This is a genomic window from Pseudoalteromonas fenneropenaei (assembly GCF_042643375.1).
Lineage (GTDB): Bacteria > Pseudomonadota > Gammaproteobacteria > Enterobacterales > Alteromonadaceae > Pseudoalteromonas > Pseudoalteromonas fenneropenaei.
This window is the reverse complement of sequence record NZ_JBHRSD010000039.1, coordinates 57,672-115,342: the sequence shown is the minus strand read 5'-3', so window position 1 is coordinate 115,342 and position 57,671 is coordinate 57,672. Positions and strand designations below refer to the sequence as shown.

General features: G+C 44.4%; 54 protein-coding genes and 2 pseudogenes (1 of these 56 only partly in view). 24 read left to right on the top strand and 32 right to left on the bottom strand.

Features of this window, described 5'->3' with window-relative positions:
* The 3 genes in view from ACFOEE_RS18120 to ACFOEE_RS18110 are tightly spaced (at most 13 nt apart) and all read left to right on the top strand, a layout consistent with a single transcriptional unit that may run on beyond the window.
* Positions 1-667, top strand: the 3' portion of a protein-coding gene (locus tag ACFOEE_RS18120) for an ABC transporter ATP-binding protein (protein ID WP_377127688.1). Its footprint begins 53 nt before the window's first position; 667 of the gene's 720 nt are visible here — the last part of the coding sequence; its start codon lies off the left edge, out of view; the stop codon is at positions 665-667.
* On the top strand, positions 664-1,932 hold the full coding sequence (locus ACFOEE_RS18115; protein ID WP_377127685.1) for an ABC transporter permease: 1,269 nt from the start codon (positions 664-666) through the stop codon (positions 1,930-1,932). The genes ACFOEE_RS18120 and ACFOEE_RS18115 overlap by 4 nt, the downstream gene beginning before the upstream one ends.
* 13 nt (positions 1,933-1,945) lie before the next feature.
* Positions 1,946-2,425 carry a DUF3299 domain-containing protein gene (locus ACFOEE_RS18110; protein ID WP_377127682.1) on the top strand — a complete coding sequence of 160 codons (480 nt, stop codon included), beginning with the start codon at positions 1,946-1,948 and terminating at the stop codon, positions 2,423-2,425.
* A 78-nt stretch (positions 2,426-2,503) separates the two neighbouring features.
* On the opposite strand, the gene ACFOEE_RS18105 is transcribed toward ACFOEE_RS18110, so the two are convergent.
* From ACFOEE_RS18105 to ACFOEE_RS18095, 3 genes are all read right to left on the bottom strand, one after another.
* Positions 2,504-5,104 carry a M14 family zinc carboxypeptidase gene (locus ACFOEE_RS18105; RefSeq protein WP_377127679.1) on the bottom strand — a complete coding sequence of 867 codons (2,601 nt, stop codon included), beginning with the start codon at positions 5,102-5,104 and terminating at the stop codon, positions 2,504-2,506.
* Between the two features lie 69 nt (positions 5,105-5,173).
* The gene (locus ACFOEE_RS18100) at positions 5,174-6,559 is read right to left on the bottom strand and encodes an ATP-grasp domain-containing protein (protein WP_377127677.1); all 1,386 of its coding nucleotides are present in this window, start codon (positions 6,557-6,559) and stop codon (positions 5,174-5,176) included.
* Between the two features lie 3 nt (positions 6,560-6,562).
* Complete coding sequence (locus ACFOEE_RS18095; RefSeq protein WP_377127674.1) at positions 6,563-7,510, bottom strand: ATP-grasp domain-containing protein; 948 nt, start codon at positions 7,508-7,510, stop codon at positions 6,563-6,565.
* A 246-nt stretch (positions 7,511-7,756) separates the two neighbouring features.
* Here ACFOEE_RS18095 and ACFOEE_RS18090 point away from each other — a divergent pair, with 246 nt between their 5' ends.
* The 4 genes from ACFOEE_RS18090 to ACFOEE_RS18075 all read left to right on the top strand — a co-directional run bounded on the left by ACFOEE_RS18090 (position 7,757) and on the right by ACFOEE_RS18075 (position 11,143).
* The gene (locus ACFOEE_RS18090) at positions 7,757-8,875 is read left to right on the top strand and encodes a M20 family metallopeptidase (protein WP_377127671.1); all 1,119 of its coding nucleotides are present in this window, start codon (positions 7,757-7,759) and stop codon (positions 8,873-8,875) included.
* Between the two features lie 92 nt (positions 8,876-8,967).
* Positions 8,968-9,141: a TIGR04149 family rSAM-modified RiPP gene (locus ACFOEE_RS18085; protein WP_377127668.1), complete on the top strand. Its 174-nt coding sequence runs from the start codon at positions 8,968-8,970 to the stop codon at positions 9,139-9,141.
* A gap of 230 nt (positions 9,142-9,371) precedes the next feature.
* Positions 9,372-10,427, top strand: coding sequence for a hypothetical protein (locus ACFOEE_RS18080; RefSeq protein WP_377127665.1), 1,056 nt, complete (start codon positions 9,372-9,374; stop codon positions 10,425-10,427).
* Between the two features lie 50 nt (positions 10,428-10,477).
* The gene (locus ACFOEE_RS18075; protein WP_377127662.1) at positions 10,478-11,143 is read left to right on the top strand and encodes a hypothetical protein; all 666 of its coding nucleotides are present in this window, start codon (positions 10,478-10,480) and stop codon (positions 11,141-11,143) included.
* Between the two features lie 23 nt (positions 11,144-11,166).
* Here ACFOEE_RS18075 and mutM read toward each other — a convergent pair whose 3' ends face one another.
* Positions 11,167-11,979 (bottom strand): bifunctional DNA-formamidopyrimidine glycosylase/DNA-(apurinic or apyrimidinic site) lyase, encoded by an 813-nt coding sequence (gene mutM, locus ACFOEE_RS18070; protein ID WP_377127659.1) that lies wholly within the window; start codon positions 11,977-11,979, stop codon positions 11,167-11,169.
* Between the two features lie 6 nt (positions 11,980-11,985).
* Positions 11,986-12,456 carry a hypothetical protein gene (locus ACFOEE_RS18065; protein ID WP_377127656.1) on the bottom strand — a complete coding sequence of 157 codons (471 nt, stop codon included), beginning with the start codon at positions 12,454-12,456 and terminating at the stop codon, positions 11,986-11,988.
* 180 nt (positions 12,457-12,636) lie between these two features.
* On the opposite strand from ACFOEE_RS18065, the gene ACFOEE_RS18060 reads away from it, so the two are divergent.
* The gene (locus ACFOEE_RS18060; protein WP_377127653.1) at positions 12,637-13,557 is read left to right on the top strand and encodes a manganese-dependent inorganic pyrophosphatase; all 921 of its coding nucleotides are present in this window, start codon (positions 12,637-12,639) and stop codon (positions 13,555-13,557) included.
* A gap of 105 nt (positions 13,558-13,662) precedes the next feature.
* Here the strand turns inward: ACFOEE_RS18060 and ACFOEE_RS18055 are convergent, their stop codons facing one another.
* The 6 genes and pseudogenes from ACFOEE_RS18055 to ACFOEE_RS18030 all read right to left on the bottom strand — a co-directional run bounded on the left by ACFOEE_RS18055 (position 13,663) and on the right by ACFOEE_RS18030 (position 18,001).
* Entirely contained in the window at positions 13,663-14,550 is an 888-nt protein-coding gene (locus ACFOEE_RS18055; protein WP_377127650.1) for a helix-turn-helix domain-containing protein, read from the bottom strand.
* Positions 14,551-14,624: 74 nt separating this feature from the next.
* Positions 14,625-15,248, bottom strand: coding sequence for a hypothetical protein (locus tag ACFOEE_RS18050; protein ID WP_377127647.1), 624 nt, complete (start codon positions 15,246-15,248; stop codon positions 14,625-14,627).
* Positions 15,249-15,395: 147 nt separating this feature from the next.
* A pseudogene (locus ACFOEE_RS18045) lies at positions 15,396-15,683 on the bottom strand (helix-turn-helix domain-containing protein); the annotation flags it as partial.
* A gap of 277 nt (positions 15,684-15,960) precedes the next feature.
* Positions 15,961-16,857, bottom strand: coding sequence for a DMT family transporter (locus ACFOEE_RS18040; RefSeq protein ID WP_377127641.1), 897 nt, complete (start codon positions 16,855-16,857; stop codon positions 15,961-15,963).
* Positions 16,858-17,054: 197 nt separating this feature from the next.
* Positions 17,055-17,837 carry an NADP-dependent oxidoreductase gene (locus ACFOEE_RS18035; RefSeq protein WP_377127638.1) on the bottom strand — a complete coding sequence of 261 codons (783 nt, stop codon included), beginning with the start codon at positions 17,835-17,837 and terminating at the stop codon, positions 17,055-17,057.
* Positions 17,819-18,001 carry a hypothetical protein gene (locus ACFOEE_RS18030; protein WP_377127636.1) on the bottom strand — a complete coding sequence of 61 codons (183 nt, stop codon included), beginning with the start codon at positions 17,999-18,001 and terminating at the stop codon, positions 17,819-17,821. Before ACFOEE_RS18030 ends, ACFOEE_RS18035 begins: the two co-directional genes overlap by 19 nt.
* 249 nt (positions 18,002-18,250) lie before the next feature.
* Here ACFOEE_RS18030 and ACFOEE_RS18025 point away from each other — a divergent pair, with 249 nt between their 5' ends.
* Positions 18,251-18,985, top strand: a complete 735-nt coding sequence (locus ACFOEE_RS18025; protein WP_377127633.1) for a helix-turn-helix transcriptional regulator — start codon at positions 18,251-18,253, stop codon at positions 18,983-18,985.
* A gap of 176 nt (positions 18,986-19,161) precedes the next feature.
* Here the strand turns inward: ACFOEE_RS18025 and rpmG are convergent, their stop codons facing one another.
* The 3 genes from rpmG to radC all read right to left on the bottom strand — a co-directional run bounded on the left by rpmG (position 19,162) and on the right by radC (position 20,580).
* The gene (gene rpmG, locus ACFOEE_RS18020; RefSeq protein WP_005493124.1) at positions 19,162-19,317 is read right to left on the bottom strand and encodes a 50S ribosomal protein L33; all 156 of its coding nucleotides are present in this window, start codon (positions 19,315-19,317) and stop codon (positions 19,162-19,164) included.
* Positions 19,318-19,328: 11 nt separating this feature from the next.
* Positions 19,329-19,565 (bottom strand): 50S ribosomal protein L28, encoded by a 237-nt coding sequence (gene rpmB / locus ACFOEE_RS18015; protein WP_005493123.1) that lies wholly within the window; start codon positions 19,563-19,565, stop codon positions 19,329-19,331.
* A 340-nt stretch (positions 19,566-19,905) separates the two neighbouring features.
* Positions 19,906-20,580, bottom strand: coding sequence for a RadC family protein (radC, locus tag ACFOEE_RS18010; RefSeq protein WP_377127630.1), 675 nt, complete (start codon positions 20,578-20,580; stop codon positions 19,906-19,908).
* Positions 20,581-20,769: 189 nt separating this feature from the next.
* Here radC and coaBC point away from each other — a divergent pair, with 189 nt between their 5' ends.
* Positions 20,770-21,969, top strand: coding sequence for a bifunctional phosphopantothenoylcysteine decarboxylase/phosphopantothenate--cysteine ligase CoaBC (gene coaBC, locus ACFOEE_RS18005; protein WP_377127627.1), 1,200 nt, complete (start codon positions 20,770-20,772; stop codon positions 21,967-21,969).
* A gap of 137 nt (positions 21,970-22,106) precedes the next feature.
* Positions 22,107-22,694 carry a nucleoid occlusion factor SlmA gene (gene slmA, locus ACFOEE_RS18000; RefSeq protein ID WP_377127625.1) on the top strand — a complete coding sequence of 196 codons (588 nt, stop codon included), beginning with the start codon at positions 22,107-22,109 and terminating at the stop codon, positions 22,692-22,694.
* Positions 22,695-22,761: 67 nt separating this feature from the next.
* Here the strand turns inward: slmA and ACFOEE_RS17995 are convergent, their stop codons facing one another.
* Positions 22,762-23,187, bottom strand: a complete 426-nt coding sequence (locus ACFOEE_RS17995; RefSeq protein WP_377127622.1) for a hypothetical protein — start codon at positions 23,185-23,187, stop codon at positions 22,762-22,764.
* Positions 23,188-23,889: 702 nt separating this feature from the next.
* Here ACFOEE_RS17995 and ACFOEE_RS17990 point away from each other — a divergent pair.
* Positions 23,890-26,667 (top strand): S9 family peptidase, encoded by a 2,778-nt coding sequence (locus tag ACFOEE_RS17990; RefSeq protein ID WP_377127619.1) that lies wholly within the window; start codon positions 23,890-23,892, stop codon positions 26,665-26,667.
* A gap of 76 nt (positions 26,668-26,743) precedes the next feature.
* Here the strand turns inward: ACFOEE_RS17990 and ACFOEE_RS17985 are convergent, their stop codons facing one another.
* From ACFOEE_RS17985 to argC, 8 genes and pseudogenes are all read right to left on the bottom strand, one after another.
* Entirely contained in the window at positions 26,744-27,547 is an 804-nt protein-coding gene (locus tag ACFOEE_RS17985) for a hypothetical protein (protein WP_377127616.1), read from the bottom strand.
* A gap of 196 nt (positions 27,548-27,743) precedes the next feature.
* Entirely contained in the window at positions 27,744-28,190 is a 447-nt protein-coding gene (locus ACFOEE_RS17980; RefSeq protein WP_377127614.1) for a hypothetical protein, read from the bottom strand.
* 65 nt (positions 28,191-28,255) lie between these two features.
* Positions 28,256-28,417 carry a hypothetical protein gene (locus ACFOEE_RS17975; protein ID WP_377127611.1) on the bottom strand — a complete coding sequence of 54 codons (162 nt, stop codon included), beginning with the start codon at positions 28,415-28,417 and terminating at the stop codon, positions 28,256-28,258.
* A 286-nt stretch (positions 28,418-28,703) separates the two neighbouring features.
* Positions 28,704-30,068, bottom strand: a pseudogene (argH, locus tag ACFOEE_RS17970) (argininosuccinate lyase); the annotation flags it as partial.
* A 195-nt stretch (positions 30,069-30,263) separates the two neighbouring features.
* Positions 30,264-31,472, bottom strand: coding sequence for an argininosuccinate synthase (locus ACFOEE_RS17965; RefSeq protein ID WP_377127608.1), 1,209 nt, complete (start codon positions 31,470-31,472; stop codon positions 30,264-30,266).
* Positions 31,473-31,481: 9 nt separating this feature from the next.
* The gene (locus tag ACFOEE_RS17960) at positions 31,482-32,399 is read right to left on the bottom strand and encodes an ornithine carbamoyltransferase (protein WP_377127604.1); all 918 of its coding nucleotides are present in this window, start codon (positions 32,397-32,399) and stop codon (positions 31,482-31,484) included.
* Positions 32,400-32,443: 44 nt separating this feature from the next.
* Positions 32,444-33,214: an acetylglutamate kinase gene (gene argB, locus ACFOEE_RS17955; protein ID WP_377127601.1), complete on the bottom strand. Its 771-nt coding sequence runs from the start codon at positions 33,212-33,214 to the stop codon at positions 32,444-32,446.
* 2 nt (positions 33,215-33,216) lie between these two features.
* A complete protein-coding gene (gene argC / locus ACFOEE_RS17950) occupies positions 33,217-34,224 on the bottom strand; it encodes an N-acetyl-gamma-glutamyl-phosphate reductase (protein WP_377127831.1) in 1,008 nt (335 codons plus the stop codon).
* A gap of 206 nt (positions 34,225-34,430) precedes the next feature.
* On the opposite strand from argC, the gene argE reads away from it, so the two are divergent.
* The 6 genes from argE (at position 34,431) to ACFOEE_RS17920 (ending at position 42,327) form a co-directional block, all read left to right on the top strand.
* Positions 34,431-35,576 (top strand): acetylornithine deacetylase, encoded by a 1,146-nt coding sequence (gene argE, locus ACFOEE_RS17945; RefSeq protein WP_377127598.1) that lies wholly within the window; start codon positions 34,431-34,433, stop codon positions 35,574-35,576.
* A gap of 139 nt (positions 35,577-35,715) precedes the next feature.
* Positions 35,716-36,399, top strand: a complete 684-nt coding sequence (locus tag ACFOEE_RS17940) for a hypothetical protein (protein WP_377127595.1) — start codon at positions 35,716-35,718, stop codon at positions 36,397-36,399.
* Between the two features lie 320 nt (positions 36,400-36,719).
* Positions 36,720-37,763: a sensor histidine kinase gene (locus ACFOEE_RS17935; RefSeq protein WP_377127592.1), complete on the top strand. Its 1,044-nt coding sequence runs from the start codon at positions 36,720-36,722 to the stop codon at positions 37,761-37,763.
* 31 nt (positions 37,764-37,794) lie between these two features.
* On the top strand, positions 37,795-38,502 hold the full coding sequence (locus tag ACFOEE_RS17930; RefSeq protein WP_377127589.1) for a response regulator transcription factor: 708 nt from the start codon (positions 37,795-37,797) through the stop codon (positions 38,500-38,502).
* Positions 38,502-39,956, top strand: coding sequence for a TrkH family potassium uptake protein (locus tag ACFOEE_RS17925; protein ID WP_377127586.1), 1,455 nt, complete (start codon positions 38,502-38,504; stop codon positions 39,954-39,956). The genes ACFOEE_RS17930 and ACFOEE_RS17925 overlap by 1 nt, the downstream gene beginning before the upstream one ends.
* A gap of 133 nt (positions 39,957-40,089) precedes the next feature.
* Positions 40,090-42,327, top strand: coding sequence for a S46 family peptidase (locus ACFOEE_RS17920; RefSeq protein WP_377127583.1), 2,238 nt, complete (start codon positions 40,090-40,092; stop codon positions 42,325-42,327).
* An 81-nt stretch (positions 42,328-42,408) separates the two neighbouring features.
* Here ACFOEE_RS17920 and ACFOEE_RS17915 read toward each other — a convergent pair whose 3' ends face one another.
* Together ACFOEE_RS17915 and ACFOEE_RS17910 are read right to left on the bottom strand one after the other, a co-directional pair.
* Positions 42,409-42,912, bottom strand: coding sequence for a hypothetical protein (locus tag ACFOEE_RS17915; RefSeq protein ID WP_377127580.1), 504 nt, complete (start codon positions 42,910-42,912; stop codon positions 42,409-42,411).
* A 71-nt stretch (positions 42,913-42,983) separates the two neighbouring features.
* Complete coding sequence (locus ACFOEE_RS17910; protein ID WP_377127577.1) at positions 42,984-43,892, bottom strand: LysR family transcriptional regulator; 909 nt, start codon at positions 43,890-43,892, stop codon at positions 42,984-42,986.
* 184 nt (positions 43,893-44,076) lie between these two features.
* On the opposite strand from ACFOEE_RS17910, the gene ACFOEE_RS17905 reads away from it, so the two are divergent.
* A complete protein-coding gene (locus tag ACFOEE_RS17905; protein ID WP_377127574.1) occupies positions 44,077-44,598 on the top strand; it encodes an NADPH-dependent FMN reductase in 522 nt (173 codons plus the stop codon).
* 42 nt (positions 44,599-44,640) lie between these two features.
* Here ACFOEE_RS17905 and ACFOEE_RS17900 read toward each other — a convergent pair whose 3' ends face one another.
* The gene (locus ACFOEE_RS17900; RefSeq protein WP_377127571.1) at positions 44,641-45,075 is read right to left on the bottom strand and encodes a GNAT family N-acetyltransferase; all 435 of its coding nucleotides are present in this window, start codon (positions 45,073-45,075) and stop codon (positions 44,641-44,643) included.
* Between the two features lie 488 nt (positions 45,076-45,563).
* On the opposite strand from ACFOEE_RS17900, the gene ACFOEE_RS17895 reads away from it, so the two are divergent.
* Positions 45,564-45,848, top strand: a complete 285-nt coding sequence (locus tag ACFOEE_RS17895; protein ID WP_377127568.1) for a VF530 family protein — start codon at positions 45,564-45,566, stop codon at positions 45,846-45,848.
* 95 nt (positions 45,849-45,943) lie between these two features.
* Here ACFOEE_RS17895 and ACFOEE_RS17890 read toward each other — a convergent pair whose 3' ends face one another.
* The 6 genes from ACFOEE_RS17890 to ACFOEE_RS17865 all read right to left on the bottom strand — a co-directional run bounded on the left by ACFOEE_RS17890 (position 45,944) and on the right by ACFOEE_RS17865 (position 54,401).
* Complete coding sequence (locus ACFOEE_RS17890) at positions 45,944-46,252, bottom strand: hypothetical protein (RefSeq protein WP_377127565.1); 309 nt, start codon at positions 46,250-46,252, stop codon at positions 45,944-45,946.
* A 139-nt stretch (positions 46,253-46,391) separates the two neighbouring features.
* Positions 46,392-47,180 carry a LytR/AlgR family response regulator transcription factor gene (locus ACFOEE_RS17885; RefSeq protein WP_377127563.1) on the bottom strand — a complete coding sequence of 263 codons (789 nt, stop codon included), beginning with the start codon at positions 47,178-47,180 and terminating at the stop codon, positions 46,392-46,394.
* Between the two features lie 5 nt (positions 47,181-47,185).
* Entirely contained in the window at positions 47,186-48,232 is a 1,047-nt protein-coding gene (locus ACFOEE_RS17880; protein ID WP_377127560.1) for a sensor histidine kinase, read from the bottom strand.
* 61 nt (positions 48,233-48,293) lie between these two features.
* Positions 48,294-50,825, bottom strand: a complete 2,532-nt coding sequence (locus ACFOEE_RS17875) for a glycoside hydrolase family 3 protein (RefSeq protein WP_377127557.1) — start codon at positions 50,823-50,825, stop codon at positions 48,294-48,296.
* Between the two features lie 37 nt (positions 50,826-50,862).
* On the bottom strand, positions 50,863-51,639 hold the full coding sequence (locus ACFOEE_RS17870; protein ID WP_377127554.1) for a family 16 glycosylhydrolase: 777 nt from the start codon (positions 51,637-51,639) through the stop codon (positions 50,863-50,865).
* A gap of 71 nt (positions 51,640-51,710) precedes the next feature.
* Entirely contained in the window at positions 51,711-54,401 is a 2,691-nt protein-coding gene (locus tag ACFOEE_RS17865; RefSeq protein ID WP_377127551.1) for a TonB-dependent receptor, read from the bottom strand.
* A gap of 701 nt (positions 54,402-55,102) precedes the next feature.
* Between ACFOEE_RS17865 and ACFOEE_RS17860 the strand changes: the two genes are divergently transcribed.
* From ACFOEE_RS17860 to ACFOEE_RS17845, 4 genes are all read left to right on the top strand, one after another.
* Positions 55,103-55,381, top strand: a complete 279-nt coding sequence (locus tag ACFOEE_RS17860) for a hypothetical protein (RefSeq protein WP_377127548.1) — start codon at positions 55,103-55,105, stop codon at positions 55,379-55,381.
* A 116-nt stretch (positions 55,382-55,497) separates the two neighbouring features.
* Positions 55,498-56,028 carry a hypothetical protein gene (locus tag ACFOEE_RS17855; RefSeq protein ID WP_377127545.1) on the top strand — a complete coding sequence of 177 codons (531 nt, stop codon included), beginning with the start codon at positions 55,498-55,500 and terminating at the stop codon, positions 56,026-56,028.
* Positions 56,029-56,137: 109 nt separating this feature from the next.
* On the top strand, positions 56,138-57,226 hold the full coding sequence (locus ACFOEE_RS17850; protein ID WP_377127542.1) for a hypothetical protein: 1,089 nt from the start codon (positions 56,138-56,140) through the stop codon (positions 57,224-57,226).
* 95 nt (positions 57,227-57,321) lie between these two features.
* Positions 57,322-57,525: a hypothetical protein gene (locus tag ACFOEE_RS17845; RefSeq protein ID WP_377127539.1), complete on the top strand. Its 204-nt coding sequence runs from the start codon at positions 57,322-57,324 to the stop codon at positions 57,523-57,525.
* Positions 57,526-57,671: the final 146 nt, after the last annotated feature.

Below are 57,671 nucleotides of genomic sequence, written 5' to 3'. Positions count from 1 at the left end.
TTTAGTGATTGAGTCTTTTCAGCTCGCCAAGGGCGAAAAGCTGTTTTTGTACGGCCCAAGTGGCAGTGGCAAATCAACCCTGCTTGGCTTACTGGCGGGTATTCACGGCTTGCAACAAGGTTCTATCACTATGTTAGGGCGTCAATTAAACACGCTCACTGCAGCCAAACGCGACCACTTCCGGGCTGACCATATTGGCACGATTTTCCAGAATTTTAATTTGTTGCCGTACTTAAATCCGCTGGAAAACGTCTTACTCGGTTGCAGCTTTTCTACTTTGCGCAGCCGCAAGGCTAAAGCCACTAGCGGCAGTTGCCAAGCAGAAGCACAGCGTTTGCTGACTGAACTTGGCCTAGATGCCAGCACTTGGACGCGTTCTGTCGCCGAGCTGAGTATTGGTCAGCAGCAGCGGGTAGCGGCTGCACGTGCGCTGATAGGCGAGCCGGAACTGATCATTGCCGACGAACCCACTTCTGCCCTTGATAGCGACAGCCGCGAAGCCTTTATTAATTTGTTGTTCTCACAAGCCAAACGTTATGATGCAACCATCTTGTTTGTTAGCCATGACCGCAGCCTTGCCCCGCTGTTTGATAACAGCGTGAGTTTACTTGCGCTTAATCAAGCAGCCAGCAGTGAGCCTATAAACAACAATAAGGAAGCGCAATGAAGCTTGTTACCTTAGCGCTGAAAAGCACTTTTAACCGCAAGTCGAGCGTCTTAGTGACACTTTTGACCATTGCCATCAGCTGTATGCTATTGCTCAGTATTGAACGGGTGCGGGTGGAGGCCAAACAAAGCTTTAGCAATACCTTATCTGGCACAGATTTAATTGTTGGCGCGCGTACTGGCGATATTCAGCTGTTACTCGCCTCTGTCTTTCGTATCGGCTACACCAATAACGGCGTATCTTGGCAAAGCTATCTCGATATCACCTCACAACGAGGCGTGGCATGGGCAATTCCGCTCAGTTTAGGGGATAGCCACAAAGGCTTTGCGGTGCTTGGTAGCGACAGCAGTTATTTTCAGCATTATCGCTATGGTAAAAAACAACTGCTTAGTTTTGCGCAAGGTGGCCCGTTCCAACAGGCCGACCAAGTCGTGCTTGGCAGCGAAGTCGCGGCAACATTAGGGTATCAGCTCGGTGATAAAATTGTGGTTTCCCATGGTATGGGGAAAACCAGTTTTCATCATCATGATGCCCATCCACTTACTGTGGTCGGAATATTAAAGCCAACTGGTACCCCAGTAGATAAAACGCTACACATTCCACTGCGGGCCATTGCCGACTTACATAACGAGGCCTCGTCAACACCGCATGAACATGAACATCACGAAGACGACCACCAACATAACGAAACGCCGGACTTAATTGGCGAGCCGACTCAAATCACGGCGTTTTTATTAGGCTTTGAATCACCACTTTATACCTTGCAAGTACGGCGCAATATTAATCAATATAAACATGAAGCCTTACTCGCCATTATGCCCACCGTCACCTTACGTGATTTGTGGACCATGTTAAGTATGGTTGAAAAATTGCTCATGTTGTTTTCTGCTATTGTGGTGATTGTCAGCCTACTTGGCATGCTTACCACTATGCTGGCGTCACTGGCGCAGCGCCGTCGCGAACTTGCCATTTTACGCTCAGTGGGCGCACGCCCTTGGCATATTGTGCTGTTGCTTACTGCTGAGGCAGCGCTTATCACCAGTTTAGGTTGTGCACTTGGAGTGGGGCTATTTTATCTCTTAGTTGCTAGCACAGAAGGCTTTATGCAAAGCCAATTTGGCGTTAATCTCAGCCTTACTTTACTTAGCCACAATGAAATGGGGCTGATTGCCCTCATCATCACAGCGGGCACATTGATGGGCTTAGTGCCGGCGTTAAAAGCCTATTTTTATTCTCTTGCCGATGGCATGAGCATTAAACTTTAAAAGGTCGTACATCATGAAGCATATTCTCACCGCACTACTGCTATTTGTTGCCACCAGCAGTTTGGCCGAACCACCCAAAGAGCTATTCTGGGAAGACTTAATTCCTAAAGGCCACATACAGATCAGCAACCAAGCAGCTGCATCCCATGAAGGCGCTGAGCAAAATTGGGTGCAACCCGATTTAGACGCACCGATAGTGCCCGAACTCAACGGCAAAATGGTTACACTACCTGGGTTTGTAGTACCGCTTGAAGGCGACAGCGAAATCATCACCGAGTTTTTACTCGTACCTTACTTTGGAGCCTGTATTCATGTGCCGCCGCCACCACCAAACCAAATCGTCCATGTTAAAATCAAAGGCGGTGTGCCTATTGAAAGCCTCTATGATGCCATCAGCGTGACTGGCACTTTAAAAGTCGAAACGTGGAAAGGGGAATTGGCGCAAACCGGCTACACCATGGAAGCCGTCGGCGTCGCACCGTTTCAGCTTTAATATCTACAGCAGAGTTCCTTTGCCATCAATCAAGGTGCCAAAGGAACGCTTTGTGTCAATTTAAACTTCAACTACACCCTACTCATCTAACAACTCCTCTTTGCCTTGGTAATGCAATACCAAAGGCTCTGAGTAGTTGGGCACATCGTCATAGCTAAATACGGCGTAGTATTTACCGAGCACAGGGTTACCAAAATTATCTAAGGTGTATCCGTCTTTGCCGCCATAGAGTTTCACACCATCAAAGGGTGAACGCGGTGCATGAAAACGGTTTCTCACCACAAAGCTACCGACAAAGTCTTCATGCTCAGGGTTGCTCCAAGTCAGTTTCACCACCCCATTGTCGGTTTGCGCTTGTAAGTTGGTAGGTTTAGGCAAGGCAGTTTTACGCCGCTGAATATAGCGAATGGTAAGCTCGGCAGGCTTTTCATCTTGGCAGCTGGTCCACTGCACTAAAGCATCGGTAGCTTTGGACTCGGCAGTGGCACGGATAATAAAATAAAACGGTCGTTTGGCCTGAAACAAACGCTCTAACTCTAGCAAGCTAAAGCTATCAAAGTTAAAGTGATGCACCGCGCGCTCTTTGAGCTGCTCGTTACTGACTTCATAACCTATATATTCGATTTTTTGCCGCTGCTTCACATGGGCAAAATCCACATCTTTCAGCTCCACCAGCTCAATGGTAAAGCGCACATCTTTGGCTGAGGCTATGGCATTACTGCTGCGTACCGTTAAGCGCGCGCCGGTAAACACGGTTTTTTCGGCATTAAGGTCAATGTTCAGCGCAAACGCCATTTGCCCATAGACAATCTCGCCTTGGTCATCAAAGCCGGACGCCAGCTTATCTGGCACCACTTTATCTTTGTAGATGGTGTTGCAGGCACTGGGTCGTAATTTGACGCTTTGTTCCTCCAGCTGATAAACCAATTCTAAGTTGGGTCGGTAGTGCAAACCACAGCCGAATGGCCCATAGCCAATATCAAACTGCATAATTTGCGAATCGTTGCCAAGCGGTAGCGTTTTTGGTCCTTGAATGCGCAGTAGCAATTTTTTACTCGCAATAAGCTCAGTGAGCAAACTGCGCTCCACCCCGTTAAATGGCCATTTCAGCCAGATCCCTTGGGTCATTTTGTCTGATTCAATGGTGTGACCTAAGGTGTGTAGCGCTTTGGCGCTATTCACTTGCTCAAAATCATAGATATCGGTGATGCTTTGCGCATCTAAAATCGACACCGACCATTCACCATATTTTTCTATTTTTGCCGCCACCCGATTCATCGGATAAAGAAAAAACTGCGCACTATGAATGCTCGCCCCTTCTTGAATCGTGGAAAGGTCAAACTGCACCACCCCAATGCTCACTCCACGCTGTTTATCGATACCAATAAACATCGAGTTATAGCCAAAATGCTCACGGTTTTTGCTTTGATTAAGCTTTGATAAATAGCCAATATTGTCACGGGTCGGGAATAATGTCCGTGCACATTCATGGCGTGCAAGGCGAGTTTTTAACCGCAGTTCAGGGCTAAAAGGCGATTTGATCTTAGTGACTTTATCTACCGCACGTAGGTTATAAAAATAAAAGTGACCGCTTTTCAGTTGCTTGTCGGTAAAGGACAGCGACTTGGTGATTGCTACTAAGCTTTCTTCACCACAAGGGCTTTTATTGTGCTCACTGCGATACACTTCAAAATAAATATCATCACGACTGGCAAACTGCCACTCCAGCTCGACACTGTCGTGATTCACTTGTTTAATGGTAAAGGCTTCAGGGCGTTTCGGTGCTAGCTGCGAGTAGTTAATCGCTTCGCTCAGTGCATATTGAATAGCGGGAATGTTCTCAGCAATGCTTTCAGCCATATTTTTCATATAGTCAGGAATATTGCGAGTGCCGACTTCCACTACTGTGGCAATAATGCCTTTACGATAATAATACTCTCGGCCACTGCCTTGAATCAGCTGTGCGGGAGGTTTACCACGATGGATACCATACTGACGACCAGTGACTTTTTTGATCTCATAGTTCATGTTGGCACACAGCACGTTGAGATCTGTGCCTTCTATTTCCACTTCGTGATTAAACTTATGCGCGGGGAAAAATACATTACCTTGCGAGTGATAATCCAGCGCAATCCGAATATTGCTGTGACGCTCAACAAAATCGCGAATGGCGCAGGTTTCTGGCTCAGAAAAGGCGTGCGGGCCACCATAAGTATTCGAGGCGGTATTTTGATTGCGCATAAACTTAGCATCGAAATTACGGTTTAAATCCACACCAAACGTGCCATCGCCATTGTTGCGACGGTTTTTACGCCAAAACGAAAAGTGATTGCGCGAATACTCAAAACCATCGGGGTTTAAACACGGCACCATATACAAAGTATTGCGAGTCAGTGCGCTTTGCAGCTTAGGGTTAAAGCGATAGTTGTCGACCACATATTGGATAAACTTAATCGCCAGCTCGTTACCTATCCACTCTCTGGCATGAATCGAGCCAGTATAGAGTAGCGCCGGTTTATCGTCGGCATAGGTCACATCTAACGAGATGGTCACCAGCATAATCGGCCGCCCTTCCCATGTATCGCCGATACTTTGCAAGCGAATTAAATGCGGATGAGCACTCATCACACGTTGTAAAAAGGCGATGGTTTCCTGATAGGAAGTATATTGAATTTTCATAGCCTGAGTTCCTGTTGGGTTCGCAGGGGCCATGCCAAGCGGTGGGCAAATGCCCACCACCTCTGGACATTAAGCCGGAGTAAAATGAGCACGCCAATGTTGGACGATTTTCTCGAGTTTTTTCTCTTTTAGATTGCGCACTTCGCATAAGCGATAAGGGTCGTGATTCAGTGCTTCAACAATTCCAGCGACGCCAAATAACTCAAACATTTCGTCGAGCATTTTCTCGCCCACCCCTTTTACTTCGCTAAGTAGCGAGCGCAGTGCCGCTGCATCAAACTCAGCACCAGCAAAGTTCGCCAAGGGTTGCCCTTGCTCGTCGCTGCCAGCCACAGGCAACACAACTTTGGCCGCAACGGTTTTGGCTTTTAGTACGAAGTTGTCTTGATAGTTCCACACTTCACTGGGCCATTCTTCGCCAGCATGAGGGTCGTTACCCAGTAAAGGAAATTGCTGCTCGTCCATGTCGCTAAACTGCTCGCCAAATTGCTCGCCACAATCTTGGCTTGGGGTATAACGAGAAAACCCAATATGGCGCATGGTACGCAGCATCCGCGAATCTATTTTGCCCAGCTCTTCCCAATTGTAGAGTGGAATATTTGGCTTACGGAATCGCCCATCGGACAATAACCACATGAGATATTGTCCAATCCAATCACGAATATAAGGGAAAGCCGCAAACGCAGTAGCACACTCTAAAATGCGCAATTTACCGTCTTTACCCAGCGCAATATCACAGGCCCAATATTCCGCATTGGCCGCCCGAGAGGCACGAGTGGCGAGCGCCAGCACTGATTTAGGCACAGCTTGATAATCCATCGAGCCACCTTGGCTGGTGTTGGTGAGCCACTCCCCTTCTGGCGGGCGGCGCCAAAACGCACACACTGGCTTATGGCCAACCAACATCACCCGGATATCCGCTTCCATGGGTATAAAATCTTGCACATACACCGGATAATATTTTTTATCGCGTAGCAGCTGCATGGCTTCGGCTTGGCTATCAACTTTATGCACAAAGTAGCCACCGTAGTTAGAAGGGCCATAAGAACGTTTAATGATTTTTGGATAGGTCGTTTTACGCAAATATTGCTCCGCGTTATCTGGAATATAAAAAATCTCCGTGTGCGGTGTTGGTAAATGATATTTGCGGCAAAAATGGGTGACGTTTTCTTTTGATTTATTGGAAAACTGACTATCTAGCGATGGCAAAAAGCGCACGTTCGGCAAAGCTCTGGCGATATCGCGGAAGGTTTCATACGCGGTAGCGGGAATGTTGCCAATCAACACGTCGATTTGCTTACTTTTTACCTCAGTAATAAAGCGCGCTTTATCATTGCCCCAATGGTAAGTGACGGTTTCAATTTTATCTGGCCAGCCTTTGAAATTAGATTTATCAAAAAAGCGCAGCACATAGTCCAAATATAACAGGCCGATTTTAGGAAGTGAGGTTTTCATCCGTTAGGCCACCTTAGTGTTAAGTTTGGCTAACTGATTACGCACGCGCTTTTCAATCAAACCCACCATAGCGTCGATTTTTTTAGCATTGAAATTAATGCCCAAGGCTTCTTGCTCTGGAGTGGCGAAGGCGGGAATGGTATTCACTTCTAACACCACATAACGCTCATGTTCGCGGTCATAAATAATATCTACACCCGCAATATCCAAACCGAGCAGTTGTGTAGCTTTAATCGCGAGCTCGGCCACTTCGTCGTTAAGTTCACGCACAAACACAGTGCCACCACTGGTAATATTGGTTTTCCAATCATCCTTTGGGGCTTTGCGGCCATAACAACCGACTACTTGACCATCGACCACATCAATACGGTAATCGGTATTGTCGTAATTAATAAAACGCTCAACATAGAAGTAACGTAAATCAGTGCGAGTTAAAAACGGGGTCAGCATATTCAGTGCTTGCTCACTGTCGATTTTCACTATACCAACGCCGCCCCAACCATCCGTTGGTTTGTACACTAACTTTCCACCAAACTCATGTAAGGCCTCACGCAGCCCAGCCATATCATGTTTGTGACAAAGACGATAATCCGCCGTTTGCATACCGTGCTGAGTTAACCAATGTGAGGTACGGAATTTATCTTCAGCTAACGCAAAGGCGTTAAAGTCGTTAATGGTTGGAATGGACTGGCTCAGCACTTGGTATAAATACACTTGAAACTGGCTTTGTTCACCCGCGTTATAGCTTAAAAACGCGGCGAGGTTTTCCATCTCGACACCGTTACAGACAATACGGCCACCAAGTGCTCTGGCGTCACGTAAGTTAAGACCGGTAACCGCAGTTATACCACGCTCTGCCAACGCCGCGACCAGCTTGGCTTCAATCGCAGTACCACCACTATTTTGATACATCCAGATCCCAACTTGTGGGTTGCCATTGGGGTAAGTCATCTAAATCTCCTTGGTTCCTTGCACTTTCGGCGCTGTGCCAAGTGCTAAACGTGTAACCCTAACCATTTCAGACTCAACCTTCTGATCTAAACCAAGCTGGGGTCATAATTTGCTACTGGCTATTTTACAAACTGCTGTGTGACAACTTTTTGAACAATTCCCGCTCACAAAAACTGTTCATAAAAGCTTCACTGAATTGCAACTCTGCATCGCGAGGATGGGCGCAATGTTTGAAAGGGAAGCAATATGGATACTCTCAACTTTTCTGAATTGGCCACCTTAGTGGCCTGTAACTCGTACAGCAAAAACAAAGCTGGTGTCGATAAACATGGCGAGCTAATGATTGAGTTGCTACAGCCGCTCGGCATGAGCCTGACGCGTTATCAGCGCGATCATATCGGTGACCATTTACTATTTCGTTCACCACGCAATGAAGGGCGCAAAATCTTATTATTGGGCCACCTAGATACGGTATTCCCACCCGATACTTTTACGGACTTTCGTATGGACGAAGAATGGGTGTATGGCCCAGGGGTGTGCGATATGAAAGGCGGTAACTTTGTCGCGCTACAGGCGCTACGCCAACTGAAAAGCCAATTTGGGCAAATCTATAATATCGATTTTTTCTTGGTCAGTGATGAAGAGATCGGCAGTGATGACAGCAAACACCTCACGGCCCACATAGCTAAAAATTATGATGCCTGCTTTGTATTTGAAGCAGCAGGGAAAAACCATGAAGTGGTGATTGGCCGTAAAGGTATCGCAACCTTTGAAATTAATATCGAAGGTAAAGCGGCGCACGCTGGCAATCATTATAGCGATGGTATTGATGCCAACTATGCAGCAGCTAATTTACTGATAGAGCTGAGTAACTTAACCGAGCTGAGTAAAGGCAGCACAGTTAACGTCGGTAAAATGCAAGGTGGCATTGGCGCAAATACCATTTCACCAAAAGCCAGCCTCATTGTCGAGGCACGTTTTACCTCAGATATTGAGCAAAGCCGCTTACTGCAAAGTATTGAAGATATTTGTATGGCGCTTGAAATCACCGGCGTGAAAATCACCTTAAGCGGCGGCTTGCAGCGCCCAACTATGGAACCGAGCAAAGCACAAAGTGCCTTACTACAAGAGCTAAATAGCATACTTGAAGAGCCCCTATTGACCGAAAAACGCGGTGGCGTATCGGATGCCAATATCGTTGCAGGCGCAGGGGTGGCCACTTTAGATGGTTTTGGTCCTTATGGTGATGGCGACCATACGATTCATGAACGAGCGTTAAAATCCAGTTTTACCAAGCGCATTGCACAAATGACACAAATTCTTACTGCACTGTGTTTTCAGGACGAGGTACAGCCGACGGCATAGGCGCATTTGCAACACTTTAACTTTACTCATTTTACAAAATTTTAAAGATATGCAAAGTTAGTCTTGCCAATAACAAATAAGGAGCATAAATCATGAAACTAAACAAAATAAAAAAACAGCAACTGAAAAACCTCAGCAACAACAACCTCAATAAGCAACAAACCGCTGATGTTGCGGGCGGAACTTATACTAATCCGGCAATGACATGTATATCGTGTTTAACCAATTGCCCACTTTATCGCTGCCCAACTTTTGATGGTTGCTAATACTGCTGCTATCACTGAGGTTGCCCGCGGTAACGGCAACCTTATTTAATGAAGTGCCCGCGCATTCGAACCAAGTGCCACACTCTTAGCCATACAAAAACCGCGTTAAATGAAATATTCCACCCGGGAGATTGTAACTTGTGCGTTAATAATTCTTTGCTAAGCTCTTAGTTCTATTCGCTGTTTACTCAATAAATCGCGGTAAGTTGTTAGCAAAATAAGGAAAGTACATGGCCACGCAAGATCAAACCGTACCGCTTAAACCCGCGGTTAAAAACCCCAATAATGTTGAAGCAACCAAATATTATATCTTCAATGAAACCGGCAATATCATGATGTCCAGCACTGTGGATGCCAGTACCCCTCTGTCTGAGTCGGTGCAACAAGTATTTGCCGAAGTCGCGGTATTTTTTGCGGGTATGTCGCGCGCCATTACGACCACAATTAATCCCGATACCAACAAGCCGTATTCCTTATATAACTATCAAGCACTGCAAAATATCATTAGCGGCTCAGGCTTATTTGTCCATGTCACTGAGGAAGATGTCAGTTATCAAACGAGCAGTTTTGGCGCCGATTTCTCCAAAGAACTTATTGAGTCACTGTTAGGTTTGGCAACTGGCACAGGGGAAATGAGCTTTGCCTCTGCGATGGTGTCGTCGATTGGTAAAGAAGGGTTAAATATCTCCGGCTCAAAAAGTAGCAGTAACAGCAAAGTCGGGAATATTGTGTTTGTCTGCGAATACCTGTTTGGTATGCCCAGTGTCAGCGCCATTGTGGTTTATGCCGATTGCGAACAAAACAAACAGCAGCTCAAGCTTGGCCCCTGTTTTAGCGAATCCTCAGTAAGCACTAAGTGGACACTCCACAAAGATACTTATATGTTTGTGACGCCCACCTTTATCAAAAACTACGCCAGCGATCTCGATTCCGTTAATTCAGATCCGGATTATCTGCAATTGGTCAATTGGCTCAGCGGTTTACTCACCCAAACCCCTGTCATTTACGATGTCATCGACACCAGCAATAACCAAGTGGTGGACTCAGGCTCCGCCCTTGCAACCAGCGTCACGTATAAACTACAAGGTCAATTCTTGCAAAGTGATGGCGGTAAATTGCAGTTTGTATCAGGTGAAGGCACTGTTACCGCCAGCAGTAACTGGACTGCAGATGCGATTGAATTTACGGTCCGCGGTACAGTGAGTGCGCCTTCAGCGATTGAGGTACTGGATAAGAGCGGCAAAGTCATCACCCAAACCGCCCAAACCTTTACTATCGCCAGCTAAAAGAAGTTGGCAAACTCGCACCAGCAAGTTTGCCACGCAAAGGAAGCGCAATGAGCTGGTTGGATTTTTTCCATTTTGGTCAAAGCAAAACGGTGGCAAAAAGCCCTGTAGTTCCCGCTTGCCACTGCTTGTTTAATGCCACCGGTACAGTGTTAATTGTACAACATCAAAATACCACTGAGCTGTTATCAGAGGCAGCGCAAGCTTTGCTATTTAGTGCCCAAGCCGGGCTTGCCACCATACTGCGGGCGCTTTCAACCACCTTAAACCCGCTGACTAATCAGCCATACAGCATTTTTAATTACCACGCGTTGCAATTACTGTTAAGTCAAGGCGGGCGCTATATTCCAGTCTATGCGAACGAGGTTAGCATTGCCCATTGCCAGTTTCAGGCGCAGCAACATGGCGATATTGCGACTACATTACTCGGCTATCCACTCACCGATGCCGAATTGCCATTTGCCGCGGGGTTAATGAGCCGCTTTGCCAACAGTGCGAAACAAATGCAGCAATATCAGCATCCGCAATTGCGTAAAGCTTGCCACGCGATTTTATGTTTAGAGGTGTTAAATGGTGCGCCAAGTGTCTCTTTATTGTTGCTCTCGCTGGATGTGCAACAACATCAACAACACTTAGCCCAGCTGCCTTGCCATAAAAGCAGTAACCACTGCCCCGACTGGCAAGTCCGAAAAGAAGTATATAGCTTTGTTGGCTAACGAATTTTAGACAACAGCTAAGTTCACTTACGCTGACAACGGCGACAAAATACCGTGCTACGTTGACCCAAACGAATTTCACTAAGCTCAGTAAAACACGTCACACAGGGTAAACCTTTGCGGCCATATACCAATAACTCTTGAGCAAAATAACCAGGTTTGCCATCGCTTTGGGCAAAATCTTTGAGCGTGGTACCGCCTTGTAAAATGGCGGCGGCTAAGGTGTCTTTAATAATTGGGGTTAAGCGCTGATAACGTGCCAAAGACACTTTACCTGCTTCGCATTCTGGGTGAATACCGGCTTTAAACAAAGATTCGTTGGCGTAAATGTTGCCAACGCCCACCACCACATGGTTATCCATAATAAATTGCTTTATCGCTACCCGCTTGCCACGCGATACATCAAACAAATGTTTGGCCGTAAAAGCATCGGTTAAAGGCTCGGGGCCAAGCTTTGCAAACACCGCATGTTGTGCACCCGGACGTTGCCATAAACAGGCACCAAAACGACGCGGGTCGTTTAGCCGCAGCGCTTTGCCATTGTTAAAACATATCTCAATATGATCATGTTTTTTAAGTGGTTCATCTATCGGCACTATGCGTAAATTGCCCGACATGCCCAAATGTAAAATGGCACTACCAACGCTGCTTTCGAGCAGTAAATATTTGGCTCGCCGTGTCACTTGGCTAATGCGTTGACCAATCAGTGCTTTTACTTCTTCTGGCACCGGCCAACGTAAATTGGGATTATAAATGCGTACATCAGTAACCGTCTCGGATGCGATATGCGGTGTTATCCCAAGTCGGCTAACTTCTACTTCTGGTAATTCAGGCATAGTGACTCACTCTAGGGAGATAGGAATAAACAAACCTTGCACTGTACTGGCTTCGGCGCTAAACCACAACTGACGCTGGGCATCGAACAAATAATATTGCTGCTCATGCTTAAACACTTGTATCACCCAAGGCAACTCCTGCCCTGCTAGCCAAAATTGCGCCGCCGAAAGTGCAGCAGGTAACTCGCTTGGTTTATCTTGCGTCATTAATTCAGTTTGCAGCCAATCAGCCAACAAGGTTTCTATTTGCTGAGGGCTCGCTTGCCACTCCCCTTCACTACGCCACGACGTGCCAATGCGCTCTACTTTACTGCCCGGGTATGCCAGTGCTAACACAAAGCTTTGCGCTGGCAGCAATAATTGTTTGTGATGTTCTGACTTTTCAGCAAAAAACTTATGGTGAAAGCCATTTAAGAAAAAAATCATCAACAACATAGAGAAGATCACTACATTGTTCCAACCCGCACGACTTAACATGACACGCTCCTTAGCTAGCTATACCCACACGACTTGAAATTGCAGTTAGGCGGCAAGTAGTAAGGGTGTAAGTGAGTGTATCTAAATTCCTCACGTAAGATAAGCACAAAACTCCGCCGCGAGGATTTCTTTAGTGCATTATTTTGCTAAAATAACCAGCAAAATTTAAGGAGTCCGTCCATGGCAATGTATGTAGTGGGTCACAAAATCCCAGATTCAGATTCAATTTGTGGTGCAATCGCACTGTCTTATTTAAAAAACCAAATCGGTGAAGAAGCTATCCCAACGCGTTTAGGTGAAATTTCGCCTGAAACTCAGTTCATCCTTGACCGCTTTGGTTTTGACGCCCCTGAGCTAAAACTCAGCTATGCTGGCGAGCAAGTGTATATTGTTGACCACACTGAAAAAACTCAAGCACCTGATGACATTGACCAAGCTACCGTTGTGGGCGTAGTTGACCACCACAAACTCGGCGATTTAACCACTTCAACACCGCTTGAGTGTTGGATCCGTCCAGTTGGTTGTAGCAACACTATCATCAAAATGATGTATGACTTCTACGGTGTTGAGATCCCTGCCAATATCGCAGGTATCATGATGTGTGCAATTCTAAGCGACACAGTGATTTTCAAATCACCAACTTGTACTACTGCTGACATCAAATGTGTTGAAGCTCTAGCTGAAATCGCAGGCGTGGCTGATTTTAAAGAATTGGGCATGGACATGTTCAAAGTGAAATCTGCCGTACAAGGTACACCAGCACGTGACCTAGTAATGCGTGACTTTAAAGACTTCAATATGAACGGCAACCTAGTAGGTATCGGCCAATTAGAAGTGATTGACCTCTCTGTATTTGATGACATCAAAGCCGATTTAGAAGCTGATATCGCTAAGCTAAAAGTAGAAGGCAACCGCCATTCAGTATTATTGCTACTAACTGACATTATGAAAGAAGGCTCTGAGCTATTGATGGTATCGGATGACACCAGCATCATCGAAAAAGCTTACGGCGTCAAAGCAGAAGCCGGTAAAGCGTGGCTTGACGGCGTACTCAGCCGTAAAAAGCAAGTAGTACCACCACTACAAGACGCATTTGCTTAATTCGCAATTTTGTTGCTAGTAGAAGAATAAAAAAAACCGAGGCTCGCCTCGGTTTTTTTATGCTCAATCATGTGCGTTATTTCACTATAAAAGTGCTAAGTAAGGCTAAACAGTAAGGGCTGGTTTAGCTGTTGGTTTGCGAATCACAATGCCGATATAGAGAGCTAAAATTATTAAAAACATAATCGTCACTTTCATGTATTCAAAATAGTCATAAAAAAATGTCCATTCCCAAAACTGCATAGCAAAACTTTCATTGATGCCTACCCTCTCCAAGTTTCGAATCATATTTTCTATAAAGGCACTGACATCAATAAATAAAAAACATAACAAAAGCCCATATAAAGGACCATCAATATGATTACCATCTAAAACAGAAGCCACTTTACCTTTGGTAAGGTATAGAGATATAGCCATTCTGTTTTTCAGTAAAAGTATCAAAAGAACATCATTAGAAATATGAAAAGAGAACATAATTAAATTCTGCATAAACCCGCTATAGCCAGATTTAAAAAGCCTATATAAAAAACCAAACTCCACATATGCAAACAAATATATAAAGAAGAAATTTACAACCAGAAAAAAACTACTAAAATCGCGACGAGCGTAAAAAAGCAAAAATAAAGTTACAAGCAAAAAAATCAAATTTAACGTTGGAGGAGAGAGCATGACTTGAACAAACATAACAAACATAAACAAGTCACCGATATTTTTACCTAATGACTTATCATCCTTTTTGCTATCTACATACAGCTTTCTAACCTTCTCAGTATTATCAAGAATGTCACCTAGTTCAACCTTACAAAGCTGCGCAAATTTTAGCAATGTTCCTAGCTTAAATGAGCTGACGCCATTTAAGTAATCATCTAGGGTGGTTAAGCCAATCCCAAGCTTTTCGCTGATATCCCTTTTGGTGTAGCCCCGCTGCTTTTTTAGACTTTTTATTAGCGCAGCGACACGCTCGGTGATTTCATATTCTTCTGGTGTTTGCATTTTAATAGGCCATGTAAATCTATATCCATATACAAAAAAGCCGGATAAAACCGGCTTTTAATGTTTCGATTACTTTAGCTCAATTTGGGAGTTTGATTATGTCGTTTTCTAACTACAACCCCCATGTAAAGTACAACAATGGTCAGCGCCATTAAAACGCCTTTCATATATTCAAAGTTGTCATAGAAAAAAGTCAAGTCCCAAAATTGCTTCGCAAAACTTTCATCAACACCCAGTCTATCTAGATTACGAATTATATTTTCGATAAAGGCCAGCATATCTATTGACGCATAGCAAATTAGCAAACCATAAAGCGGTCCTTCAGCGTAGTTTTTCTCTAAAATACAAGGGCTTTTTCCTTTTGTTAAGACAAGTGAAAGCTTCATACGATTCTTAACTAAATAAATCAAAAGCACATCAACAGAAAACTGCACAATAAATGCCACTGAATTACCAATGAAGTTGATATTTAGAGGGAATATAAACAATTCGACAGGGTAAAAAACAATCTTTTCAACTAAAAATGCAGTTAAAAATGCAATAATTAAGAATTGCCCATTGCTGTCGCTTCGAGAAAAAAACGCAAGTCCAACTAACAATATGCAGAATACAGTTTGGGCGCTCTGCCATTCAGAAATGAGCTGAACAAGTAAAAGAGCCGAAGCAACAGAACCCATTACGAGATATGTTGCCCTCATTAAGGCACCTCAACTGGCTTTTCATTTGGAGCATAGACTGGTATAGGCTGCTCTTCACTCGAAATTCGAGGTCCATCATCTTTCCAACCACCGGAGCCGACTATATTCTGGCAGAAAGTCTTTTTTAATACTTTATTTTTCAATTTCAATTGAGCTTTTATCATCGGCTTCATCATTTGCCTTTTTCTCATATAGTTTAGTTAGGTTTTCTGAGTCATTTAATATATCACTCAGACTTACTCTACAAAGTTGTGCAAATTTTAGCAATGTTCCTAAACGAAAAGAGCTGACGCCGTTAAGATAGTCATCTAAAGTCGTGAGCCCTATATCGAGTAGTCTGCTAATGTCTTTTTTGGTGTAGCCGCGCTGTTTCTTTAAGCCTTTCATTAAGGCGGCAACACGTTTGGTAACCTCATACTCCTCGGGTGTTTGCATCGCGCCTCACCAACTCCCCATGTTGATTTCCCTACTCACTTACCACAATATTTAATCTAAAATAACAACAATAGCAAATTGTTAACTATTAATTTTATTTTGTAAACTTGCTTTTTGTCAATCTTTTGTACCCATTAAAACAGTGACAGTAAATAGGCAGATATTGTTGATGGGGGTTTTGGCTATTGGCTGGAAAAGTTCTGAAAGAGCGGTTAAGAATGATACAGCAAGGCGACTTAGCTCTATAACATCGCCTTGCTGTAAGGTTATGTGTGAATTAGGTGTTTTGCACTAACTCGTTTGTAGGACTTTTACTTTTGTTGCTCCAGTATTGGAACAAAAAGATCGCACCAATAATTCCAGCTAGGCTGATAAAGGTGCGACTCGTCACTTCATCCCCTTGCACTAGGAATGACAGGATAACCCCCACCGTTGGGACTAAATAATTGCTAAAAGAAGCAAACTCAGGGCCTTTGCTCATAATCAGCTGCATAAACAGGATATAAACCACGCCGCCACAGAATACCCCAAGATATAAACTAGCGTAGGCTGAGCGCGCCGACATGTCCGCAAGCGATAAATCACTGGTGAACAATGCAATCGGTAACAACTGTAGGGCCGACAGCACAATCACATCACGCGCCACCACAATAGGATGTAAGTGCTGTAATCTTTTCACTAAAATCAAACTTAATGCAAAACTCAGCGCGGCGATAAATATCGCGCTTGCACCGTAGAACTCAGTGACTTCTTGTACTTGTAACTGTGGATAGAACAAATACAACAAGCTAATAAAGCCGACAATACCACAGAGTACCGCTTTGGCGTCGAGCCGAGCATTCACTAAAAAGAACGGCGCCAGTAAAATGGTCAGAAGTGGATTCATCCCTGTGATCACGGCTGCATGGCTGGCGGCGGTAGTTTGCTGGCCCCACGCGACCAATAAAAACGGTAAAGTGGCCTCTAATAAACCAATTACAAACAGCAGCGGCCAATGGCCTTTCTCACGCTTCAAACCCAGTGCCAAACAGGCAAAAATCAGCACAATTGCACCAATCGAAGAGCGCAGTGCAGCAATCCAAATTGCGGATAGAGACTCCAGTGCAATGGCATTCACCACGTACTGCGAGCCCCATAAAATCCCACATGCTATCAACATAACAATATATTTCATGATATTACTCCTTGTTGCATGGCTCTGATGCCAGCACTCCCTTCCAACCCATCACTTGCTTGCGGCTGTTTTATCATGTCATAAAATTGCCAAAAAATGATCACCACCACTATGCTATCTAAAGCAACGCCAGCTTGTAAGAAGCTGGCAGTACTGACAAGCTGCAAGTGCTTTATTGCGACTATCTCAAGTAAAACTCAAATACTGATAACAATTTTGCCACGTACGTGCTCTGTCTCTGACAAGGCATGCGCTTTGGCCACGTCACTAAACGGCAGCTCGGCAATACTAGGTATGCTAATTTTGCCATTATCAATCAGTTCTCCTATTTCCGTTAACTGCTGACCATTTGGCATCACTAATACGCGTTCGTGAGCAAAGTCGTAACATGCTGGAATAGAGTGTTTTTTTAATGTGGTAATGTATTTTCCCGTTGGCTTTACGGTATCGTAGATGCCAGCAATGTCATTATCGACAATATCAAACACATAATCGAACTGACCTAGTACTTTGAGGTAACTCGGGACATTGTAATCAGCCACTGTTGTCGCGCCCAGTGAGCGCACATAGTCATGGTTTTTGCTCGATGCAACAGCGGCCACAATAGCCCCTTTAAGTTTGGCAAATTGCACGGCAAAACTACCTACGCCGCCACTGGCACCATGAATTAAAATTGACTGACCAGGCTGAATATCTACAAGTTGGTTAATAGCTTGCCACGCCGTCAATGCAGTCAATGGCACGGCAGCCGCTTCTGCAAATGATAGTGTCAGGGGCTTTTTTGCCACCAGCTGCGAATTGACGCTGATATACTGCGCATAGGCACCATCTTTGGAAAGATCAGCGAATGCGTAAACTTCATCACCTTCACGAAATGCAGTGACATTTGCACCCACTTGCTTTACCACACCTGCCACATCCCAACCTAAAATCAGGGGGAGTTGATGCAACCCTTCTGCGGCTAACCAACCTTCTCGCACTTTCCAATCCACTGGATTGACACTGGATTGACACTGGTATTTTGCACTGCAATTAACACATCATCTGCATCCACAAATGGGAGTGTCACTTGCTCTTCAACCAAAGTATGTTGGCCGCCGTATTCGTGGATCCGAATTGCTCTCATTAATTTTGCGCTATCCATTTAAGTTCCTTTCAGCTCTGTGATGTCTTAACGCCATAATAAACAATTGGCAAAAATAGCAACCTGTACACTTGTTCAGGTTAGTATGGGCGTACCGAACATTTGCTTTAGCTCATTCATTCGTGCCCCAGTGCAGACTCTGCATTTGTTGCCTGAGAACATGCTGTATTTATATACAATTCTCCAGTTGTCTTTGTCCCTTATTATCTTACAATGGTATTGAGAAAATAGGTTAATTAGGGATAGATAGTGCTTAATAAGGACAAGTTACTCCAAACCTTGGAGCTGGTAGACAGCTGTGTTAAATCGGCAAACGACGAAGGTTCTGTTCAAACACTATTAGACAAATTAGATAGACTCATTCCATTTAAGTCAGCTGTGATAGCTATCGACTTTCAGCATCAGTTTCAATTGCGCTCTGCGCAGCAATTGTTTTCCTATAATTTAGATAAGGCTTGGCAGGAAATTTACTTTCAACGTCAGTTTTATACTCAAGACCCAGTGCTACAAGCTTTAGGGCAAGCAAATCAGCTGGTTGATTGGCAAAGTGCATTTGCAAACCGCCAACTAAGTAAAAACTTTAGTCGTGACTTTCAGCAACTATCACTCAAATATGTAGGTCATCAGGGTATATCTATCGTGGTCAATAACCACTTTGGTTCAACTTTATTATCACTTGCTACCCATCAACCCACAGATAAAGAAACCAATCAATTGTTTGGGTATATTGCCCCTCATTTTCATGAGTTGTTTACCCGAGAGGGAAGTAACCAACGCAACAAGCTTGAGCTTCCAAAGCTGTCAGCGCGAGAGTTAGAAACATTACAATGGACTAAGGAGGGTAAAAGCAACGGCGACATTGCGATTATTTTAGGTATTTCAGAACGCACAGTGAAATTTCATCTCGCCAATATTTTTGTGAAACTTAACGTAGTCAACCGAGCACAAGCCATCGCCAAAGCGATGCAATTTGGAATTGTCTAAAACAATCCCTATCGACTTAATTAAGTTATCTAATTTGGCGGATTAATCTAGATTGGCATAAAACACCTCCCCCCCATTTGATACTTTTGCACTCACATCAAGACCAAAACGAATAGCGGTTTTTCAGGCATAAAAAAACCCGGCTAAACCGGGCTTTTTGCGAACATGGAAGCAAATTACTTGATTTTTGCTTCTTTGAAGATCACGTGCTTACGAACTTTAGGATCGTATTTTTTGATCTCCATCTTTTCAGGCATGTTACGCTTGTTTTTGTCGGTAGTGTAGAAGTAACCAGTACCAGCAGTAGAAACTAAACGGATCTTATCACGCATGACTCAGCTCCTTATACCTTTTCGCCACGAGCACGGATTTCAACTAATACCGCGTCGATGCCTTTTTTATCGATAATACGCATACCTTTAGTAGTAGTGCGTAGAGTAACAAAGCGCTTCTCGCTTTCAACCCAAAAACGGTGAGTTTGTAGGTTAGGTAGGAAACGACGCTTAGTCGCGTTGCGCGCGTGTGAACGGTTGTTACCAACCACAGGGCGCTTACCTGTAACTTGACAGACTTTAGACATGTCTATGTATCTCCAATAACTTCGCTCGAGCTTAATTGTCCCTTGTGGCCGTTTCGTGCCCCGGGATTAATCGAAGGGCGCTCTTTATACAGCATCTACAGGTAGAGATCAAGGATCTGACCCTATGTAATCAGCTCATGGTAAATTTGATAGCGGCCAATTATAATGATCCAAAGCCCGAAACGAAAGCAAAAACTGCATTTAAATTAAACTATTTTTACCAAGCTCTAGTAGACCTGCTATAAATCCCCAAAATTCACTGCTGCAATGCGTCAATGCTGTTTTTTCATCCAAGCTTATCGTCACTAAACAGCCCATTCACTGTGCCCAATTCAGCGCATTATAATAAACCGCGCTCCGCAAAGGAAACACAGCAAGGCCCCGCCACCACTAAATGATCTAAAATTTGAATATCCACTAACGCCAGCGCTTGTTGCAATTTATTGGTGATGAGTTTGTCGGCTTGGCTTGGTTCTGCCACGCCACTAGGATGGTTATGTGCCAAGATCAGCGCCGCAGCATTCATTTTAAGTGCCGCTTTGACGACCTCGCGCGGATACACAGACGCGGCGTTAATGGTGCCGGTAAACAATATTTCATCCTTAATCAGGCGATTTTGGTTGTCTAAATACAGCACCATAAACACCTCATGACCCAATCCACGTAGCTTGATGGTGAGATAGTCCCGTACCGCTGCTGGGCTTTGAAATACCGTTTCACGCAAGCATTGTTCTTTTAAATAGCGTTTACTGAGTTCTAATACTGCCTGAAGTTGCACATATTTGGCTTCCCCCATACCTTTAAAACTCGCAAACTCCTGTAAGCTGGCATTGAACAGATTTTGCAAATTTTGGCTATGGTTGAGCAAAGATTCCGCCAGTTCTATGGCGTTCATTCCTTGAATACCGGTGCGCAAGAAAATCGCCAGTAATTCCGCATCACTTAGCGCATCAGGTCCGAATTGTAGTAATTTTTCGCGCGGCCGCGCGGCTTTTGGCATGGCAGTCAATTGCATGCTGGCTCCTTATCAATCCTTGTGACGTCAATCGCAGTAACATTTCCCTACTACGTTTGAACAGTGTAGTGGGTAATTGCAGAGTTACCACTGTAAAGGCAAGACCCCCAAAGGGTATATCAACACATAGACAAGTTTGTGGTAAGGTTACAGCTTATAACATCAAGCCCAATGCAAGCTGAGTGCAACATGAGTCAAGCAAATAAAAAAATCCTCTTAGGCATAAGTGGCGGTATCGCTGCTTATAAATGTGCTGAATTGGTTCGCCGCTTAAAAGAACAAGGCCATCAGGTCAAAGTGGTGATGACTGAGTCTGCTCAACATTTTATTACTCCGCTGACCATGCAAGCCGTTTCTGGCGAAATGGTAGCTGATTCATTGCTTGACCCCAGTGCCGAAGCCGCGATGGGCCATATTGAATTAGCCAAATGGGCTGATTTGGTATTAGTTGCACCCGCAACTGCCAATACCATAGCCAAAATGAGTGCTGGGCTTGCCGATGATTTGCTCACCACCTTATTACTCGCGACGCCAGCCACAGTGGCTATTGCCCCCGCAATGAACCAACAAATGTACAAGCATCCTGCCACTTTGCACAATTTAGCCCTATTAAAAACCCGTGGCGTGTTAATTTGGGGGCCTGGGGTGGGTGAACAAGCTTGCGGTGATGTCGGCGCCGGACGTATGTTAGAGCCGCTAGAACTACTGGCATTGTGTAATCAAGCTTTGCAACCAGAGCCGCCTTTACTTGCCGGCAAAACCGTCACAATTACCGCTGGTCCTACTCGCGAGCCTTTAGACCCTGTGCGCTTTATTAGTAACCACAGCTCCGGCAAAATGGGTTTTGCTTTAGCAGAAGCAGCGCTCAAATTGGGTGCCACGGTCAATTTGATCAGTGGCCCTGTGACGTTAACGCCGCCAGCTGGTGCTCGCGTGGTCAAAGTTGAAAGCGCGTTAGAAATGCGTGATGCGGCGCTCACTTTAGCACCCCATTCCGACGTTTTTATCGGCTGCGCAGCGGTCGCAGATTATCGCGCTGCGGCAGTTGCCGAGCAGAAAATCAAAAAACAAGGCGATGAACTCACCCTAACGCTGGTGAAAAACCCTGACATTATCGCTGAGGTCGCAGCGCTCTCCACCAAGCGCCCCTATACTGTTGGTTTTGCCGCAGAAACCCAAGATGTGGCGAACTATGCCAAAGGTAAACTAACCAACAAAAAACTCGATATGATCTGCGCCAATGACGTTTCACGCGAAGGCTTAGGCTTTAACTCTGACCACAATGCATTAACCCTATTTTGGGGCAATGAAAGCCTTGAGCTCCCCCCTTGCAGCAAGCCCGAGTTAGCGCTTACTGTCATGAAATCAGTTGCCACTAAGTTGTCATAACGACCTTTTAAAATGCTGGAAAGAAACTGAATAAAACATTAACATGAAGCGATATTGCCACCTGCAAGTGAGTGCGTAAGACACCCAAGGTGTGGCAATCGCGTTCATGATCATAATAAAAATATAAGGGAAGCTTCATGCCAGCGACTAAGCGCAGTAATCGCAAAGAGCAGATTCTGCAATGCCTTGCGCAAATGTTAGAAACCAGTCCAGGACAACGTATCACTACCGCCAAACTCGCCACTGAAGTCGGTGTGTCAGAAGCGGCGTTGTATCGCCATTTTCCAAGTAAAGCCAGAATGTTCGAAGGACTCATAGAGTTTATCGAGGACACTTTGCTGTCGCGCATCAATATCATTTTGGAAAATGAAAAAGACACCCAAGGCCGTGTTTATAACATTATGATGCTGTTGCTGACTTTCGCTGAGCGTAACCCCGGCATTACGCGCATTTTGACAGGTGACGCCCTGCAAGGTGAGCAAGAGCGCCTACGTGAACGCGTACAAGGTTTATTCAATAAGTTAGAAACCCAATTTAAACAAGTATTACGTGAGCGAAAACTGCGTGAGGGCAAGGCCTTTGGTAGCGATGAAGCGGCGCTCGCCAATCTATTCTTAGCTGTGGTGGAAGGCAAAATGAATCAGTTTGTACGCAGCGATTTTAAAGCCAGCCCAAGCCAAGCCTTTGAAAGCCAATGGCAAGAACTGCAAAAAATTTGGCTGTAAAGCAAAAATTAAACTTAAAAACAGGCCAGCTTATTGCTGGCCTGTTTGTTGGTGATTTTTCTAATCATTAAAAACTAAACTCATGGACAGAATAGGTATGTTCTTGTCCATCACAGTCAGTTGCAATTGCACTGGTCGGCACAAAACGTGAGTCTAAGAACCATTTTGCCTGCATTCTAGAGCCATCGGGACAAAAGTCACCTAGGGTATACGCGGTACGAGTTCCTGCTGCAACGTCAGCTGGCTCATTTTTGTTCCAGTACAAACGCACTTCACTGTGTGGTGGAATATCTGCTTTGAATTTGTAGTACACTTTCATCGGAAACCAACGCGTGACACTGCCGCCACAAGCGCTTGATTCACACTTTAAATACACATAATTGTGGGAATACTTTAGTACACCGTCATCACCAGTCGCTGCAACCGCACTTACTGATAATGCACCAAGCGAGATGGCCGCCAAAGTGATGAGTTTCTTCGCTAGTTTTTTCATTGTTCGTCCTTAAAATATGTTTGCCACCAAATTAGTGACAGGCTAGGTATAACCTGCCAATTAAGTGCAAACAAGCACAATAAAGTTACAATTAATTAACCGAGAAACACCACTCAACAGGCCATTATTGCAAATAACACCACTAACTAGCATTTAGCTGCTTAATAGAGCTGATTGAAAACATAAAGATAGAAGGCGATTAACCGCACCACGTCTAGATATTACTTACTTAAAAACACTAATAAACCACGAGAAAAATACATAAAATACACAAAAAGTTACTAATACTACTCTTTTTCTGCTGGCTTTGGGTTAGGGCGTGCTGACCTTTAAGGTATGATTTTTGCTCAAATCAAAGGCTTTCAATACGCGAAATGAGCAATGTAGCATAGTAGTCTATGTAAATTGCGAATGACAAAGTAGTGGAAGCCTTTGGTTGAACCCTTCAGGCAGCGCAAGTTAGGTATTTATTCAGCGTTATCGGCTGGCTCACATAGTCCACTATGCTACGCCGCCGCTTCGGGGCAGCCCCAGCCTTGCCTAAATACCTAACTTACTGCTGCAAAAACAAACTGCAAAGGTCAACACGCCCTTACCTACTTCACGTAATTGAACTCGTTTTGGTGATTCACAACGCATCTGGGTTTATCCGCTGAAATAATCGTGCTATTAAAAACCTTTTGGATCATCAGAAGATTATTTATGACACTGCAGAAAACCCCAATATCGGTAGCCTTACTGTTAGGCCTTTGCTTGGCGAGCGACGCTGCTACCGCGCAAACCCCTCTGACCTTTACTGATGTATTTGATTTTCGCACCGCTAAAGGCACTGAGCTGTCTGATAATGGTCAAATCATGGCATTGTCTGCCACACCCTATCGCGGTGATGCTGAAGGCCAAGTGTATCGTGTCGGCGCGCAAAGCCTAATCGCCAAAGTTGAACGTGGCACCAAAGCGCAAATCAATAAAAGTGCGACTTGGGTAGCCTTTACCCAAGTGCCAAGCTTGTTAAGTAGCGAAAGCGCTAGTAAAGACGAGAAGAAAAAGCTCAAAAACAACTTAGTACTCGTCAATACGCAAGATGGCGCCTTAGTGCAATTTGACGAAGTAAAAGATTATCAATTGTCTGATGATGGTAAATGGCTTGCGTATCGTGAAGATAAAGAAGCGAAAAAAGACAAATCGGAAGCAAAATCCGACGCCAAAAACGAAGAAGTAAGTAAAGCACTTAAAGCTGATAAAAAAGACAGTTTACTGACCTTAGTGTTGGTTGACCTTACTACTAACGCCCAGACCCGCTTTGATAACGTGAATAGCTACGGCTTATCTGACAAGGGCTTATTGTGGCAACAAGGCTCTGAAGATGGCGCGAGCAACCAAGTGCTATTTCACGATTTTAGCACTTCACAACAAAGCATGTTGATCACTGAACCCGGCATTACCGTGGCGCAAATCGCTTGGCACCCGACCCAAGCGCTGGTCGCCTTTACGCAAGGCAACTATGTTAATGATGATGCCCGCCGCCGCAACTATCATCTCACCCTATGGCATGCGGATAGCAATAAGCTAGAAAACATCGCCAATCAACCCGGTTGGTTTACTGCCAAAACAGCCAAATTAAGCTGGTCAGAACAAGGCGAACGGCTTTACTTTGGTAACGCGCCACAATTGGCGGCTAAAGCCCCAGAATATAAATACAAAGATGACCAAAGCCTACGTGACTTTGATACCATTCGGGCGCAAAAAGGCTTAAAAGTTTGGCATCATCAAGACCCTGAAATCAAGCCGCGCGAAATTGACCAATGGCAAGAACGGAATAAAAATTTACAGTACCAAGCGGTTTATCACCTAAACGGCACCAAAGTAGTACAGTTGACCTCACCACAATTGCCTAGCGTTGAACTCAATAAAGAAGCTCGCTTTTTGCTGGCAGAAAACGACCGCCCATATTTACACGAAATAACCTATAACGGTTTTTATAGCGATTACTACAGCCTCGACAGCCACACAGGTAAACAGCAGCTTATCGTTAAATACAGTCCGTTCCGCCCAAGTTTGTCACCGACTGGTAACTATGCGAGCTATTTTGCCGACGGTGAAGTGTGGTTAAAAGACTTATCAAAGCAAAAACTTAAGCCTCTAACCAAAGCGATCCGCCAAGCCATCTTTGCCGATGATCAACACGATTACCCAAGCCCACAACCAGGTTACGGCTTTGCTGGTTGGATGGCCGACGGCAGCGCCGTATTGGTATACAGCAAATATGATATTTGGGCATTTGATGTTAAATCTGGTAAAGCGACTCGCTTGACCCAAGGCCGCGAAACGCAAACCCAATATCGCGTGCAGCAGCTGGATAAAGACCAAGTTGGCTTTGCGAAGGATGAAACCTTATTCCTCAGTGCACACAACTTAGAGAATAAGCAAACCCATGTCGCCACGCTTGCGCTCAATACCGGTGAAGTGAAAACCGTACTCGCAGGTGCTGCTAAGTTTGATGTGCTGAAAAAAGCCAAACACAGCGATACCTTATTGTTCACTAAACAGCACTATCACCTCTTTCCAGATATTCAAGTGACCGATAGCAGCTTTGCAAAAACGGCGCAAATTACCAATCTCAATCCACAAACGAGCCAGTTTGCTTGGGGCGAAAAACCTGAACTGGTACAGTATAAAGGTTACAACGGCGAGGACTTGCAAGGGGTGTTAATCAAGCCTGCTGGCTACCAAACGGGTGATAAAGTCCCTGTGGTGATTTACTTCTATCGTTATATGACCCAAAGGATGTACCACTTCCCAGCGATGGAGTTAAACCACAGACCTAACTTCCCAATGCTGACTTCAAACGGCTATGCGCTGTTTATGCCAGATATCCGCTTTGAAATCGGCCATCCGGGTAAGTCATCAACGCAAACCATGATCAATGCGGCGCAAAAGCTGATTGATATTGGCGTTGCTGATCCTGACAACATCGCTTTGCAAGGACATTCTTGGTCCGGCTATCAAAGTGCTTTTATGATCACGCAAACCGATATGTTTAAAGCAGTGATTTCTGGTGCGCCAGTGTCGAATATGACCTCAGCTTACAGTGGTATTCGTTTAGGTTCAGGCCTTGCTCGTCAATTCCAATATGAAACGGGTCAAAGCCGCATTGGTAAGTCGTTGTTTGAAGCCCCTGAACTGTATATTGAAAACTCACCGGTATTTTTTGCTGACAAGGTGAACACGCCAATTCTGATGATGTTCGGCAACAAAGACGATGCGGTGCCTTATCAAGAAGGGATCCAATACTATTTGGCGCTAAGACGCGCTGGTAAAGACGTGATATTCCTCGAATATGAAGATGAACCACATCATTTGAAGAAGTTCCCTAATCAGGTCGATTTCTCCATTCGCATGCTGGAATACTACAACCACCACCTCAAAGGCATGCCAGCACCACAATGGATGCAAACAGGCGAAGCCTATCAGGAAGAATAGTACAGGGTTAGAGTCAAATCGCCGCTGCGCGGTTTGACTCCCTCTCACACTCCCTAAAATGGCATTTTTGCCTACATTAATTTGCGTTGGGCAGGTTCTTCGTTGTTATAAACTCAGCTAATGTTATTAATTTAGCCTTTAACTCACCCTCACCCAAATCTACATCAGATCTCACCGTAAATGAGGATGCCTCATCAACCCAAGACAATACGCTTTCAACGCGCTCACCCGCATTTCTTACAATAAAAATACCGGGATTATCCTTGATAGTAATGTTCACCGTATCTGAATCTAACAGTACACCTCCATCCGATGCTTTGTAGTGCCACCGCTCTATGATCAGATTCCCTAAGTGCTTATCATCTAAAATATTAACGGCGGTATCCCAGCCCTGCTGCTGGATATAAGTACCTGCACCGTAACTTGTGATGACTTTGGCATCAGGTAACACCTCGCCCCATGTGGTTAGCTCAGCAGCGGTCATTTTTCTATACCTGCGCTCTGCAACGTCATTCGGGATGTTGTTAAATTTCAGTTGGCGCGCAATAAACTCCGCTTTTTTCTGCGTTTGCAAAGCAAGCATGGTTTTTATTTGCGCTGGTAAGTCGGCTACTCTATTTAACTCTGTAAATGCTCTGCCAAACATTTTCGTTTGTAGCGCTTCGTAACGATAGTCTTGGTCCGTGTCTAACGTCACGATAGGGTTGTTATGTTGCTGAAACGAATAGCTTACCAAGCCTTTAGGCGCAACCATGGGATTTGACTGTACTGCTTGTTCAAATGGGTTCGCGTTATCAATCACACGCTCTTGTAGTTGTGTTGCTAAAACCGAACTGGTAGTCAATAAAACAACGACACCAGCAACCTCTGTTACTCTCATCACTAGCTCCTTCTATTCTGTAGTATTGAACAGCGTACGTGCCTTACGCTGGTAAAATCCGTGAAATAGTAAAATTGCGCACCGAAAGATGCCCAAATACACGCTTAGACATGTTATCGGTTTATGTCACGCTTTTATATACAGAAACGGTTAGAAAGGGGCAGAACAGCGCTTTACTTATACAGAGGAAGCAAAGTTAAGAAGTACGCCAAATACGTTTTTTCAGTTTAAAAATACCTAAGAAATCGCGGTTTAAAATCAGCACCGCAATCATCGCAAAGTCGATAAAAGTACCACCGATAGAATAAATGTCCCACAATAACCAAGGTTCGGTGTTTTGCCGTAGGCCAATATCCGCATACATGGCCAAACACAAACACCCGTTAGTCATTAAGCCGACACAAAGATATTTTACTGCAAGCGTGATTGGCTGCTGAAACACCCTTACAGCAAAGAGCACAGCAAGCATAGTGGTAATATCAAAGCCGAGCCAAACCAGATAAAAGTCGGTATCTAAGGCAAAATTAGAAAGGTCATCACTGAAGAAGTAAGAAACGAACATCACAGCGGAGGCAATGATGTTCGCAAGTAAATTCTGACTGGTTGTAACGTGGAGTACAACGTTTATAACTAGGGCCATCATAAAGCCCCATACGGTCAAAGCACTAAACGTTAACCCGAGAATTTCATTTAAAAACACTGTCTCTGTTATTGCTCTTTTTTAGGAGGCAGGATCACGTGTTTAGAGTATCCGCCAGCAACTGCAACTAATTGTTGTGATTCTATCACCTTACCAGAGAATTGCGCTGATTGACCAGCAAATTGTGAAGTGCGCGCTGCGTTTGCTAATTTTTTCATCTTATTAAACATGAGTGTATTCCTTATTAGTTGCAAATTCTTATTTGAGTTTCTTAACACCTTGAATTTCAAGGTTTACGTTTAAGTGAACAAAGAAAAGCAAACCATGTGCCAACAATCGAAAACGTTCAAAAACAGAGACCAAACAACTAATAATTAAGATGAAATTCGAGAAGTGTATTATTTTTAGTCTCTATCAAAGGCGTCAGAGCATGAATGACGAATAATTGCAAAGAAAAGGCGCCAACAATCTGGCGCCCAAACAACGAACTCAAGTTACATAGGGAGTTTAGCCAAGCCTCGCCTTTGCCGCATTGATGGCATTTTGAACTTGAGGCAAAGAGGTGCCGCCTAGCGCTTGCCGCGCGGCAATACAAGCGTCTATTTCTAATACAGGATATACGTCATCAGCAATGACAGGGCTTACCGCTTGCAACTCTGTCAGCGATAAATTCTCCAAATTGACACCTTTACCAATAGCTAACTGTACAAGCTGACCAACGATATGGTGCCCTTCACGAAACGGAATGCCCTTTTTCACTAAATAGTCAGCCAGCTCAGTGGCGTTAGCGTGACCGCCTTTCGCCGCGGCTAAAGTGCGCTCATCTTTGACTTTAACCCCTTTAATGCAGGCCTCAGCCATATGAATACACGCCAGCCACGTGGTCATGGCATCGAATAGGCCTTCTTTATCTTCCTGAATATCTTTGTTATAGGCTAGTGGCAGCGCTTTGATGGTCATTGCCATAGCGCTAAAAGCCCCAAACACCCGTCCGGTTTTCCCGCGAATAAGCTCCAACGCATCGGGGTTTTTCTTTTGTGGCATTAGAGATGAGCCTGAAGTCACGGCATCAGCCAGTTCAATAAAGCCCGCTTCACCGCTATTGTAAAAGATCATGTCTTCGGCCAAACGCGATAAATGCAGCATTGCAATGGAGGCTGTGCTTAATAGCTCCAGCACAAAGTCACGGTCTGAAACGGCATCTAAGCTGTTACGGGTTGCACCCGCAAAGCCAAGCTGGGCAGCCAGCGCGTTTCGGTCGATAGCATAAGCGGTGCCCGCCAATGCACCACTGCCAAGTGGACATTGATTTAAGCGTGTAATGGCATCTTGTAAGCGACTGATGTCACGGTCAAGCATCTCGACATACGCCATACACCAGTGGCTAAAAAGCACAGGTTGAGCACGTTGCAAATGGGTGTAACCAGGCAAAATGGTACCCAGCTCACGTTCGGCTAGTGCTATAAATGCCTGCGACAAACTTTGTAATGCAGCCAGCACAGTTTCAGCGGTTGAGCGACTCCACAACCGAAAATCGGTTGCCACTTGGTCGTTGCGGCTACGTCCGGTATGAAGTTTTTTACCAAGGTCACCGACTTTTTCAATCAGCTTAGCTTCAACATAGGAGTGAATATCTTCATGGCCAGCGCTTGCAATGGCTTCTGGATCAGCTTGTACTTCGGTCAATAATTGCTCCAACGCTGCGGTTAAACGCGTTAGCTCGTCTTGACTCAAAATGCCCACTTTAGCAATCGCCGTTGCCCATGCAATCGAGCCAATAATATCTTGCTCAGCCAATTGATAATCAAACGGCAAGGAATCATTAAACTGTTTAAACGCAGAATCCGGTCCTGAAGAAAAACGTCCACCCCAAAGTGCCATCGCAGGCTCTCCTCTGTACTGAAAATATGCTGATGTCATCTAAATAAACTAAGCTACGACGACAAGAATTGACTACCAACCGCATTGCCAACTGTGGTGCTACTTACCCAGCTCAAGTAATTAAGTTGGTTGGTATTTAAAGTAGCACACCCAATGCAAGGATTAAGTGACCAGCGTCACTTAATCCTCACCAAATCACGACTTGGCTTTATGCAATGCCGCGATACGGCTAGAAAGTGAATACAAGCGGATAAAACCTTCAGCATGTGCTTGGTTATAAACATCATCTTCACCGAAGGTCGCAAAACTTTCGCTGTACAAGCTGTTAGGTGACTTTTTCTGCACCGCTGTTACTTGGCCTTTGTAAAGCTTTAATACCACTTCACCCGATGCGTATTCTGACAGCGCCAGAGCACCACCAAGTACTGAATCTTTAAGTGGCGTAAACCAACGGCCGTCGTAAACCAAATGCGCGAACTCGCCGCCTAGCACTTCTTTCCACTTGCGGCTGGTTTTATCTAGCACTAGCTCGTCAATTGCTTGCAGTGCTGCAACCATCACAGTGCCGCCTGGGGTTTCATAACAGCCACGCGATTTCATCCCAACTAAACGGTTTTCAACGATATCCACGCGACCTACACCATGTGGCGCGGCAATTTCATTGAGTTTCACCAAACATTGATATGGGCTGTAAGACTCGCCGTTTACTGCAACGATCGCGCCTTTTTCCACCGTCACCGATACATATTCAGCTTTGTCCGGTGCTTGCTCAGGGGATGCGGTTAACGTCCAAACTTGTTCACTTGGCTCATTCCACGGGCTTTCTAACTCACCGCCTTCGGTTGAAATATGCCAGGCATTAGCATCGCGGCTATAAATTTTAGTCAGTGACGCGGCGCACGGAATATTACGCTCAGCTAAGTAGTTAAGCAGCGATTCACGGCTGGTTAAATCCCACTCACGCCATGGCGCAATCACTTTTAAATCGGGAGCTAAGGCCGCAAAACAAGACTCAAAACGCACTTGGTCATTACCTTTACCAGTACAACCATGGGCTAGCGCATCTGCGCCAACTTTACGGGCAATTTCTACTTGCGCTTTGGCAATAATCGGACGCGCCATTGACGTACCTAGCAGGTACGTACCTTCATAAATCGCACCGGTTTTAAGCGTAGGGTAAATATAATCCGCAACAAACTCGTCTTTTAAATCAACGATATGGCATTCTGATGCGCCAGACGCAAGGGCTTTGGCTTCAACCCCTTCAAGTTCAGCATCACCTTGGCCTACGTCAGCGACAAAGCAGATCACTTCGCAGCCATAGTTGTCTTTTAACCAAGGTACAATGGCAGAAGTGTCTAGTCCGCCAGAATAAGCCAGTACTACTTTTTTGATATCGCGCATTTTAATTCCTTACATAAAACTTGGGTTTAGCAAGGTAACCAGTAACGCATTTTGCGCGTGCATCCGGTTTTCCGCTTGCTGCATAATTTTTGAATGAACACCGTCCATCACCTCAGAGGTGATCTCATATTCACGGTGTGCAGGCTGACAATGTAATACCGACGTCGCGCCGGTCTTTTCCACTAACGCCTGATTAATTTGGTACGGCATATAGGTATGCACCACTTCGTTGAGCGGGGTTTTATCGCCCATCGACACCCAAGTATCAGCATAGAGCACATTAGCCCCCACTGCCGCTTCAATTCTGTCACTGATCAGCACAGATGCCCCATTCACTGCCGCAATTTGCTCAGCTTGTTTGAGGATTTGCGCATCTGGTGAGTGACCACGCGGACACACCGCCACAAAGTCAGTGCCCATAGTCGCGGCTAACAGCATCAAAGAGTGCGCCACATTATTACCTTCACCTAAATAGGCGAGTTTTAACTCACTGACATCACCATAGACTTCTTGCAGCGTCATAAAATCGGCTAGCGCTTGGCAAGGGTGGTACAAATCGCAGAGGCTATTTACCACAGGTACACTGGCATGTTCCGCCATCGTAGTCAGGGTGTCGTGACGCATGACCCGCGCAACAATGGCATCCGCCCAAGTAGAAATGTTGAGTGCAAAATCTTTCACTGACTCGCGTGAGCCCATCGCACCGTTTTGTTGGTCAAGATACACCGCATGGCCACCAAGCTTATTGATACCGATATCAAATGACACGCGGGTACGTAAACTTGGCTTTTCAAATAAGGTAACGATAGATTTACCTGCTAATGCCGTGTTGTAGTCTGCCGGGTTATTTTTGATGCGGATCGCTAAATCCAATAACGCTTGAAGTTTTTCCCGATTAAATTCGAGACCATGTATAAAGTGCTGCATATCTTTTCCGCCTAACGTGATTCGCTTAGCTGCAATGGCTGAGCTTATGGAGTAACTTTGGTACCAACGTGCTCACCTGCCAGTAATGCCGTGAGATTGTCTGGCTTTTGCCAGCTGGAAATGTACACTCCACGTCGTAATTGTTGGGCAGCATGAAGACTGGTCTTCACTTTGACTTCCATCCCTCCCACAATTACACCATCTGCGATCAATTTGGCAATTTGCTCGGCATTGAGTTCATGTAGTGGCTGCTTATTGGCATCCAATACCGCTTCAACGTCGGTCATAAAAATAATTTCGGCTTGGAGTGCGCTGGCAATCGCGGCGGCTGCTTCATCCGCATTCACGTTATACAACGCGCCATCGTCACCTAAGCCAATAGAACTCACCACAGGTAAATAACCTGCAGCTAAATAGGTTGGGATTAAACCCGGCTCTGCGCCTTCGCATTCGCCCACTTGGCCAAGCACTTTGAGTTTTTGTTTAACCATCACCCCGGCTTCATAGAGGCTGGCACCAACGGGTTTAAAACCCGCTGTAATGGCAGAAGACATCAATTGCTTATTGGCACAACCCGCCAACGCGCCAACGATATAAGGCATTTGCTCTCGCGGGCTGATACGTAAACCTTGGTGTTTAGCGGTAGCAAAGCCCGCATCTTGCAGCCAACTGTCAACCAAAGCACCGCCGCCGTGGACGACCACAAAATCAAATTGTGTTTGTGCTTTCATCACCGCGAATAACGCTTTTGGCGCCTCTTCGCTGTTAAGCACCGCACCACCTAATTTAATTACCCAAACTGGTTTTGTACTCATGCTTATACCCCTTTCAAGCCCAGCTCGCCCGGCCAGTGGCTCACTAAATTCATACACTGTAACGCCTGACCAGCTGCACCTTTTAACAAATTATCAATGGCCGCCACGACAATCAGCTGATTGCCTTGCTGTTGCCAACCGATATCAACGTAAGGCTGATTAACCACGCCTTTAATCGATGGCATCACTTTGCCTTTAAGGCGGATAAGTGGCGCATTTGCCAGCACTTGGTAGGCGGCATCGACTTGTTCAGGGGTTACACCCGGCTTTAAGGTGACATAAATGGTTTCTAAAATGCCACGCGCAAAATTACCTAAGTGCGGGGTAAAAAGCACGGGATGCCCTAAATACTGGCTGATCTCTGGGGTATGACGGTGATTAAACAACCCATAAGGAGCTAACGACACCTCACAAAAATGAGTATTGATAGCCGCTTTACGACCTGCACCAGTCACGCCAGAAACTGCATTAATAATAACGGGCTGGTCACTGAGCAGCCCTGCATTTTGCAACGGTTTTAAGGCATTTAGTGCCGCGGTTGGGTAACAGCCAGCCACCGCGATTAATTCCGCTTGGCTGATATCGTCGCTATACCACTCTGCTAAACCATACTGGGCTTTATCAAGCCAATCTGGATAAGGGTGAGAGAAGCCGTAATAAGTGTCGTAGTCACTTGCTGCATGCAAACGATAGCCACCAGACAAGTCAAACACCTTCTTGCCCATATCGAGAAACTTAGGCGCGAGCTCAACACTGACATGATGATCCGTACATAAACACACATAATCCGCATTTGCGGCGATGTGCTTATAGGCGGCGTCACTAAGTGGTTGCAATGGCAAATCGAGTAACGAAGCATGCTCAGGATAGAGCGAACTTAATAATTTGCCCTGATCTTGACTGCCTTCTGACACAAACAAGCCCACTATGGTCAAGTGCGGGTGTTTTGCTACTAAACTTGCTAACTCAGCACCGCTATAACCGCTGGCACCGATAATCGCCACATTCATCATCTTTGTACTTTACTCACGTTTTGAACTTGCTACATTTACCACTAAAAATTAGCACTAAATTCAGGATCTTCCTCGAAGTGGTCAGAAATGGCGTTACCACCACCGAGAAAAGGACTATTTATGCTGAAAAAGTGAATTGATATTCATGCTAAACAGATTTACAGTGTGATGCAATATGCCACCCCAAATATTTTGAGATTTTTATGTCGACACCAAACTTTTTATCTATGTACCAACAACTTATCGCCAGCCCATCGGTAAGTGCAATGGACCCGGCATTAAACCTAAGCAACCGCCCTGTAATTGAATTATTAGCCAGTTGGTGTGAAGCCTTAGGATTTCAGGTTGAAATCACCGAACTGGTTAGCGCGCCGGGTAAATTTAACTTGCTGGCCAAACGTGGCGAAGGTGCGGGAGGCTTAATGTTAGCGGGCCACACCGACACGGTGCCATTCGACGATAGTCGTTGGAGTCGTGATCCATTCAAACTGACTGAACATGACAACAAATTATTTGGCCTTGGCAGTATCGATATGAAAGGTTTTTTTGCGTTTGTTTTGGAAGCCATTAAAACGCTAGACGGGTTAGAGCAAAAACAACCGCTCCTTATCCTCGCCACTGCCGATGAAGAAACCACCATGGCGGGCGCCATGGAAATTGCTAAACATGCTGATTTAAAACCTGCCCGTTGTATTATTGGTGAACCTACCGATATGGTGCCGGTGTTCACCCACAAAGGTCATATGTCGACGGCAATTCGTGTTATTGGGCGCTCTGGTCACAGTTCAGATCCTGGCCGTGGTTTAAACGCCATTGAGGTGATGCATCAAGTGGTGGCAAATCTGTTACAGTTACGTGATAGTTTAAAGAATAAATATTCAATTGCACATTTTGCCATTCCGTACCCGACCCTAAACCTTGGTCATATCCATGGTGGCGACAATGCCAACCGTATCTGCGGCTGCTGTGAACTCCATATTGATATGCGCCCATTACCGGGGTTAAGTATTAAAGAGCTGCAAATGTTGCTACTGGATGCCGTGGCACCAATTAATGAACAATACCCTAATGCGGTCGAAGTCATTGACCTTCACGAGCCTATTCCGGCCTTTACTGGCTCAACCGACAGTGCCTTAGTACAACTGGCTGAAAAAATCTCTGGCGAAGCCGCAATCGCAGTCAACTACTGTACAGAAGCGCCGTTTATTCAGCAGTTGGGCTGTGAAACCATAGTCATGGGGCCTGGCTCAATTAATCAAGCCCACCAACCCGATGAATATCTTGCGATGGAAAAGATCAAACCGTCTCAAGAGATCATCACGCAAATTATCAAAGCGAGTTGTTTCTAACCTCAACTTGATCAAGTGGGGTCTGACTCGACGCCAGTGTCCCACTTAGTTTTGCCCTTTTGTGGTGATTTGCTTTCTTGCGATGCCGAAACTCGCTACACTAATTACCGAATTTTCAGTGTGCTAGGTTCTCATTTACATGAATTCTCATTTAGGTCGCCGAGCGTTTTCCCCGATGGAGCTACATACTTTGTTCCACGGTTACATTTATGGCGACGAGAAGCAAAAACATGAGCAACCTAAACACTGGCATTTTTGGTTGCCTTTATTTGCCTACTATTTTGGTGCCTATAGCGATGAAATCGGCCATCTCAGTGTGGATGACCTCGTCACCAAAGACGGCGTTGAAGGTTTTGAATTTACCACCAATGAAAAAATTCAACCGCGTTTTATCCCCATTCACAGCGCTCTATGGCAAGCAGGTTTAGAACAATATCTCGAATACCTTGCCGAGCATCATCATTCACGGCTGATGTTTGATTTACCCGCAAAAAGTAATAGGTATAGCGAAAAAGTCCGTATCTGGTTTAGTGGTGAAGGTGAGCGTTTAGGCTATTTACAAAAATGTGGCCTGCCCAATGTAGACCAGCAAGGGATGAAAACTGCGGTAAGTAGTTTGCGCCTAAACTTTGAACAGCAATTGCGCATTCATGCCGTACAAGCCAATAATAAAGCCGCGTATTTTTATTTAATGGGCCTCAAAGAAGAAGCCCAAGCTATACAACCGACGGCATTAGAATTAAAAGCGGTGTTAGAGCCACTACGCAATATTAATCCCAAAGCACACTGGCAACGTTTTTTAAACCGCCATGCCAGTAGTTAGTGCACCTCAATATCAATTTATGTTGCCAACACAAAATTGAGTAGCGACAAAGCAATAGACCAAATCGTTAAGCACTGCGCGAGCTAGGACGTGTTGCCGTTTTTTTTGCGCTACCGAAGGGTTCAACTAGGATTGGGGGCCAATGTTGATGGTTAGTATTCAAAGCCCACAAACAGGCGTTAGTTAGCTGGAAGTTTTTATATCACTTACATCTCTACTCAAGGCCCAGTCAGGCTTTTAGCGAAAATTTAACGGCACTATGGTGTGGTTATCGGTATTATCTTTATCATTCAAACAGACTGAGATAACCATCACTCACCATGTTTAGCACTCTCTTTAATCTGCAGCAAAAAGAGCCAAACCATGCGACTTCCGCCGCCATAGTTGCGGTGTTTTCTATTATCGCAATTGCATTGGAAGCCTGGTTCTTACCCAAAACCACCATGTTACTGCTACTGCAAATGGCGGTGGTGATAGTGGCGTTTATGGCAAATCGGGTTGCATCTGTAGTCGCGAGTATCAGTTGCGCACTGGTGTTTAACTACTTTGCTACCGAACCGCTCTATTCACTGCATATGACGGATCTTGAAGACATAATCAACACTTTGATCTTCCTCGTGATAGCACTCACCACCAGTGCGTTTGCTGACCACTATCGGCAGCAGAGCGAAGCGTTGAAACAAGCAGAACTGCGTTCCAATATTTTGTTGTCGGTGTCGCATGACTTACGCACTCCGCTTGCCACCATTATTGGTTCGCTGTCGACGTTTAAAGAATACAAAGACAAAATTGCCGCAGGTGAACAAGCTGAGCTTATCGATGACGCCTTAGATGAAGCTCACCGATTACACCACTATGTGGAAAACTTACTGCAAGCAACGAAGTTAAACCAACAACAAATTCACCTCACGCCCAGTGTGCAATCGATTTGGCCGACGTTACAAAAAGTTGCCGAGCGATTTGCAACCAAGCGCATTGCTTTATGTAAAAAAGGCCCGTTACGTGCGGTGACAATACAAGAATCCTTGCTAGAACAAGCTATCTATAACTTAGTCGACAATGCGTTAAAGTACTCCCCCAAAGACAGTAAAGTGACCATTGAAGCATTCAGTGACAACAAAAATACTATGATTAACATCATAGATTTGGGCCCTGGGATTAGCAAAGAACGGCAGCACAAAGTGTTTGAGCTATTTTATACTACCCGACATGGCGATGCTGGCGAAGGGGGTTCAGGTATAGGTTTGAATGTGGCCAAAGGGATCATCGAAGCACACGCCGGCACCATTAACATTCTCAATAGCGAACTGGGTTGCACTATGCAAATCATGTTACCCGCATTAGAACGCACTAAAGAGAAATAATTGAGCAAACACGCCAGAAACGGAGCACAAGATGCAAAATAAAAAGATCCTCTTTATCGATGACGAACCTAAGATCCGCAGTTTTGTGCGTATTTCTTTAATCGCTGAAGGATTCACTTACTGTGAAGCCGAAAACGGCAAACAAGGCCTACAACGTTTTCAAGCAGAAAAACCCAATCTGATTGTGTTGGATTTAGGTCTGCCAGATATGGATGGCTATCAGGTATTACGCACCATCCGACATTCGAGTAATGTGCCAGTGCTGATTTTAACGGCGCGTGACGAAGAGGCACAAAAAATCAAACTGCTCGAAGGCGGCGCAAACGATTACTTAAGTAAACCCTTTGGCGTGAAGGAGCTCACCGCACGAATTAGGGTATTGCTGCGTGATATTCCCTATCAACCCACGCCCGCGATTTTAGAGTTTGATGGCATTAGCCTTGATACCCACAGTCAGCAAGTGATTATTGGTGAGCAAGTGTTTTCTCTGACCAAAAAAGAATATGCCCTGCTCAGCCGCTTAGCCCAAGCACCCAATCAACTCCTAACGCAAACGCAGCTATTAACTGAGATCTGGGGGCCTATCCACAGTGAAGACTCCCATTATTTACGCGTGTTAGTCACCCAACTGCGAAAAAAACTCGACGATGATGCCGATGCGCCGCGCTTCATTAAAACTGAGCCGGGTATAGGCTATCGCTTTATTTGTAAACCGCTGACCGATACTTTAGCGCACTAATGCTCCATCCCCTCCTCACCTTCCGTTTGCTGGCCATGCCCATCATTTGGATGGGGGTCGTACAGTTAGTGTTTGCACTACTGTCGATGATGGTGTTTATCGACGCTGTGATTGGCGCGTTTTTGATCCCAGCCCTAACTATGCTGCTCGGTGGTGGGCTGTTATTTTATAAGTTTCGCGCCATCGACTTATCTAAAGCCAATTTTCGTGATGCTTTGATTTATGCCACCCTGACTTGGCTAGTGGCAGGCATCCTCGGCGGCTTTCCTATTATGTTGGTCACCAAAGTGAGCTTTACCGATGCGGTATTTGAGTCCATCAGTGCCCTCACCACCACAGGTGCAACGGTACTATCTGGACTCGACACCATGCCGAAAACCTTTTTGCTATATCGCCAATTTCTGCAGTGGATGGGGGGCTTAGGCATAGTCATTTTTGTCGTAGCAATTTTGCCTATGCTCAATATCGGTGGCATGAAGTTGCTCAAAGCCGAAACGCCAGGGCCAATGAAAGATGAAAAACTCTCCCCCCGCGTTGCCAATACCGCGCACTATCTATGGGGCGTGTATATATTCATCACTTTAGCCTGCGCTTTAGCCTATTACCTAGGTGGCATGACGGCATTTGATGCTATCGCCCATGCCTTTACCACGGTTTCAACTGGTGGCTTTTCAACTCATGATGCCAGTATGTGGCATTATCAAAGCCATACCTTACTGTGGATAAGTAATGTGTTTATGCTGCTGGGTGCGATTAATTTTGGTCTGCATTTTCGGGTCGCGCAACAGCGCAGCCCCAAAGGCTATTACCAAGATGAAGAAACACGAGTTTTTCTTAGTATCGTGCTATTTATCTCTCTTTTACTTGGGTATTTTTTATTAAAAACGTCAGTGTATGAGCACACTCTAGAGTCCTTAAGTTTCGCCACCTTTCATGTTATTTCATTTATTACTAGCACAGGATTTGGCGCTGCCAGTTTCACCGATTGGCCTACTGCGGCTGGTTTTTTGCTGATCTTCACCGGCTATCTCGGCGGATGTGCAGGCTCCACGGCCGGTGGTAACAAAATCATTCGCAACATCATCACGGCTAAAGTCATCAACAAAAATCTTAAGCAACTGGTGCATCCGCGCGCGATTCTTACCATTAAATATCAAGGCCGCGCGGTCACCGAAGATGTGCGCTATGCCGTGATGGCTTTTATGTCGTTTGCCGCCGCCTCTAGTCTGATTCTGACCCTATTATTGATGGCGACGGGGCTGGATTTTTGGTCGGCATTTTCTGCCGTAGCGGCCTGCGTGAATGTACTTGGCCCAGGTTTTGGTCAAGTGGGTGCTAATTTTGCGCCAGTCTCAGATTTAGGCACTTGGATTTTATCCGCCGCTATGTTGCTCGGTCGGCTAGAATATTTCACTGTCTTTGTGCTGTTCTCAAGGCCATTTTGGCGTGGTTAAACAAACTACCTAAGTTTACTCAACAACGCCTCGATTGGCCGCATTCAGTTGCCAAAACAAACTAACCATGGATAATCTTTTTCGTCTCTTTATGCCGCCGGCTGGTGGCAGCTAAAAACAATAAAGGTAACTCATGAAATACAAAGCTTTAGCGCTTTCTCTTGCGGCGGCATTGGCATCTACTGCACAGGCTGATGAAGGCCAATGGCAACCACACCAACTGGCTCAATTGCAATCTCAACTTACTGCCAAAGGCATTGAAATTTCTGGTAGTCAGCTGGCTGACTTAAACCAATATCCGATGAATGCGATCGTCAGCCTTGGCTATTGCTCGGCGTCCTTTGTTTCACCTAAAGGCTTAGTGGTCACCAACCATCACTGTGCTTATGGCATGATCCAAAATAACTCCAGCAAAGATAATAACCTGATAGAGAAAGGCTTTTTAGCTAAAACTTTGGAACAAGAGTTACCAGCTGGGCCACAAGAACGACTTTATATTACAGAAGCAGTGACCGATGTCACCAAGCAAGTTTCTGGTGAACTTGATGCTGCACTCAGTGGTGCGGCCCGTTTTGATGCCATTGAAAACAATCGCAAGCAACTGATCAAAGACTGTGAAAGCGATGCCAATTATCGCTGCTCAGTGGTGAGCTTCCATCACGGTATGGAATACTTCCTGATTAAACAATTGATGATCCAAGATGTGCGCTTGGTGTATGCGCCATCTGAAGCCATTGGCAACTATGGTGGCGACATCGACAATTTTGAATACCCGCGCCACACGGGCGACTACTCGTTCGTGCGTGGTTACGTGGGTAAAGACGGCAAACCTGCACCATATTCAACTGATAACGTCCCTTATACGCCAAAAAGCTTCTTAAAAGTGAATGCCAGTGGCGTAAAACAAGGCGACGGTATTTTGCTGGCAGGTTATCCAGGCCGCACCAGTCGCTACCGTTTAGCATCGGAAATTGAGTTTGCAGCAAGTTGGCAATACCCAGCTATGGTCAATACCTACACGCAAATGATCAATACCATTGACCGTTTGAGTGCGACCGATGGTGACCTCAAAGTGAAATATGCGTCACGGGTGAAAAGCTTAAATAACCGTATGAAGAAGCTACAAGGTTTGTTAGATGGCTTTAAAGTGACAGATATTCACGCTATTAAAGTGTCGCAGCAGCAAGCATTACTGGCTTGGATAGCGAGCGATACAGCAAATCAGCAATATCAAAGTGCAGTTGACGGACTAGCGGCTCAGTTAATTAAAGAGCACGCATTCTTGAAGCAAAACTACTACTTCCAAAATGCCAAACAAAGCGATTTGTTAGCGGCGGCAACCACGCTCTACCGCCTTGCAGTGGAATCACAAAAACCGGATGCCGAGCGTAAAATTGGCTATCAAGCGCGTGATTTAAAAATGATTGAAGCGCGCCTGAAGCGGATGGAACGCAGTTTCCACCCAACGATGGACGTCACATTATGGGCAGAGCAGTTAGCCGAATATTTAGCACAACCTGCAGAAACCCGCGTCGCAGCGTTGGATAAGGCACTTAACTTAAGCCCAGGGCAAACTCAAGAAGCGTTAATCAGCGCGCTCACGCCGCTTTATACGAGCACGAGTTTAGCAAGCAATGATGGTAGATTGGCTTGGCTAGGTAAAACACCAGCCGAGTTCCAACAAAGCCAAGATCCGTTTATCCAACTGGCGGTTGCGCTGTTTGAGACCAATATGGCGCTTGAAGAGCAAGAAAAGCAACTCGATGGTGAAATGTCTATAGTCCGTCCAGCTTATATGCAAGCCATCATCGCCTATAACAAAGCGCAAGGTAAGCCGGTTTATCCAGATGCCAACAGCACCTTACGTATTACTTACGGCAGCGTTGATGGTTATCCAGCCGTAGATGGCGTTTACAAAACACCATTTACCTCAGTTAAAGGCTTAATCGCGAAAAAAGGGCCATTCCCGTTTAATGCGCCAGAAGATTTAATTGCGGCTTATCAAGCGGGTAAAACCTATGGTTACTTCTACGACACGTTAGAGCACACAGCTAAGCCATCATGGGGCTGTAAGCTGTTTGGTTGTGAAACCACAGCACCAAAAGCCTTTAACTCAGTTCCGGTAAACTTCCTATCAAGTGCCGATACCACAGGTGGTAACTCTGGCTCAGCCGTCATGAATGGTAAAGGTGAATTAGTCGGCCTGAACTTTGATTCAACTTATGAATCAATCACGAAAGATTGGTATTTTAACCCTGAGATCACCCGCGCTATCCACGTTGATATTCGTTACATGTTGTGGCTTATGGAACATGTCCACGGTGCGCAAAACTTATTGGCAGAAATGACCATAGTACGTGATGCAGAGTAAGATCTTGAGCTGGGCTTAACGTCCGCTCTAGCAATAAAGCGCGAGACACCTCGCGCTTTATTTTTGCTTAAATTTTATGGGCTACGCCCAAGACACTTCCCGCACCCAACGCTGCATATGCGGATAACCGCGCTCCTCGTCGGTCATTAACCACGCATTTAAGAGCGGAAAACCAAAACCATCACCACGAGCAAACGCCTCAATTAAGTTGTTGCTGGCACCGCGATAGCCCGCCTCATGAAAGACTAATTCCAGCGGCAATTGCAAATATTGAATCGCAGCTACCGCCCAAGCGGTTGCTGCCATTTCTTCGCCGTGCATATTGCCGGGCTTACGGCCATGCTGAGTGCCAAACTTAAACACATCACCATGTAGTAAATGACGCTCTTTTGGCTCACAGACAGCAATATGCCCCGCTTCATGGAGAATATCGCCAGGGTACTTCAGTTTATCCAAGTCTATTAACAGCTTACCGTGTTCAAGACATAAGCCGGGCAAAAACGTAGCGCACTCAATACTGCGCAGCTCAAATGGTATTGCAATGGTAGCCAAAAAATCGGTCAGTTTTTTAACGATAGGGTCCATCTTCATTCCCTGTTTTTATGCGATTATTCCAGAGCTTAGCTAAAAATTTCAAGCGCTGCCAATACAGCCCATTACAAACCGCGCGCTTCCATGTGGGTGCTGAGTAAATCGATAAAACGCCGTACCTTAGGGGATAAGTGCTTGCGACTTGGATAAAGTACATAGACATGGACAGGCACCGCAGGGAAATCCTCAAACAACACCACTAACTCATCGTTAGCAAAGGCTTCATCCATATAAAACGCCGGTAAGCGGGTAATGCCAAGCCCTGCACGTACCATTGCCATTTCCATTTGGCCATTATTACACTTAACTCTTTGCCTCACCTGAACTGTGAACGACTCACCTTGTTTATCGGTAAATTCCCAACGATCTGGCTGTTTTAAGTTGCTGTAGCAAATACAGTGGTGCTTGCTCAGCTCACGGGGATGATACGGCTGACCATAGCGCTCAATGTAACTTTTTGATGCGACGACATAAGCCGGCGAGGAAAACAGTTGCTTGCAGATCAGGCTAGATCCGCCCAGCGCTGGCGTTGCCCGCACCGCCAAATCATAACCATCGGCAACTAAGTCAATGTGCTTGTCGCTTAAATCCAGATCTAAGGTGACATTTGGGTAAAGCGCCAAATATTCTGCCAATGCAGGCTGTAAATGGCTTTGCGCAAGGCCGATAGGGCAACTTATCTTCAACTCCCCTTTTGGCAGCGAGTCATTTTGAGTGACTAAATTCACCGCGGTTTCAGCGTCACTGACCAACTGCGTACAATGACGATAAAACGCCTCCCCTTCAGGCGTCAGCGCAATGGAGCGCGTGGTGCGATTTAATAACCGCACACCAAGCCGCTCTTCTAACTTGCCGACTTCTTTACTGACATGTGAGCTAGAATGTCCCAGCGCCTCTGCGGCCGCACCAAAGCCATTGCTTTTGACTACCTGAACAAAAATGGGAATCCCATCAAACAATTGATTAATAGCCATATGGAAATAGTTAATCCACTTTTACGTTATTAATTTCTATTAAAACCTAATATATGATTATTACCAACAAGTCGGGCGATAAAAGCTGCAAATATCCTTAAACTACTTGGCGTTGCCGGTAGGCTTCAAGTAGGTAAGGTTTAAATAGCTTAGCGCCCCAAGTAGACATCATCAGGAGCACAATATGAAAGTTTTAGCCTTTGCCGCCACTAGCAGCCGTCAATCAATCAACAAACAACTTGTTAGCTATGCTGCAACCTTAGTACCGAATGCAACAGTTGAAGTGTTAGATTTAAACGATTATGAAATGCCAATTTATAGTTCAGACCGCGAAGCTGAGTCAGGTATTCCAGCAGCGGCGCAGCAGTTTTTTAGTAAAATTGGCGAAGCTGATGCCGTATTTGTGTCGTTTGCTGAGCACAACGGCTCTTACACCGCAGCATACAAAAACATTTTTGATTGGGCTTCGCGTATCAATCAAAAAGTATTTCAAAACAAAGCCATGGTACTAATGGCAACTTCACCAGGTCCAGGTGGAGCACAAAGCGTGTTAGGTTCTGCGGTTGGCTCTGCACCATTCTTTGCCGCAGATGTTAAAGGCTCACTGTCAGTACCTAGTTTCTACGATAATTTTGATGTAGAAAAAGGTGAACTACGTAACGCTGAGCTGATTGAAAAACTGCAAGCTATTGTTGCGAAGCTATAAATCACTTCACCATAAGGCCGTATTGCACGGCCTTATGGTTCGTTACAAGGTTTTGCTCATAAAATACTTACTGCCCGTTTTTGGATAATGCTGCTGCACCCACTGCACTTCGTAGCCCGCACGTAAGTAAAAATCTTTGGCTTGAAACTCTAAGGTATCCAACAAGGCGTATTGGCATCCTCGCTGCAAAGCAGCTGCTTCAATGCTGGCCAGCAACTTGGCGCCCAAACCTTGCCCGCGCAAACTATCCGCTACCCATAAACGCTCAATATGCAGCCAATTGCCAAATGTATAACCAGACACTCCAGCTATTAGCTGCCCTTGCGCATTTTTATAAGTGGCACCGAGTGGCTCACGGGTTTTCACATCCCAATGGGCGCGATTAAACGCCACCAACTGCTGACTAAGCGCGCTTGCCACCTCGCTATGCTCGCTTTCCAGTAACTCAAAGTGTAAATCTGCTAACGGCTTGCTCATCTATTATGCCACCCATTTGTGATATGCCACGATTGTCATCACTTTCTGCGCACTGTCAACGACCAAAGCGCTCTTCTCATGAGCGGCAAAGTTATAATAGCTTGGCTGCATTACTGACTAACGTGTTCACCAAAGCGCGCGGCTGCAGCGGATTGTTGTATATCATAATGTCAGGCACCACTGGCTATGGTCCTAAATGCCAAAAGCACCAAGAGGCCATAACGGAACTAAGTTGCAATGGGTGGGAAGGTGGCACGTAGCGACATAAAGACATCCTGTTTGTTATTAGTTAACCGTGCTGCGGTTATTTATTGTCTAAGACGCAAATAACACAGAAATGATTTAAATTACCGCAAGAAATTTTGTTTGGTCAAAATAAGCCGCAATACGCCACCATCAAACTGTGGTAAACTCTGGTTATTGAAACAATCTGCGCAATCAAAGCTATTTTTGCCAGAGTCAGCCTGTCGTACAGTCGGTAAATAAGCATGGAACAACAACCTAACAACCCCCTTCACGGCCTCACGCTGGAAAAAATCCTCACCCAATTGCAGACGCGCTTGGGCTGGCAAGGGCTTTATCAACAGATTAATCTCAACTGTTTTTATAAAGATCCGAGCATCAAGTCATCATTGAAGTTTTTGCGCAAAACCCCTTGGGCACGCGAAAAAGTTGAGGCGTTGTATTTAGCCACGTTTAACACCAAACCAGCGCCTACCAGCAAGGCTGAATCGCCTTGGGCAAATGCGAAAAACCGCTTTGGTCAGCAATAGCTTAAGCTTGGCATAAATAGAGAGGTGCGGTGCCTAAACTAGGCGCCCGCTGATAAGCAATACAGCAATTTACGTCTGTACGTTTTCAAAATGGATTAATCTTCAGGGCCGCTCAGGGTAAAAACCAAATGCTGCCGCATATCTTTTAAGATCACACCTTTTTTTAGCATCATACCACTTAGGCGTTTGCGCCATTTGGCTAATTCAGGCTCTGCGTTCGCAAGCGACTGCGCGTCACTAAACTGTAAACGCATCAGTAACGAACCTGGGAATAAATGATACTCCATACTAAACCAGCATTGCAGCATGCCCGGAAATGCCAGTTTTGCTTCTGCCTCTATTGCCTCAGCCACCGCCATGACCAGTGCTTGCTGCTTTTTCTGCACCGCAGAAAGTTTTTTCATATTTGAACCTCAAGGATCTCATTCATGCCAAGTAGCACTTAGCGCAGGGATGCTTCACCACAATAAACAGCGTAATTATACGCATACTTTTGCTGACATAGGCACTGAAGAGAGTACATCAGCACCTTTTTAGATAAGTTTAAATAAGATTTTTTAAGGGTTTGCTGTAAGTACGGCTCACTTTTAATGTTTTTCCCGTACTCAATGTCGCCATATATTCAGAATTACGCAGAGGCTCAAGCTGCCTTACATAAGCCAAATTAACAATGGTGGATTTGTGGATCCGCAAAAACGTCTCTGGCAGCGTACTGCTTTCAAGTTCTTTTAGTCTTGCCCGCATAACATGAGTATCAGTGGCTGTGTGGACACACATATAATCGCCCGCCGCATCAATCCATAAAATATCGTTAAAAGAGATTATTTGAATTGGTCTTTTAGCATCCCGGATCACTAAGTTCTCACTGTCAAATTTATAATCTGATTGATTGACAGTATGCTTGTGCAGCGCATCTTGGTCGCTAATCTCTTGTTGAAGCGCGATAAGCTCACTTTTTTGCGTCAACTTCGCCCTACTTAGCACCCTTTCAACAGCTTCAGCGAGTCTTGCAAGCTTTACCGGCTTGAGTAAATAATCTATCGCTCTCACTTCAAAAGCTTGCACTGCATACTGGTGAAACGCAGTCACAAATATAACAGCTGGACAATTCTCCGGTTGCAGATGTTTTATCAATTCAAAACCAGACTGAGTTGGCATTTCAATATCTAAAAAAATTAGATCTATTTCGTTCTGATTAAGAAGCTCAATTGCATCGTCAACACCAGACGCACTTCCTATAATCTCGATTTCGGGAAATTGCTCGAGTCGGATACTTAAACCTTCCACCGCACTGTATTCATCATCTACCAGTATTGTTTTTAGCTTAATCATTTACCTTAACCACTTATCGGCAAAGTTATACATACCCAAGCGCCACCTTCGTTCAGGTTACCCTTCTCAATTCGGTGCGATTTCCCATACATCAACTTTAAACGTTGCTCACAATTAGCTAAACCTATTCCTCTTTTGTGCGTGTTGCTATTGTCAAAGCCTTTGCCACTATCAGACACCGTTATTTTCAGAGCACTTTTACTTTTCTCAACGGCTACCGCAACCTGCATCACCTTGCCTGAGCGCATACCATGTTTTAAGGCGTTTTCTACCAGCGGCTGAATTAGCATTGATGGAATAAGCAACTCGTCGCATCCATTCTCAACGGATATATCAACAACAAGTTTATCTGCAAATCGGCACTTTTCGATATCTAAGTAGGTGCTCAGAATTCCTATTTCCTCTTTGACAGATACTTTTTCCAATGGGTCGGTATATAAACTGTGCCGCAGTAAATCACACAGCTTTTCAAGCATCTTAACCGCTTCTAAGCTTTCTTTTTTTAAAATCAGGGTACAAATCGCATTGATGCTGTTAAACATAAAATGAGGGTTCAGTTGATAGCGCAACATCTTTAATTGCGACTCTTTCGCAAGATGAGTTGCTTCAGCCACTTTTTGAGTTTGCTCTAAATTATCTAAATAAATTTTAATTCCATAATAAAAGGCGGTCCAAGTAGAGAGCATTGTTAATGAGGCTGACGTCCACGTACCAAAATCAAACCAAGTCATTGACAGCCAAAAATTCCCATAAAACCACTGCAGGGTGATCCACTTTATTTGGGTCCAAATTAAAGTCGCGAAAATGACGATTAAGATATGAAGTGCAACCTTAAGTTTCAGCTCAACAAAGCTCAAATAGGTGAACACTTTACGAAGGGAAAGCGTAATTAAAAATCCACAACTAGTATCAATAATCAAGTGTGGGATATGGATAGCCCAAGGCTCATCACTTGGCACTTTAATCATCAACTCGGTTAGTATGGCATACACCACCCAACCACAGATTTGAAATAGCCAAAACAACTGACTACGAGGATTATCACTCTTCAAATTATTAATCCACAAAATAAAGCAGATGCACTTTGATAAAGCTCACCTGCTTTGCAAGGCCTTAATTATTGCACGCTAACACCAAGGCATTCGAACTAGGTTTGGTCGTAAGCGTCATATCTGCAACAGCCAAACTGGCAGACTTAGCCTCAACTTTCAACACCTCTGCCACCTCTACTGATCCGGCTGATGTATCTTGGCAATGCAACGGGATAGCTAAGGTATGCCATGTCTTATCGCTCATCAAGGTCTCAAACGATTCGAACTTTATGTTGCGTAAGCAATTATCTTTATTACACATAACCCGCAGTTCAGTTGCTTTATTCGGGGCCATGTTCACTCGCATTTTAAGTTCTAAGTAACCAGATTTATGTGCGCTACTAAGTACTTCATGCTTTTGGTAGCCTAGGCTAAGTGTTGCGCTTTTTTCCTTCGTTCGCCAAATAAACTGTCTTGCATCCTCTTGATAAGAAAGGTTTACCGATTGCATTAACAAACTCACGCCGTCACCACTGGTTGCAGATGCGCCGTTATTTAACATCGGCGCGGTATCTGCATCTTGCAGGATCCAGACAAGATTTTCAGACAGACTCCTGACAAACAGAGGTGTAGAATCCGTATTCATTGCCTTTTTTGGCGTTGTTGCTTCGCTCAATACGGGTAGATTAACCTTATCTTTATAAGTTAACCCATAACCATAGGCAAACAACGGGTCGTAATGTTTATCTCCAAGGTTTAAATTATATTGAGCGTCATATTTGGGCCACGAAAAGCTTAATTTACCGGTGAAATCAAACTGAGTATCGCCATTTTCATCAGTCAATAATAGATCTGCAACGCCCTCACCTTCTGAACCGGGTAACCAAGCAGCAACAAAAGCGTCAGAGGCATTTAGCTCTTTATTTACCCAAAGTGGTCTGCCACTTAAGAAAACAGTAACAACCTCAATACCATCCGCTTTTAGCCTCTGAAGTAAGGCTAAATCGGCTTTGGTTTTATATTGATACTCCAAGAACTCAATATCGCCAAACCATTCAGCATAGGGTTCTTCACCTATTACCACAATCGCAACATCAGGCTTTACAGCATAATTTCCAGACTCATTGAGCTCAATTTTCCCTCCTGCTTTTTCTACTTGCGACTTTAAACCGACAAATATAGAAGTTGCATTGGGAAAATCTTCATTGGTGTTATCAGTTCCTTGCCAAGAAACACTCCAACCACCGGCTTGTTTTGCAATGCTATTAGCTCCGTTACCAGCAACGAGGATCTGACTGTTAGCCTTGATTGGCAATAGCTGATTATTATTCTTTAGTAACACCAAAGACTTGCGCACCGCTTCTCGAGCGAGTTTACGATGTTCAATCGCGCCTAACCATTGTGGATATTGTGATTCTGGGCGACTTGAAGGTTTACCTTTAGTCATTACCCCCCATCGAATCTTAGCCCTCAGGAAGCGCCTCACCGCATCGTCAATTCGGGCCATAGCAATGGTACCATTTTTAACTTGTTCAACCGTATTGTGGTAAAAAGCTTCAAAGTGTTCGGGAACCATAATGACATCAACACCGGCATTAATCGCCGCAGCACATTGCTCAAGGTCACATCCTTCAACAAATTTATGCGCATTCCAGTCACTCACTACAAAACCATCGAAACCCATTTGATTTTTAAGTACATCCGTCAATAAATACTTGTCACCATGAACTCGCTGTCCGTTCCAACTATTAAAAGAAGCCATGACAGACTGAACACCTTCATTAATTGCTGAAAAGTAGCCCTGACTATGGATGTCTTTTAATCCTTGCTCGTCAACTAGGGTGTTGCCGCGGTCAATACCGCGCTGTGTGCCGCCATCTCCAACGAAATGTTTGGCAGTTGCAATTCGGCTAGGCGCTTTCAAAAAGTCGCGTTCAACTTCCCCTTGAATACCCTTAACCATTTCCCCTGCATATGCCTTAACTAGCTCTGGGTTTTCTGAATAACTTTCATAAGTCCTGCCCCAACGGTCGTCCCTCACCACAGCCACAGTGGGTGCAAAGCTCCATTCAATCCCCGTTGCTGCCACTTCTTTTGCTGTTGCTTGACCTATGCGTTTTATCAGGTTTGTGTCTCTTGCCGCGCCAAGGCCAATATTATGTGGAAATAGCGTTGCCCCATAGACATTACTATGGCCATGCATTGCATCGGTTCCCCAAATAGTCGGTATCGCAGCACCATCGAGTGATGCATCAACGGAAGCTTCATACATTTCATCGGCATACTTTAGCCAAGTTTCCATAGAGGCACGTTTATTGCCATAAGGAGCGGTATTACCGCCGTTTAAATATGAACCAAAACCATATTTTCGCATTTGCTCAACGCTCAAGTACCCTATCTCAGGCTGGATCATTTGAGCCACTTTTTGCTCAATTGTCATCGTCGCAAGCAGCGCATCAATTTGCTTCTCTATGGCTTGGTCTCGTTTCAGTTTGGTATTAACAAAAGGCCACTTTACACTGCCCTCTTCTGCGGCAAACGAACATTGACTATAAACGAGCCCAGCCAGAATAAAGGGGCAAAATGCTAACTGGAAAAATTTAAATCTAGACATTTAAAACCTATTAAGAACAGAAACTAGAAAAAGACATTTAATATGGTATGTATTCGATAAAGTCATAATAAACCCAAGATGAGGCACCATAATATTGACCGGGAAAATAATTTGCTTGTTGTGAGTTATCACCATACCAGTGATTTATCATGATTTTAGTTTTATCAACTGGCCAAGCGTACGCAGGTATTTCATTGTAGGCTAGCACGCCATCGCCATTGTCTTTATAAACCATTCTAATCGTCCGCTCTTGACCATTCGCATCATATAAATACCAACGAATTGCACTATTTGACCAATCAAAACCAATGGTGAGTAGATTTTCTCGATAATCGAGTCCATATTGGCTTAAATCTATATCTTGCTCCCAACTCTGATAACTTCCTCCTTGGGGTTGGTAGATAACGTTGGTATGGACAACATTACCAAGCGAAGGCAGTAGCTCTATGTCAATTTCTTGCCATGCTCGTCCAGGACTATCCCACCAGGATGTATAGGTGAATATCGAAGACACAGTCCCTGCAACATCACCCGACTTTAAGCTACCTTGAACTTTACCATAGCCGTAGTAGCGATTACTTTGTAGCTCGGCGCATGCCCCTTGGGATGACGACAGTGTTAAGCCATGCTCACTTGGATTAAGCATGTTGGGTTTGAAAGAACAGCCAAAAGGTGTGCCGTTATTGCCATCTCGAGCAGTCCAAATATTATTATCATAACCCCAAGAAAAATTATCTTTGAAGTAATTTGCACTCGAATCAGGTGATAATAAAATAGCACTCAATATCAATGAACTTAGCATGGCTTTTTTCATGTTCACGCTCCATAAATTGGTAGGCTCCCATATTTACAACCGCGATGGGAGCACATAGTGGATAAGAAAGGTTAAAATGAAAAGCCAGCTCGAATACCATAATACCTCGGCATACCAAAACTACCTTTAGGCACACCTTTACTGGTATTGTTCCAATATTGAATAACTTCATCAGTCGCATTATTTACAAATACTTCTGCATACCAGTTTTGACTTTGAGGCTCGTACTTAAAGGAAGCATTGAATACAGCAAATGCATCACGAGTATCGTCGATATACTTTGTTGCTTCATCTGATACAACAAAATTCATATCATCTAAATGTTTATCTAGATTCCATATAGTTGAGTAAGATTTATCCTTCCAGCTTGCATTCAGCCAGCTATGGATAAAGCCATACTCACCTAAATCGAATGTATGTGTGTAACTAATATTCGCCGTATATTTAGGCGTCATTGCTAAGTTATTTCCTTTGAGGTTTGTTGCTAGCAATGTGTTTTCTGGATTTTTTGATTCTTCATAAGAGATATTGAAAAGATACTCAGCGTCGTAATCCCACTTGGTGTTCCAATCTTCTGTAATTGTTGCGTCTGTCCAAGTTACATAACCTGTAACGCGACCATTTGGATAAGGTTTCCAGTCAAACTCAAGCTCAATACCTTTAATCGTTGAAGCGGGAACATTCTGTGTGTAATAGGCAATAACAGGTTGATTGCGAAAATCAAGAATAGGCTTGCCATCCTCACCTAGAATAGGTGAACCATTGTCGTCTTCAACCACAGACAAACGCTCAACATTACCGATTGAGCCAACTGACGCATATTGCATATCGGTATAATCTGTATAGAAAAATGCAGCTTTTAAGTTAAGGGTATTGGCAAAAAAGCTCGACTTAGCACCCAACTCCAAGGTCAACACTTCTTCAGGATCAAATTTAGTTTCAAACCGAGTTACTTCGCCTGTTCTATCATTGACGACTTCAAAAACATCACCAATTCCACCGGCTTTAAAGCCACTCGCCAAATAAGTGTAAAGCATAGTTTCTGAAGAGAGGTCATAGTCTAAGCCAACTCTAAAATCGTGATGCTGCCAACTTCCCTTGTTATCATTTTCAAAGAACGAGGCATAAATACTAGGATCTTCATAGTAATCAACGGGTAGATTGTTCAACTCTGTTCGGTTTAGCCAACCAACGGCACAGCCATCAGCATTTGAACAGCGATACGTTCGACCCCCTTTATCTTGCTTTGTTTCATCACTAAAACGATAGCCTAGCGTTAGATGTAACTTATCAGTGAGTTTGTAAGTACCTTGACCAAAAATTGCAAAAGCATCTGTAGAGCGGTCAGGCTGAGCCCAGAACGCCTTATCATCCATAGGATTATCGTAATAGCCGACGGTAGTCGTTTTTTCATGGAAGTAGTTAGCACCCACAATCCAAATAAAATCGCCCTGTTCATCCGATTGTAACTGTAACTCTGTGGAGAAAGATTTAGCTCCAGTCCCATCTAAGAAATAAGTAGCCCCATCCCAAGGGTCAAGGCCAACTTCGCTGTCTTGAGCGGATGACCTTTCCATATTTTCATAGCCCAGCAACCAGACAACACTGTATTCATCATCGAAGTTGTAATTAAGTGTATTGCGTAGATAAGTGATATCTAAATCTAATTGGCCGGGCACATTCACGACTGCTTGATAGGTGTTGTCGCTCGGCAAGAAGCTAGAGCAATCACCTCCCATATCATCTGGTCTTGCTCTCAACTTGTCGCAGTTCACCAAATCAAGATTATTGTTGCTATTGTTTACGTACTTTTGGAAAACCGTGTGGTTTGAAAAATTCCCATCCAATGGTTCCCAAAGCGCACTGATACGAAATGAGTATTCGTCCGCGTTGTTATAAAAGTCACTTTTCTTTGCGGGCGTAAGCGCACGCACTTTTTGCGCTTCAGGGTCCGTTCCTGCTCCATCAATCCACCAATTTTCTCTTTGCGTTACTGTTTGTCCCACACCTTGGTATGAGTCCTCAGATATGACGGGAGCATTTAGTATTTCGTCAGAGAGCCTGCGAGTATCATATTGATTCGGGTCATAGTAGCCCTCCAAATACGAGTCGCGTTTTAACCCCTTTGCAGAAAAGCGAACAGCAAAATCCTCACTAATAGGTATGTTTACAACACCATCAATGTTTTTGCTATTGTACTTACCCGCTTCAACGCTTACCTTGCCATAGAGATTTTCAAGTTCAGGTTTAGCTGATATAACATTGATACTACCCACTGTAGAGTTTCGACCAAATAAAGTCCCTTGTGGCCCACGCAGCGCTTCAACACGGTCAATGTCATACATCAGCGCAAGTGCGCCTTGCATTCGCGGCGAATAAATACCATCCAAATGCACACCTACGGCAGGGTCGCCAAGTTCTGTTAAATTTGTCGAGCGCACACCTCGCATAGAAATCACGGGCGCAGATTGATCTGTTGCTGTTGAAATATCTAAACTTGGTACAAGGTTGGCAATATCTTTAATGTTATTGACGCCATTTTTTTTCAACTCAGACTCAGTCAGCGCAGTTATCGCAACGGGCGTTTCCATGAGCTTAGTTTTACGCTTAGTTGCTGTTACCGAAATAATTTCTAAGCCATGCTGCTGCTCTTCAGATACTTCCTCTTTAGTCTTTTGCTGTTCATTATTTTGCGCATGAGCTTGCAAAGAGCAAGCGAGCGCGACAGCAACTGCTAAAGCCTTTTTATTTATTGTGTACATATTCAACCCTTAAATTTGTGTTCATGTGTTAAATAATTTACTTTTAATTAAAAAGTATCAGCATGTGGTTTGCTCATTACTAGTCAAATTCGGCAAAGCGAGTTTGAAATAATATGAAGCGAAAATTAAGTGAACTTGAGCTAGGCCAAGAGATTTGAGCGTTTCGTTAGGTAAGGGCCGCGAACCTGTAGAAGTGAATAGGGAATCCCCCAAATAGAGCAGAAAACCGACTCCGCAGAGTTAAAAATCAAAGCTTGCAAATAGCGTGTGATGCACCGTTGCAACTAAGACCAGCAAGTTTGCAAGATTCTTAGGATCAGCTAATTATCTTATGGCATCTATGAGCGAATAGCAGATCAAGTCGATCCAAACTTTAAGCCTGTGTAAATATCCAGGTGTAAATGCAATTCAGCATTTTGGTTGACCCAAGTCTCGCTAAGTCCGGTTATCCACAGGCTCGATTAAATGAAGATTTCTTGTAAGTGAATAAATTTAAAGCGCTTTTAAAGATGACTTAACGAGACTTAAGGTCTCGTTTAAATCTAGGCTCGGTTTTGAAGTGGATAGAATTGCTTGTACCTATGCTTAGATGCTGGTAACGTGTTGTTTATATGAAAATAATTTTGCTAGAGCATCCAAATCAAGGGTTGTGGATATCCGGACTTACACGAAATGCTCAGTAAAACGCTGTTAGGTTACTAATGAGTACAGATATAGAACCGATGTATATTGATTGCGGTAAGCATGGAAAGCGAGTGGCTGCCGTACTATGTGGTCATCTTGTCAAACCTGAGGGAGAGCCTGTCGGTTTCATTGAAAATTCAAGCGTTCCAAATGATCTTCAAGCATGGTGTTATCAATGTGAGGCTGTTTTTGAGGAAGAGGACGGCATGACAGAAAAATTCAGAGAATTTAATCAAATGTCAGTTGTATGTGTTAACTGTTACGAACAAGCAGCACAGTATCACAGCGTAGATTGAGATTCGTAACCTAACAAGCTGTTTAAAATGGACGCCTTACTGCTTGGCTGGCGCTCATTCTTCGCTAATTTTAGCCAAGCGTAATCCACCCAATAACAGGGCGTTAGGCACTCACGATGGTTCGCGACAACACTTATATCAAAATTAAACCAAAAGAAGTTCCAGAACCAGAATCACTCGATGAAAAAGAAGTTTACGCTTTTTTTGGTTTGGCTTCATATACGGCACAATGTTTAGAAAAAGCTTTGGTAAATTTAGCTTTTACATACTCTCTCACTGATAAAAATATAGTGACTCAAGAAGACTGGGATGCTCTTTTTGAGGACGTAAATAAAAAAACATTTGGTCGCTTGTTAGGGATGGTAAAAAAAGATCTTAGTACCTCTGACGAGGTGTTAGAGGAATTGAAACAAGCCTTAGATAAAAGAAATTGGTTAGCTCATGACTATTTTTTTGATTCTATTGGTCAATTTCATACTGAGTCAGGACGTATGACAATGATTAAAGAATTAACTGAAATGATAAAGCTATTCAATAAATGGGACCAATTTATTGAAGGTGTCTACTTACAAATCTGGCAACAGCATGGTTTAACAGAAGAGGTTATTTTAAGGGAAATAGAAAAGCTCAAGGCTGAGAATGCCTAACAAACGCCTCAACAAAGGACGTAAAAAGCTTGGCTTGCGCTCCTTCGTCGCTAATTATAGCCAAGCTTTTTACGCCTGTTAGGCGGGCGTTTGATGACAAGGGGGCGCGATGGAAGTTTTAGATTTAAGCAAATATGATCACTGGATGGCGATAGCTATTACAGGGTTGATTAGTGCTCCAGTAATCCCATTGGGTGCTGGCCCCGATATGTACATCCTAAGTGAGCGGCACTTTAAAAATGCAAAAAGAGATGACTTTTCTTTAGCATTGAAAGAATCATTTGAGGATTTTGGGCTTGAAGCTTCTGAGAAGTTAACGCTAAATGATCCAAAACTAATTTTAGTACCCCTTACTGATATTTCGGATGAGATAGTTGGTGATGCTTTAAAAGTTGCAGATATGGCGCTAGCTTGTTTTAACCAAATGTATTTTCCATCTCGCGCCAGATTTATAAAATGGGAAAGAAGATCAGGTAAGGCTATAGGCGTTACCTGTGTAAAAGGAAAGATTAGCCCGATCATAAGTGGGTTTAATTTAACTGGTCCTGCAATTGTAAAGCACATTGAATATAATTTCTGGGATTGGTTTTTAGCCTCGTCTCTGAGAGGTCAGCTACCTGAGTTGGGGAAGGCGCTATATAAATGCATGGAATGGGAGAGAGAATCACAAAACTCCTCACACATTACACATAGATTTGCTTTCAATTGGGTTAGTTTAGAGTCAATGATGCCCAAAGGTGAATGCCAAGAAGACGCAATGGTTAGGCGCTATTCACTTGTAATTGGAGCGCCAAGAGGCGCAGATTCAAAGAGCATTTTGGCAGATCCTGAGAAGAAGAAATTTTTTGATAAGTATAAAAACAGTCATTCTAAGCGGTGGGTTAGGGCTATCGAAGGTATGTATAGATATCGGTGTGCGATATTTCATGATGGATCTAGTGATTTAAATTCCGAAGATATAGATCCTAAAAAAATAGACTGGTATTACCATCTTTCACAAACGCTAAGTACACGTATTAATCGTCTCGCCGTTAATGCCCTAATAGACAAGGTCGTTACAATAGAGGATTTCTGGAATAGCTACGTCATGGATTACCTATACAGTGAGCGAAACCATTGGGCAACGAATGGTACGTTTATGCAAGATCAGTTGATAAACTTTGATTGGGAAAATGGGAAATACCCTGAGGTCATCTAACAAGTTGCTCAATTTGACGCCGAAAAACGGCGCAAATTAGCAAAGCGTTAAGTGTATAGGTAGAGTAGTTAAACAATGTTTGCCATGGAGTTTCAATGATAGAAAAAATTCGGAAGTGGTGGAAAGGCGAAGCGTATTATCTTGAAAGTGTTTTTCCTGGCATTCGTTATAAACGACATTGGACTGCAAAATTTGCACGTATTATCGTTGAATTTTATTTAAAAAATTGGCAGTGGTGGCTGGGGTTTTTAGTTGCAGTTTCAGGGCTATTTATTGCTTATAAAAAGCTTGTACCTTAAAAATGCACATCACAAACAATTCAACAGGGCTAAAAAACTTGTGGGCTATTAGCTTCGCTCAATGTTAGCCCACAATTTTTTACCCGTTAATCGGGCGTTGAAGAACCGCTTTTGGCACATAGCTGAAATCACTATCAAAAATAGGC

Coding starts and splice junctions, on each gene's coding strand:
- ACFOEE_RS18090 (WP_377127671.1), top strand. CDS start 7,757: ATGGATACTCTCAACTTTTCTGAATTGGCCACCTTAGTGGCCTGTAAC.
- ACFOEE_RS17960 (WP_377127604.1), bottom strand. CDS start 32,399: ATGCAGCACTTTATACATGGTCTCGAATTTAATCGGGAAAAACTTCAA.
- mutM (WP_377127659.1), bottom strand. CDS start 11,979: ATGCCTGAATTACCAGAAGTAGAAGTTAGCCGACTTGGGATAACACCG.
- ACFOEE_RS18080 (WP_377127665.1), top strand. CDS start 9,372: ATGGCCACGCAAGATCAAACCGTACCGCTTAAACCCGCGGTTAAAAAC.
- ACFOEE_RS17855 (WP_377127545.1), top strand. CDS start 55,498: ATGGTTCGCGACAACACTTATATCAAAATTAAACCAAAAGAAGTTCCA.
- ACFOEE_RS17860 (WP_377127548.1), top strand. CDS start 55,103: ATGAGTACAGATATAGAACCGATGTATATTGATTGCGGTAAGCATGGA.
- ACFOEE_RS17885 (WP_377127563.1), bottom strand. CDS start 47,180: ATGATTAAGCTAAAAACAATACTGGTAGATGATGAATACAGTGCGGTG.
- ACFOEE_RS17975 (WP_377127611.1), bottom strand. CDS start 28,417: ATGTTTAATAAGATGAAAAAATTAGCAAACGCAGCGCGCACTTCACAA.
- ACFOEE_RS17900 (WP_377127571.1), bottom strand. CDS start 45,075: ATGAGCAAGCCGTTAGCAGATTTACACTTTGAGTTACTGGAAAGCGAG.
- ACFOEE_RS18105 (WP_377127679.1), bottom strand. CDS start 5,104: ATGAAAATTCAATATACTTCCTATCAGGAAACCATCGCCTTTTTACAA.
- ACFOEE_RS17895 (WP_377127568.1), top strand. CDS start 45,564: ATGGAACAACAACCTAACAACCCCCTTCACGGCCTCACGCTGGAAAAA.
- slmA (WP_377127625.1), top strand. CDS start 22,107: ATGCCAGCGACTAAGCGCAGTAATCGCAAAGAGCAGATTCTGCAATGC.
- ACFOEE_RS17985 (WP_377127616.1), bottom strand. CDS start 27,547: ATGAGAGTAACAGAGGTTGCTGGTGTCGTTGTTTTATTGACTACCAGT.
- ACFOEE_RS18075 (WP_377127662.1), top strand. CDS start 10,478: ATGAGCTGGTTGGATTTTTTCCATTTTGGTCAAAGCAAAACGGTGGCA.
- ACFOEE_RS18030 (WP_377127636.1), bottom strand. CDS start 18,001: ATGGATAGCGCAAAATTAATGAGAGCAATTCGGATCCACGAATACGGC.
- ACFOEE_RS18065 (WP_377127656.1), bottom strand. CDS start 12,456: ATGTTAAGTCGTGCGGGTTGGAACAATGTAGTGATCTTCTCTATGTTG.
- ACFOEE_RS17980 (WP_377127614.1), bottom strand. CDS start 28,190: ATGATGGCCCTAGTTATAAACGTTGTACTCCACGTTACAACCAGTCAG.
- ACFOEE_RS17920 (WP_377127583.1), top strand. CDS start 40,090: ATGAAATACAAAGCTTTAGCGCTTTCTCTTGCGGCGGCATTGGCATCT.
- ACFOEE_RS18100 (WP_377127677.1), bottom strand. CDS start 6,559: ATGAAAACCTCACTTCCTAAAATCGGCCTGTTATATTTGGACTATGTG.
- ACFOEE_RS18050 (WP_377127647.1), bottom strand. CDS start 15,248: ATGAGGGCAACATATCTCGTAATGGGTTCTGTTGCTTCGGCTCTTTTA.
- ACFOEE_RS17995 (WP_377127622.1), bottom strand. CDS start 23,187: ATGAAAAAACTAGCGAAGAAACTCATCACTTTGGCGGCCATCTCGCTT.
- ACFOEE_RS17910 (WP_377127577.1), bottom strand. CDS start 43,892: ATGGCTATTAATCAATTGTTTGATGGGATTCCCATTTTTGTTCAGGTA.
- ACFOEE_RS17865 (WP_377127551.1), bottom strand. CDS start 54,401: ATGTACACAATAAATAAAAAGGCTTTAGCAGTTGCTGTCGCGCTCGCT.
- ACFOEE_RS18085 (WP_377127668.1), top strand. CDS start 8,968: ATGAAACTAAACAAAATAAAAAAACAGCAACTGAAAAACCTCAGCAAC.
- ACFOEE_RS17850 (WP_377127542.1), top strand. CDS start 56,138: ATGGAAGTTTTAGATTTAAGCAAATATGATCACTGGATGGCGATAGCT.
- ACFOEE_RS18055 (WP_377127650.1), bottom strand. CDS start 14,550: ATGCAAACACCAGAAGAATATGAAATCACCGAGCGTGTCGCTGCGCTA.
- ACFOEE_RS17875 (WP_377127557.1), bottom strand. CDS start 50,825: ATGTCTAGATTTAAATTTTTCCAGTTAGCATTTTGCCCCTTTATTCTG.
- ACFOEE_RS17925 (WP_377127586.1), top strand. CDS start 38,502: ATGCTCCATCCCCTCCTCACCTTCCGTTTGCTGGCCATGCCCATCATT.
- ACFOEE_RS18095 (WP_377127674.1), bottom strand. CDS start 7,510: ATGACTTACCCCAATGGCAACCCACAAGTTGGGATCTGGATGTATCAA.
- ACFOEE_RS17905 (WP_377127574.1), top strand. CDS start 44,077: ATGAAAGTTTTAGCCTTTGCCGCCACTAGCAGCCGTCAATCAATCAAC.
- ACFOEE_RS17935 (WP_377127592.1), top strand. CDS start 36,720: ATGTTTAGCACTCTCTTTAATCTGCAGCAAAAAGAGCCAAACCATGCG.
- ACFOEE_RS17940 (WP_377127595.1), top strand. CDS start 35,716: ATGAATTCTCATTTAGGTCGCCGAGCGTTTTCCCCGATGGAGCTACAT.
- ACFOEE_RS18060 (WP_377127653.1), top strand. CDS start 12,637: ATGGCAATGTATGTAGTGGGTCACAAAATCCCAGATTCAGATTCAATT.
- ACFOEE_RS17930 (WP_377127589.1), top strand. CDS start 37,795: ATGCAAAATAAAAAGATCCTCTTTATCGATGACGAACCTAAGATCCGC.
- argC (WP_377127831.1), bottom strand. CDS start 34,224: ATGAATGTGGCGATTATCGGTGCCAGCGGTTATAGCGGTGCTGAGTTA.
- argB (WP_377127601.1), bottom strand. CDS start 33,214: ATGAGTACAAAACCAGTTTGGGTAATTAAATTAGGTGGTGCGGTGCTT.
- ACFOEE_RS17915 (WP_377127580.1), bottom strand. CDS start 42,912: ATGGACCCTATCGTTAAAAAACTGACCGATTTTTTGGCTACCATTGCA.
- coaBC (WP_377127627.1), top strand. CDS start 20,770: ATGAGTCAAGCAAATAAAAAAATCCTCTTAGGCATAAGTGGCGGTATC.
- ACFOEE_RS18115 (WP_377127685.1), top strand. CDS start 664: ATGAAGCTTGTTACCTTAGCGCTGAAAAGCACTTTTAACCGCAAGTCG.
- ACFOEE_RS18110 (WP_377127682.1), top strand. CDS start 1,946: ATGAAGCATATTCTCACCGCACTACTGCTATTTGTTGCCACCAGCAGT.
- ACFOEE_RS17990 (WP_377127619.1), top strand. CDS start 23,890: ATGACACTGCAGAAAACCCCAATATCGGTAGCCTTACTGTTAGGCCTT.
- ACFOEE_RS17965 (WP_377127608.1), bottom strand. CDS start 31,472: ATGCGCGATATCAAAAAAGTAGTACTGGCTTATTCTGGCGGACTAGAC.
- rpmB (WP_005493123.1), bottom strand. CDS start 19,565: ATGTCTAAAGTCTGTCAAGTTACAGGTAAGCGCCCTGTGGTTGGTAAC.
- ACFOEE_RS18040 (WP_377127641.1), bottom strand. CDS start 16,857: ATGAAATATATTGTTATGTTGATAGCATGTGGGATTTTATGGGGCTCG.
- ACFOEE_RS17890 (WP_377127565.1), bottom strand. CDS start 46,252: ATGAAAAAACTTTCTGCGGTGCAGAAAAAGCAGCAAGCACTGGTCATG.
- radC (WP_377127630.1), bottom strand. CDS start 20,580: ATGCAATTGACTGCCATGCCAAAAGCCGCGCGGCCGCGCGAAAAATTA.
- argE (WP_377127598.1), top strand. CDS start 34,431: ATGTCGACACCAAACTTTTTATCTATGTACCAACAACTTATCGCCAGC.
- ACFOEE_RS17845 (WP_377127539.1), top strand. CDS start 57,322: ATGATAGAAAAAATTCGGAAGTGGTGGAAAGGCGAAGCGTATTATCTT.
- rpmG (WP_005493124.1), bottom strand. CDS start 19,317: ATGCGTGATAAGATCCGTTTAGTTTCTACTGCTGGTACTGGTTACTTC.
- ACFOEE_RS17870 (WP_377127554.1), bottom strand. CDS start 51,639: ATGAAAAAAGCCATGCTAAGTTCATTGATATTGAGTGCTATTTTATTA.